The sequence below is a fragment of the Streptomyces sp. NPDC001339 genome (assembly GCF_042895955.1).
Taxonomy (GTDB): Bacteria; Actinomycetota; Actinomycetes; order Streptomycetales; family Streptomycetaceae; genus Streptomyces.
Genome location: NZ_JBIAWT010000008.1, coordinates 344,338 through 399,250, shown reverse-complemented (window position 1 = coordinate 399,250; position 54,913 = coordinate 344,338). Strand labels below are relative to the sequence as shown.

The 54,913-nt window shown below is 69.3% G+C and carries 56 protein-coding genes and 3 pseudogenes; 24 read left to right on the top strand and 35 right to left on the bottom strand.

What is annotated here, in order from left to right; translation table 11 throughout:
- Nucleotides 1–61 precede the first annotated feature (61 nt).
- Both wrbA and ACFY12_RS25500 read left to right on the top strand, forming a co-directional pair.
- The gene (gene wrbA, locus ACFY12_RS25505) at nucleotides 62–778 is read left to right on the top strand and encodes an NAD(P)H:quinone oxidoreductase (protein WP_390718206.1); all 717 of its coding nucleotides are present in this window, start codon (nucleotides 62–64) and stop codon (nucleotides 776–778) included.
- The gene (locus tag ACFY12_RS25500; protein WP_390718205.1) at nucleotides 779–2,200 is read left to right on the top strand and encodes a glutamate decarboxylase; all 1,422 of its coding nucleotides are present in this window, start codon (nucleotides 779–781) and stop codon (nucleotides 2,198–2,200) included.
- Between the two features lie 25 nt (nucleotides 2,201–2,225).
- Here the strand turns inward: ACFY12_RS25500 and ACFY12_RS25495 are convergent, their stop codons facing one another.
- From ACFY12_RS25495 to ACFY12_RS25480, 4 genes are all read right to left on the bottom strand, one after another.
- The gene (locus ACFY12_RS25495; RefSeq protein WP_390718204.1) at nucleotides 2,226–2,867 is read right to left on the bottom strand and encodes a PadR family transcriptional regulator; all 642 of its coding nucleotides are present in this window, start codon (nucleotides 2,865–2,867) and stop codon (nucleotides 2,226–2,228) included.
- A gap of 63 nt (nucleotides 2,868–2,930) precedes the next feature.
- Nucleotides 2,931–3,479, bottom strand: coding sequence for a DinB family protein (locus tag ACFY12_RS25490; protein WP_390718203.1), 549 nt, complete (start codon nucleotides 3,477–3,479; stop codon nucleotides 2,931–2,933).
- Between the two features lie 146 nt (nucleotides 3,480–3,625).
- Nucleotides 3,626–5,083: an aldehyde dehydrogenase family protein gene (locus ACFY12_RS25485; RefSeq protein WP_390718202.1), complete on the bottom strand. Its 1,458-nt coding sequence runs from the start codon at nucleotides 5,081–5,083 to the stop codon at nucleotides 3,626–3,628.
- Nucleotides 5,084–5,167: 84 nt separating this feature from the next.
- Nucleotides 5,168–6,031, bottom strand: a complete 864-nt coding sequence (locus ACFY12_RS25480) for a helix-turn-helix domain-containing protein (RefSeq protein WP_390718201.1) — start codon at nucleotides 6,029–6,031, stop codon at nucleotides 5,168–5,170.
- Nucleotides 6,032–6,376: 345 nt separating this feature from the next.
- Here ACFY12_RS25480 and ACFY12_RS25475 point away from each other — a divergent pair, with 345 nt between their 5' ends.
- Nucleotides 6,377–6,868: an ATP-binding protein gene (locus ACFY12_RS25475; RefSeq protein WP_390718200.1), complete on the top strand. Its 492-nt coding sequence runs from the start codon at nucleotides 6,377–6,379 to the stop codon at nucleotides 6,866–6,868.
- Between the two features lie 197 nt (nucleotides 6,869–7,065).
- On the opposite strand, the gene ACFY12_RS25470 is transcribed toward ACFY12_RS25475, so the two are convergent.
- The 5 genes from ACFY12_RS25470 to rpmG form a co-directional block, all read right to left on the bottom strand.
- The gene (locus ACFY12_RS25470) at nucleotides 7,066–7,305 is read right to left on the bottom strand and encodes a DUF397 domain-containing protein (RefSeq protein WP_390718199.1); all 240 of its coding nucleotides are present in this window, start codon (nucleotides 7,303–7,305) and stop codon (nucleotides 7,066–7,068) included.
- A gap of 209 nt (nucleotides 7,306–7,514) precedes the next feature.
- Nucleotides 7,515–7,751, bottom strand: coding sequence for a 30S ribosomal protein S18 (gene rpsR / locus ACFY12_RS25465; protein ID WP_390718198.1), 237 nt, complete (start codon nucleotides 7,749–7,751; stop codon nucleotides 7,515–7,517).
- A gap of 109 nt (nucleotides 7,752–7,860) precedes the next feature.
- Nucleotides 7,861–9,009, bottom strand: a complete 1,149-nt coding sequence (locus ACFY12_RS25460; RefSeq protein WP_390718197.1) for a GTP-binding protein — start codon at nucleotides 9,007–9,009, stop codon at nucleotides 7,861–7,863.
- Nucleotides 9,009–9,305 (bottom strand): type B 50S ribosomal protein L31, encoded by a 297-nt coding sequence (locus ACFY12_RS25455; protein ID WP_390718196.1) that lies wholly within the window; start codon nucleotides 9,303–9,305, stop codon nucleotides 9,009–9,011. Before ACFY12_RS25455 ends, ACFY12_RS25460 begins: the two co-directional genes overlap by 1 nt.
- Nucleotides 9,306–9,313: 8 nt before the next feature.
- Nucleotides 9,314–9,478 (bottom strand): 50S ribosomal protein L33, encoded by a 165-nt coding sequence (gene rpmG / locus ACFY12_RS25450; RefSeq protein ID WP_066933602.1) that lies wholly within the window; start codon nucleotides 9,476–9,478, stop codon nucleotides 9,314–9,316.
- Between the two features lie 463 nt (nucleotides 9,479–9,941).
- Between rpmG and tatA the strand changes: the two genes are divergently transcribed.
- Nucleotides 9,942–10,145 carry a Sec-independent protein translocase subunit TatA gene (gene tatA / locus ACFY12_RS25445; RefSeq protein ID WP_390718195.1) on the top strand — a complete coding sequence of 68 codons (204 nt, stop codon included), beginning with the start codon at nucleotides 9,942–9,944 and terminating at the stop codon, nucleotides 10,143–10,145.
- 27 nt (nucleotides 10,146–10,172) lie between these two features.
- Here tatA and ACFY12_RS25440 read toward each other — a convergent pair whose 3' ends face one another.
- The 6 genes from ACFY12_RS25440 to ACFY12_RS25415 form a co-directional block, all read right to left on the bottom strand.
- Nucleotides 10,173–11,018 (bottom strand): nitrilase-related carbon-nitrogen hydrolase, encoded by an 846-nt coding sequence (locus ACFY12_RS25440; protein WP_390718194.1) that lies wholly within the window; start codon nucleotides 11,016–11,018, stop codon nucleotides 10,173–10,175.
- Nucleotides 11,019–11,585: 567 nt separating this feature from the next.
- Entirely contained in the window at nucleotides 11,586–12,005 is a 420-nt protein-coding gene (locus tag ACFY12_RS25435) for a rodlin (protein WP_390718193.1), read from the bottom strand.
- 553 nt (nucleotides 12,006–12,558) lie between these two features.
- Nucleotides 12,559–12,978, bottom strand: a complete 420-nt coding sequence (locus ACFY12_RS25430) for a rodlin (protein WP_390718192.1) — start codon at nucleotides 12,976–12,978, stop codon at nucleotides 12,559–12,561.
- Nucleotides 12,979–13,240: 262 nt separating this feature from the next.
- A complete protein-coding gene (locus ACFY12_RS25425) occupies nucleotides 13,241–13,597 on the bottom strand; it encodes a hypothetical protein (RefSeq protein ID WP_390718191.1) in 357 nt (118 codons plus the stop codon).
- Nucleotides 13,598–13,946: 349 nt separating this feature from the next.
- A complete protein-coding gene (locus tag ACFY12_RS25420) occupies nucleotides 13,947–14,180 on the bottom strand; it encodes a chaplin (protein ID WP_390718190.1) in 234 nt (77 codons plus the stop codon).
- Between the two features lie 357 nt (nucleotides 14,181–14,537).
- Nucleotides 14,538–14,984, bottom strand: coding sequence for a rodlin (locus tag ACFY12_RS25415; protein ID WP_390718189.1), 447 nt, complete (start codon nucleotides 14,982–14,984; stop codon nucleotides 14,538–14,540).
- Between the two features lie 162 nt (nucleotides 14,985–15,146).
- Between ACFY12_RS25415 and ACFY12_RS25410 the strand changes: the two genes are divergently transcribed.
- Together ACFY12_RS25410 and ACFY12_RS25405 are read left to right on the top strand one after the other, a co-directional pair.
- The gene (locus ACFY12_RS25410) at nucleotides 15,147–16,271 is read left to right on the top strand and encodes a winged helix DNA-binding domain-containing protein (protein WP_390718188.1); all 1,125 of its coding nucleotides are present in this window, start codon (nucleotides 15,147–15,149) and stop codon (nucleotides 16,269–16,271) included.
- 245 nt (nucleotides 16,272–16,516) lie between these two features.
- Nucleotides 16,517–18,199: a bifunctional 3'-5' exonuclease/DNA polymerase gene (locus ACFY12_RS25405; protein WP_390718187.1), complete on the top strand. Its 1,683-nt coding sequence runs from the start codon at nucleotides 16,517–16,519 to the stop codon at nucleotides 18,197–18,199.
- A 90-nt stretch (nucleotides 18,200–18,289) separates the two neighbouring features.
- Here ACFY12_RS25405 and ACFY12_RS25400 read toward each other — a convergent pair.
- Nucleotides 18,290–18,739, bottom strand: a pseudogene (locus ACFY12_RS25400) (transposase); the annotation flags it as partial.
- A gap of 143 nt (nucleotides 18,740–18,882) precedes the next feature.
- Complete coding sequence (locus tag ACFY12_RS25395) at nucleotides 18,883–19,179, bottom strand: DUF1330 domain-containing protein (RefSeq protein WP_390718186.1); 297 nt, start codon at nucleotides 19,177–19,179, stop codon at nucleotides 18,883–18,885.
- Between the two features lie 344 nt (nucleotides 19,180–19,523).
- Between ACFY12_RS25395 and ACFY12_RS25390 the strand changes: the two genes are divergently transcribed.
- Nucleotides 19,524–19,970 carry a RidA family protein gene (locus tag ACFY12_RS25390; RefSeq protein WP_390718185.1) on the top strand — a complete coding sequence of 149 codons (447 nt, stop codon included), beginning with the start codon at nucleotides 19,524–19,526 and terminating at the stop codon, nucleotides 19,968–19,970.
- 122 nt (nucleotides 19,971–20,092) lie between these two features.
- Here the strand turns inward: ACFY12_RS25390 and ACFY12_RS25385 are convergent, their stop codons facing one another.
- Nucleotides 20,093–21,373: an acyltransferase family protein gene (locus ACFY12_RS25385; RefSeq protein WP_390718184.1), complete on the bottom strand. Its 1,281-nt coding sequence runs from the start codon at nucleotides 21,371–21,373 to the stop codon at nucleotides 20,093–20,095.
- 329 nt (nucleotides 21,374–21,702) lie between these two features.
- Nucleotides 21,703–22,605, bottom strand: coding sequence for a glycerophosphodiester phosphodiesterase (locus tag ACFY12_RS25380; protein ID WP_390718183.1), 903 nt, complete (start codon nucleotides 22,603–22,605; stop codon nucleotides 21,703–21,705).
- Between the two features lie 362 nt (nucleotides 22,606–22,967).
- On the opposite strand from ACFY12_RS25380, the gene ACFY12_RS25375 reads away from it, so the two are divergent.
- The 4 genes from ACFY12_RS25375 to ACFY12_RS25360 all read left to right on the top strand — a co-directional run bounded on the left by ACFY12_RS25375 (nucleotide 22,968) and on the right by ACFY12_RS25360 (nucleotide 25,272).
- Nucleotides 22,968–23,573 (top strand): hypothetical protein, encoded by a 606-nt coding sequence (locus ACFY12_RS25375; RefSeq protein ID WP_390718182.1) that lies wholly within the window; start codon nucleotides 22,968–22,970, stop codon nucleotides 23,571–23,573.
- Nucleotides 23,574–23,830: 257 nt separating this feature from the next.
- On the top strand, nucleotides 23,831–24,073 hold the full coding sequence (locus ACFY12_RS25370) for a hypothetical protein (protein WP_390718181.1): 243 nt from the start codon (nucleotides 23,831–23,833) through the stop codon (nucleotides 24,071–24,073).
- A 349-nt stretch (nucleotides 24,074–24,422) separates the two neighbouring features.
- Nucleotides 24,423–24,800: a hypothetical protein gene (locus tag ACFY12_RS25365; RefSeq protein ID WP_390718180.1), complete on the top strand. Its 378-nt coding sequence runs from the start codon at nucleotides 24,423–24,425 to the stop codon at nucleotides 24,798–24,800.
- A 133-nt stretch (nucleotides 24,801–24,933) separates the two neighbouring features.
- Entirely contained in the window at nucleotides 24,934–25,272 is a 339-nt protein-coding gene (locus ACFY12_RS25360) for a hypothetical protein (RefSeq protein ID WP_390718179.1), read from the top strand.
- 148 nt (nucleotides 25,273–25,420) lie between these two features.
- On the opposite strand, the gene ACFY12_RS25355 is transcribed toward ACFY12_RS25360, so the two are convergent.
- From ACFY12_RS25355 to ACFY12_RS25330, 6 genes and pseudogenes are all read right to left on the bottom strand, one after another.
- Complete coding sequence (locus tag ACFY12_RS25355; protein WP_390718178.1) at nucleotides 25,421–25,690, bottom strand: hypothetical protein; 270 nt, start codon at nucleotides 25,688–25,690, stop codon at nucleotides 25,421–25,423.
- A 146-nt stretch (nucleotides 25,691–25,836) separates the two neighbouring features.
- Nucleotides 25,837–26,622, bottom strand: coding sequence for a hypothetical protein (locus ACFY12_RS25350; RefSeq protein WP_390718177.1), 786 nt, complete (start codon nucleotides 26,620–26,622; stop codon nucleotides 25,837–25,839).
- 624 nt (nucleotides 26,623–27,246) lie between these two features.
- Entirely contained in the window at nucleotides 27,247–27,519 is a 273-nt protein-coding gene (locus ACFY12_RS25345) for a hypothetical protein (protein ID WP_390718176.1), read from the bottom strand.
- A gap of 331 nt (nucleotides 27,520–27,850) precedes the next feature.
- A complete protein-coding gene (locus ACFY12_RS25340; protein ID WP_390718175.1) occupies nucleotides 27,851–28,345 on the bottom strand; it encodes a hypothetical protein in 495 nt (164 codons plus the stop codon).
- A 648-nt stretch (nucleotides 28,346–28,993) separates the two neighbouring features.
- Nucleotides 28,994–29,215 (bottom strand): annotated as a pseudogene (locus ACFY12_RS25335) (chaplin); the annotation flags it as partial.
- Nucleotides 29,216–29,400: 185 nt separating this feature from the next.
- Nucleotides 29,401–29,781 (bottom strand): hypothetical protein, encoded by a 381-nt coding sequence (locus tag ACFY12_RS25330; protein WP_390718174.1) that lies wholly within the window; start codon nucleotides 29,779–29,781, stop codon nucleotides 29,401–29,403.
- Nucleotides 29,782–30,164: 383 nt separating this feature from the next.
- Between ACFY12_RS25330 and ACFY12_RS25325 the strand changes: the two genes are divergently transcribed.
- Nucleotides 30,165–30,476 (top strand): hypothetical protein, encoded by a 312-nt coding sequence (locus ACFY12_RS25325; RefSeq protein ID WP_390718173.1) that lies wholly within the window; start codon nucleotides 30,165–30,167, stop codon nucleotides 30,474–30,476.
- Nucleotides 30,477–30,681: 205 nt separating this feature from the next.
- Here the strand turns inward: ACFY12_RS25325 and ACFY12_RS25320 are convergent, their stop codons facing one another.
- From ACFY12_RS25320 to ACFY12_RS25300, 5 genes are all read right to left on the bottom strand, one after another.
- Nucleotides 30,682–31,668, bottom strand: coding sequence for an urea transporter (locus ACFY12_RS25320; RefSeq protein WP_390718172.1), 987 nt, complete (start codon nucleotides 31,666–31,668; stop codon nucleotides 30,682–30,684).
- A 95-nt stretch (nucleotides 31,669–31,763) separates the two neighbouring features.
- Nucleotides 31,764–32,417, bottom strand: coding sequence for a hypothetical protein (locus tag ACFY12_RS25315; RefSeq protein WP_390718171.1), 654 nt, complete (start codon nucleotides 32,415–32,417; stop codon nucleotides 31,764–31,766).
- 2 nt (nucleotides 32,418–32,419) lie between these two features.
- A complete protein-coding gene (locus ACFY12_RS25310; protein WP_390718170.1) occupies nucleotides 32,420–34,924 on the bottom strand; it encodes a hypothetical protein in 2,505 nt (834 codons plus the stop codon).
- Between the two features lie 370 nt (nucleotides 34,925–35,294).
- Nucleotides 35,295–35,618 (bottom strand): hypothetical protein, encoded by a 324-nt coding sequence (locus tag ACFY12_RS25305; protein ID WP_390718169.1) that lies wholly within the window; start codon nucleotides 35,616–35,618, stop codon nucleotides 35,295–35,297.
- A 129-nt stretch (nucleotides 35,619–35,747) separates the two neighbouring features.
- Complete coding sequence (locus tag ACFY12_RS25300) at nucleotides 35,748–36,404, bottom strand: hypothetical protein (RefSeq protein ID WP_390718225.1); 657 nt, start codon at nucleotides 36,402–36,404, stop codon at nucleotides 35,748–35,750.
- Between the two features lie 573 nt (nucleotides 36,405–36,977).
- Between ACFY12_RS25300 and ACFY12_RS25295 the strand changes: the two genes are divergently transcribed.
- The 5 genes from ACFY12_RS25295 to panD all read left to right on the top strand — a co-directional run bounded on the left by ACFY12_RS25295 (nucleotide 36,978) and on the right by panD (nucleotide 40,201).
- Entirely contained in the window at nucleotides 36,978–37,154 is a 177-nt protein-coding gene (locus ACFY12_RS25295; RefSeq protein ID WP_390718168.1) for a hypothetical protein, read from the top strand.
- A gap of 36 nt (nucleotides 37,155–37,190) precedes the next feature.
- Entirely contained in the window at nucleotides 37,191–37,736 is a 546-nt protein-coding gene (locus ACFY12_RS25290) for an RICIN domain-containing protein (protein WP_390718167.1), read from the top strand.
- 183 nt (nucleotides 37,737–37,919) lie between these two features.
- Nucleotides 37,920–38,477 carry an RICIN domain-containing protein gene (locus ACFY12_RS25285; protein ID WP_390718166.1) on the top strand — a complete coding sequence of 186 codons (558 nt, stop codon included), beginning with the start codon at nucleotides 37,920–37,922 and terminating at the stop codon, nucleotides 38,475–38,477.
- A 387-nt stretch (nucleotides 38,478–38,864) separates the two neighbouring features.
- On the top strand, nucleotides 38,865–39,575 hold the full coding sequence (locus ACFY12_RS25280; RefSeq protein WP_390718165.1) for a thioesterase II family protein: 711 nt from the start codon (nucleotides 38,865–38,867) through the stop codon (nucleotides 39,573–39,575).
- 209 nt (nucleotides 39,576–39,784) lie between these two features.
- On the top strand, nucleotides 39,785–40,201 hold the full coding sequence (panD, locus tag ACFY12_RS25275; RefSeq protein WP_390718164.1) for an aspartate 1-decarboxylase: 417 nt from the start codon (nucleotides 39,785–39,787) through the stop codon (nucleotides 40,199–40,201).
- A 42-nt stretch (nucleotides 40,202–40,243) separates the two neighbouring features.
- Here panD and ACFY12_RS25270 read toward each other — a convergent pair whose 3' ends face one another.
- The 3 genes from ACFY12_RS25270 to ACFY12_RS25260 form a co-directional block, all read right to left on the bottom strand.
- Nucleotides 40,244–40,942, bottom strand: a complete 699-nt coding sequence (locus ACFY12_RS25270) for a class I SAM-dependent methyltransferase (protein ID WP_390718163.1) — start codon at nucleotides 40,940–40,942, stop codon at nucleotides 40,244–40,246.
- 146 nt (nucleotides 40,943–41,088) lie between these two features.
- Nucleotides 41,089–42,543, bottom strand: coding sequence for an acyltransferase family protein (locus tag ACFY12_RS25265; protein ID WP_390718162.1), 1,455 nt, complete (start codon nucleotides 42,541–42,543; stop codon nucleotides 41,089–41,091).
- Entirely contained in the window at nucleotides 42,536–43,525 is a 990-nt protein-coding gene (locus ACFY12_RS25260) for an alpha/beta hydrolase (protein WP_390718161.1), read from the bottom strand. Before ACFY12_RS25260 ends, ACFY12_RS25265 begins: the two co-directional genes overlap by 8 nt.
- Nucleotides 43,526–44,232: 707 nt before the next feature.
- Here ACFY12_RS25260 and ACFY12_RS25255 point away from each other — a divergent pair.
- From ACFY12_RS25255 to ACFY12_RS25245, 3 genes are all read left to right on the top strand, one after another.
- Nucleotides 44,233–45,396: a sensor histidine kinase gene (locus ACFY12_RS25255; RefSeq protein ID WP_390718160.1), complete on the top strand. Its 1,164-nt coding sequence runs from the start codon at nucleotides 44,233–44,235 to the stop codon at nucleotides 45,394–45,396.
- Nucleotides 45,397–45,408: 12 nt separating this feature from the next.
- The gene (locus ACFY12_RS25250) at nucleotides 45,409–46,068 is read left to right on the top strand and encodes a response regulator (RefSeq protein ID WP_390718159.1); all 660 of its coding nucleotides are present in this window, start codon (nucleotides 45,409–45,411) and stop codon (nucleotides 46,066–46,068) included.
- 195 nt (nucleotides 46,069–46,263) lie between these two features.
- Nucleotides 46,264–47,217 (top strand): CinY protein, encoded by a 954-nt coding sequence (locus tag ACFY12_RS25245; protein WP_390718158.1) that lies wholly within the window; start codon nucleotides 46,264–46,266, stop codon nucleotides 47,215–47,217.
- Nucleotides 47,218–47,375: 158 nt separating this feature from the next.
- On the opposite strand, the gene ACFY12_RS25240 is transcribed toward ACFY12_RS25245, so the two are convergent.
- The gene (locus tag ACFY12_RS25240; protein ID WP_390718157.1) at nucleotides 47,376–47,840 is read right to left on the bottom strand and encodes a hypothetical protein; all 465 of its coding nucleotides are present in this window, start codon (nucleotides 47,838–47,840) and stop codon (nucleotides 47,376–47,378) included.
- A 252-nt stretch (nucleotides 47,841–48,092) separates the two neighbouring features.
- Between ACFY12_RS25240 and ACFY12_RS25235 the strand changes: the two genes are divergently transcribed.
- Nucleotides 48,093–49,859, top strand: a complete 1,767-nt coding sequence (locus tag ACFY12_RS25235; RefSeq protein WP_390718156.1) for a translation initiation factor 2 — start codon at nucleotides 48,093–48,095, stop codon at nucleotides 49,857–49,859.
- A gap of 128 nt (nucleotides 49,860–49,987) precedes the next feature.
- Here ACFY12_RS25235 and ACFY12_RS25230 read toward each other — a convergent pair whose 3' ends face one another.
- On the bottom strand, nucleotides 49,988–52,057 hold the full coding sequence (locus ACFY12_RS25230; protein WP_390718155.1) for an AAA family ATPase: 2,070 nt from the start codon (nucleotides 52,055–52,057) through the stop codon (nucleotides 49,988–49,990).
- 432 nt (nucleotides 52,058–52,489) lie between these two features.
- Here ACFY12_RS25230 and ACFY12_RS25225 point away from each other — a divergent pair, with 432 nt between their 5' ends.
- The 3 genes and pseudogenes from ACFY12_RS25225 to ACFY12_RS25215 all read left to right on the top strand — a co-directional run.
- A complete protein-coding gene (locus ACFY12_RS25225; protein WP_390718154.1) occupies nucleotides 52,490–53,449 on the top strand; it encodes a hypothetical protein in 960 nt (319 codons plus the stop codon).
- 27 nt (nucleotides 53,450–53,476) lie between these two features.
- Nucleotides 53,477–54,010, top strand: coding sequence for a hypothetical protein (locus ACFY12_RS25220; RefSeq protein WP_390718153.1), 534 nt, complete (start codon nucleotides 53,477–53,479; stop codon nucleotides 54,008–54,010).
- A gap of 164 nt (nucleotides 54,011–54,174) precedes the next feature.
- A pseudogene (locus ACFY12_RS25215) lies at nucleotides 54,175–54,764 on the top strand (ATP-binding protein); the annotation flags it as partial.
- Between the last annotated feature and the right edge of the window lie 149 nt (nucleotides 54,765–54,913).

The following is a 54,913-nucleotide window of genomic DNA, read 5'->3' as shown; positions in this document are numbered from 1 at the left end:
CAAGCGCCCTTTACGCCCGTATTGTCGGGAGCCACGGGATCCAGGAGGGAGGTGCGTAGCCATGCGCACGCCGGTACCCGTGCACGACATCCACGTTGCCGTCATCTACTACTCCTCCACCGGCACCGTCGCCGAGCTGGCCCGCTGGATCGCGGACGCCGCCGAGCACGCCGGTGCCGACGTACGCCTGCGCCGCACCGCCGAACTCGCCCCGCAGACGGCCATCGATGCCAACCCGGCCTGGGCGGCCAACGCCGCCGCCACCGAAGACATCCTGGAGGCCACCCACGAGGACATCCTCTGGGCGGACGCGGTCATCTTCGGCACCCCGACCCGCTTCGGGAACGTGTCCTCCCAGCTCAAGCAGTACCTCGACACCCTCGGCGGGCTCTGGCACGAGGGCAGACTGGCCGACAAGGTCTACAGCGGCTTCACCGCGAGTGCCTCCCCGCACGGCGGCCAGGAGTCCACCCTCCTCGCGCTCTACCAGACCATCCACCACTTCGGCGGCATCCTCATCGCCCCGGGCTACACCGACGCGGCGAAGTTCACCGACGGCAACCCGTACGGCACCTCGCACGTCGGCGGCCCGGAGACCCCGCCCGACGACATCGCGCGCGTCGCCGCCCGCGTCCAGGCGGAGCGCGTCGTCAAGTTCACCAAAGCCATCAAGCACGGCCTCCACGACCTCCACCACGACGGCCACGACGGCCGCGACAGCCGCGAATTCCACGGCTCGCCGGGCCGCCAGGACCTCCCCCAGACTCCGGTGAACTGAATGACTCTGCACAAAGGAGCCTCGGCGCCCAGGGGTCCCCGTCACCCCGCCGCCCACCCCGTCAACCCCTTCTACGGCGAGGCCGACCCGATCGCCGGAATGGACACCGCGCCACCCCGTCACGCCCTGCCCGACGGCCCGGTCTCCCCGCACACCGCCTATCAGTTCGTCCACGACGAGCTGATGCTGGACGGCAACTCCCGGCTCAACCTCGCGACGTTCGTCACCACCTGGATGGAGACGCAGGCCGGCGTTCTGATGGCGGAGTGCCGGGACAAGAACATGATCGACAAGGACGAGTACCCGCGCACCGCCGAACTGGAGGAGCGGTGCGTGGCGATGCTCGCCGACCTCTGGCACGCCCCCGACCCGGCCGCCGCCGTCGGCTGCTCCACCACCGGATCCAGCGAGGCCTGCATGCTCGCCGGGATGGCGCTCAAACGGCGCTGGATGCGGCGCAACGCGGACCGCTATCCGGCCACGGCCCGGCCCAATCTCGTCATGGGCGCCAACGTCCAGGTCTGCTGGGAGAAGTTCTGCAACTTCTGGGAGGTCGAGGCCCGCCAGGTCCCGATGCGGGACGACCACTTCCACCTGGACGCGGAATCCGCCGCCGCACTCTGCGACGAGAACACCATCGGCGTGGTGGCGGTCCTCGGCTCGACCTTCGACGGGTCGTACGAGCCGGTGGCCGAGATCTGTACTGCCCTGGACGAGCTCCAGGAACGGAAAGGGTGGGACATCCCGGTCCATGTGGACGGCGCGTCCGGCGCCATGATCGCACCGTTCCTCGACCCGGAGCTGGTGTGGGACTTCCGGCTGCCCCGGGTCGCCTCCATCAACACCTCCGGCCACAAGTACGGCCTCGTCTACCCCGGCGTCGGCTGGGCGCTGTGGCGCGACGAAGCGGCGCTCCCCGAGGAGCTGATCTCCCGAGTCAACTACCTGGGCGGCGATATGCCGACCTTCGCGCTCAACTTCTCCCGGCCCGGCGCCCAGGTCGCCGCCCAGTACTACACCTTTCTGCGACTCGGCCGGGCCGGCTACCGCGCCGTACAGCAGACGACGCGGGACGTGGCCTGCTCCCTGGCCGAACGCATCGGCGCACTGGGCGACTTCACACTCCTCACCCGCGGCGACCAACTGCCGGTCTTCGCCTTCACCACCGCGGACGACGTCAAGGCGTTCGACGTCTTCGACGTGTCCCGGCGGATCAAGGAACGCGGCTGGCTGGTGCCGGCCTACACCTTCCCGCCCGACCGCCAGGACCTCTCCGTCCTGCGGATCGTCTGCCGCAACGGCTTCTCCCAGGACCTGGCCGACCTGTTCCTCTCCGACCTGGAAGATCTGCTGACCGAACTACGCCGGCAGTCGGGCCCCTTGCAGCGCCCGGAGAACGTGGCAACGGCCTTCCACCACTGACGTCGCGTTTCCCAAGGAGAACCGCTCAACGGGCGTCCCCAGGATGGACCTCCCCCGTCGCATACGGGTTCTCCTGCCCCTCCCTGAGCACCCCGATGAACGGCTCGCCCTCACCGGCGAAGACATACGCCCCGCCCTTGATCCGCTCGATCAGCCCACGGGTCCACTCGGCTCCGGCATCCGCCGAGTGGACCCAGTAATTCATGATCTCCCCGATATGACCGAGCTGCCCCGGCCCCCCCTCGGGCGTGTAGTACTCGGTGACCGAGGCACGCCACTCCGCGATGCCCCGTACCCGTTCCTCCAGGAGTTCCAGGGCCTCCGCGCGGTCCAGGTCGACGAGGAAGCCGAGCGCGGCCGCCAGCACATCGGGCTTCTGGTCGTACGCGGTCAGGGAGCCGCGCAGCAGCGTGAAGTACTCCTGCGTACCCCGCTCCGTGATCTCGTACTCGGTGCGCGGCGGCCCGCCGGCAACGGACGGCGCGGTCTCATGGGCGTGCAGCAGGCCCTGCTTCGCCATCTGTTTGAGCGCGTGGTAGATCGAGCCGGGCTTGGCATTGGACCACTCATGGGCGCCCCAGTACTCCAGGTCACTGCGTACCTGATAGCCGTGGGCACGGCCGTGCTGCCGGACGGCTCCGAGCACCAGAAGACGGATCACTGACATGCCCTCCAGGCTATTGCTCCCCCCGCGCCACCGCCCTCCCTACTGCCCTCCCCGCTGCTCTCCCTACTGCTCTCCCTGCTGCCGCTCCCGGTCCACCAGCTCGAAGGCCGTCGCACCGTCCAGGGACTCACGGATGATGTCCGCGTGACCGGCGTGCCGGGCGGTCTCCTCGATCAGATGGAGCAGCAGCCAGCGCATCGACTGCCGGGTGTTCGGCGGGAACCACGGCGCCTCGGGGAGCGGGAAGGTGTCGTTCAGGCTCGGTACGGACCGGATGAACTCCTCGGTCCGCCGGGCGGCACCGTCCCAGAACTCCAGCACACCGGCCAGCGTCTCCCCGTCCTCCAGCTGGAAGCTGAGATGCCAGTTGCTCTCGTCCCGCTCGATGGCGTGCGGCCGCTGCTGTGCGGTCTCCACCCAGCGCTGCTCGACCTCCGCGACATGCTTGACCAGTCCGGCCAGCGAGAGCTCACTGGCACTGGGCCGCTCGGTCACCTGGGCCTCGGTCAGCCCGAGGACCGCCCGTCGCAGCCCACCGCGCTGCGCCTCCAGGAAGGAGAGCAGCGCTCCGGTCTCGTCACCGTGCGCCTCCGCGAGAACGTGTGTGGGCATGGGGTCCGCCTTTCCCGACATCTCTGGGCGGCCGGCCCTCCGCCGCCGCCCTTCCGGCTTCCCTCACGCTAGAGGGGAAAGCGGACAGCCACTGTCCTAGATCTCGGAGCCGCTGTCCCGGATCCCCCACCGCCCTACCGGAAGGCTCAGAACGGGAATCGCGACCGCCCATGCTGAATGGAGATCCACTTGGTGGTGGTGAACGCCTCCACCATCGCCTCACCGTTCAGCCGCCCCACACCCGAGCTCTTCTCCCCGCCGAAGGGCACGATCGGCTCGTCGTGCACCGTGGCGTCATTGACGTGGAACATCCCGGTGTCGATGCGCTTGGCGAACCGCACGCCGCGCTCGATGTCGCCGGTGTGCACGGCGCCGCTGAGCCCGTACGGCGTGGCGTTGGTGATCCGTACGGCCTCGTCGTCGCCGTCGAAGGGAATCAGCATGACGACGGGGCCGAAGATCTCCTGGGTCAGCAGCGGGGAGTCCGCCGGCAGGCCGCCGAGCACGCTCGGCGCGACGAGTGTGCCCCTGGTCTCGCCGCGCAGGAGGGCCGAGGCGCCCTCGGCGACCGCGCGGTCCACCAGTGAGGAGACGGCCTCGGCCTGGCCCTCGTTGATCAGCGGGCCGATATGGGTCTGCGGGTCGGTGGGGTCGCCGACCTTCAGGGACGCGACCTTGGTGACGAACTTCTCGGTGAACTCCCGCTCCACGGAGCGGTCCACGAGTACCCGGTTGGCGGCCATGCAGACCTGGCCCTGGTGGACGAAGCGGCTGAAGACCGCGGCGTCCACGGCGTAGTCGAGGTCGGCGTCGTCGAGGACCACCAGGGCGCTGTTGCCGCCCAGTTCGAGAATCGAGTGCTTGAAGTGGGCGGCGGCGACGGTGGCGACGTGCCGGCCGACGCGCTCCGAGCCGGTGAAGGAGATGGTCTTGGGCACGGGGTGGTCGATCAGCGCGTCGCCGACCTCGGCGATGTCGGTGACGACGACGTTGAGCACACCGGCCGGCAGCCCGGCCTCCTCGAAGATCCTGGCGACCAGCCCGCCACCGCAGATCGGGGTGTTCTGGTGCGGTTTGAGGACGACGGCGTTCCCGAGCGCGATGGCCGGGGCGACGGACTTGAGCGAGAGCAGGAAGGGGAAGTTGAAGGGGCTGATGACGCAGACGACGCCGACCGGCAGCCGGTAGAGGCGGTTCTCCTTGCCGTCGATGGGCGAGGGCAGGATGCGGCCCTCGGGGCGCAGCGCGAGTTGGATCGACTCGCGGAGGAACTCCCTGGCGAGGTGGAGCTCGAAGGCCGCCTTGGTGAGGGTGCCGCCGACCTCGGCGGTGATCGCCTCGGACAGCTCCGCCTCGCGGTCGTCGATGATCCGCAGCATGCGTTCGAAGACCGTGCGGCGGGTGTACGGGTTGACGGCGCCCCATTCCCGCTGCGCGCGCTCGGCGGCACGGTAGGCCTGATCGATCTCCTCGACCGTGGCGACGGGTATAGAGGTGAGCTTTTCCCCGTTATAAGGGTTGAAGTCGACGATGTCCCACGAGCCGCTTCCGGAGCGCCACTCACCGTCGATGAACTGATAGGCCAACTCGTCGAAGTAGGACATGCCATCCCGATCTGGAGAACAGGGCACGCGAGGTGCCTAGTTGGGGGGTGCTGACTCCTGATGGTTCGCCATCCTACCGACGCGTCACATAAGTTGGAGTAGACCACGCAGGATGTCCCTGGTCTCCGCGGGACCCGGACCTTCCGCCTGTAGCCGGTCCATCACCCGCCCGTACTGGGCGACCTCTTCGGGCTTGTCCAGATAGAGCGCACTGGTGAGTTGTTCCATGAAGACGACGTCCGGCAGTCCGGATTCCTGGAATCCCAGCATGGTGAAGGCGCCGAATTCACCGGCGTGCCCGCCCAGGCTGAACGGCATGACCTGAAGACGCACATTCGGGCGCTCGGACACCTCGATCAGATGCCGCAGCTGTTCGCGCATGACCTGACGATCACCGTACGGGCGGCGCAGCGCGGCCTCGTCCAGTACACAGTGGAACTCCGCCGGCCGTTCGGCCACGAGCAGCTTCTGGCGTTCCATGCGCAGGGCGACCCGGCGGTCTATGTCGGCCGGAGCGGCGTCGGGCATACCGCGCCGGACGACGGCCTGGGCGTAGCTCTCGGTCTGCAACAGCCCGTGGACGAACTGGACTTCGTAGACCCGGATCAGGGATGTGGCTCCTTCCAGGCCCACATACGTCTGGAACCACGCGGGCAGCACATCGGTGTAACTGTGCCACCAGCCCGCCACGTTGGCCTCGCGTGCCAGGGACAGCAGTGCCTCCCGCTCCTGCGCGTCACCGACTCCGTACAGGGTGAGCAGGTCCTCTATGTCGCGCGCCTTGAAGCTCACCCTGCCCAACTCCATGCGGCTGATCTTCGATTCGGACGCCCGGATCGAATAGCCGGCCGCCTCGCGGGTTATCCCACGGGATTCACGCAGGCGGCGAAGCTGCGACCCGAGCAGGATCCGCCGCACCACCGACCCGCTCGACTCACTTGCGGACACCTCTCTGACCCTCCTGTGACCCCCACCCGTCCAACAGTGGGGCGAAGTCTGCCATGCCCAGGCTCCGTTGAGTGCTCATCCGATTACTGATATGTGCGGCTCGCGCAGGCTCTCCACAAGAACTGCCGCTCAGGACGACGAAGGAGCCGGAACAAATCCGGAAAGAATTGCCGTCAAATCCGGTCACTTTCCCGCAATCTCGGCGCGTGCACGTGCATCTGCCCTTGCATCTGTCTCACGCATTGGGAACCATGGGTGTCGCACACATGCACGCTCGTGAAAGATCCGCCAGGCCCGGCTGACCGGCCAGGGCCATGACGTCCGCGAACGCCAGGAGTGCCTCGCATGGGGACCAAGGTTTTGACCATGCTCGAGCCGTTGTGGCAGGGCTTTCCTCCCGTCGATCCGCTGACCGTCTCCGGATCCGTCTCGTGCATGCTCCCGCCGCGCTACGAATCGGTGAGCTGCGCACGGAAGTTCACGCGTGAGACCCTGCGCGGCTGGGATCTGGACGACGGCCTCTTCGACTCGGTGGGCCTGGTCGTCTCCGAACTCGTCACCAACGCCCTGCGGCACGCGATCCTCGCCGCCCCGGAGCACGCCGGCGCCACCCCGCCCGCCCGGCTCCATCTGATGCGCTGGTCACAGCGGCTGATATGCGCCGTACGGGACCCGAGCGACGACTCACCCGTCGCCACCGGCGGCGAAGCGGACTCCGCGGCGGAATCAGGGCGCGGGCTGTACCTGGTGGAATCGTTCAGCGACGGCTGGGGCTGGCACCCGCTGTCCGGCGTCACCCACGGCAAGATCGTGTGGGCGCTCTTCCGGCTGCCGTAGCCACCTTCGTAGCCACCTTCGTAGCCACTGCCTTCGACGAGAGCGGGCGCCCGTGTTCGACGGGAGCCCGCTCTCGTGCTGCGCGCCGGAGTGCACATCAATCCGCCGGGCGATGCGCCGGGCGAGGCGGGCGCATGTGTCAGCCCTACATGACCGGGGCCGAATGCACGTGCATATGCACCCGGCCGTATCCAGCCTCAGTCGCGTACGAGGTGGTCGAACTCCCCGTCCTTGACCCCCAGCAGCATCGCCTCGACCTCGGCCGGCGTGTAGATGAGCGCCGGACCGTCCGGGAACCGTGAGTTCCGGACCGCGATGTCGCCACCCGGCAGTTTGGCGAACTCCACGCAGGAGCCCTGGGAGTTGCTGTGCCGGCTCTTCTGCCAGGCGACATCATGGAGATCCGTTGCGGCCATGCCGTTGTATGCGTGGGGCACTGGGATCTCCCGGTGATAAACGGTGTCAACTGCCCGGGATCATAGCTGCGTTCACCAGCGAATGCATGCGCAGATGCACGTGCACGACAGTCGGTGCCGAGGCGGTCACAGCTCGTCGAGCGCCTTCCCCCGACGCGCCCCGGCAATCGGCCACAGGCCACCGCCTTCCGCCACCCGCCGAACGGCACCCCGCCGGCGAGCGACGGCGGTCACCGTGACCCGTACGGGAGCAGCGCCATCTCCCGCGCGTTCTTGATCGCCCGGGCCAGCTGCCGCTGCTGCTGGGCGGTGACCCGGGTGACCCGGCGGCTACGGATCTTGCCACGGTCCGAGATGAACTTCCGCAGCAGGTCGGTGTCCTTGTAGTCGATGTAGGTGATGCCCGCCGCGTCCAGCGGATTGGGGCGGGGCGTGAGCTTCCGGCGCGAGTCGGGCCGTCGGGGCATGGGACTTCCTTTGACGTACGTACGGAGGGCGGGTGCGCGGCCGGGCCGCGATCACGAAACGGGGTGGAGGAGTGCGTCGATCACAAAACGGGGCCGAGGAGGGCGTCGATCACGAAACGGGGTCGAGGAGTGCGTCGAACGCGGCCGGCAGGTTCTTCCAGGCCGTCGGGCCGCCCGCGTACTCGGCGTCGGTGAGGAGACAGGACTCCAGCAGGGAGCACAGGCTCTCGCGGTCCAGCCCGGGCGAGGTGAAGACCAGGTGCTGGGCACGGTCACCGTGCTCGGGGTGCCAGTCCAGCGCGGCCGCGGCGCGGCGCATCGGCGGCACCATCTCCCAGGCGGCGTCCGGCAGCGACGCCAGCCACGGCCCGGCGTTCTCCACGCACAGCGCACCGCCGGCCGCGTCCCATGACAGCAGGGTGTCCGGGCGGTCGGCCAGCCAGAACCGGCCCCGGCTGCGCGCGGCGGCGCAGGTCAGGTCCTCCAGGGCGGTGTAGAGCCGCTCGGGGTGGAAGGGCCGGGTGTGCTGCCATACGAGCGTGCCGATGCCCTCCTCGTCGGCCTCCTGCGGCAGGAGCGCGCAGGCCGGGTGCTGCCGGGCCGCGGCCGCCTCCACATCGAAGCCGGCCAGCGCGGCGGCCGCCAGCTCCCCCGACCCGACCGGGACCTGCCGCGCCGTGGGATGGAGCTGGGCGAGCAGCGCGAGGTCGGCGGGCTCGGCCTCCTCTTCGCCCGTCGCGATCGCCAGCACCGGCGCGTACTCCAGCTGCCGCGCCCAGGTGTCGGCGACGGTGCGCTGGTCGGAGGCCGCGGCGGCGAGGCCCGCCTCGGCGAGGTCGTCGCCGCAGCCGAGGTAGGGCAGCAGCAGGGCCGGGTCGACGGCGGTGATCACTCCGGTCAGGGCGAGGCTCGCACTGCCGCAGGCGGTGACGACCTCGGCCATCGCCTTGGGCTCGACCGAGTCCCACAGTTCGACGACGGCGAGCCGGCAGGTCCGGCCGGCGGCCAGCCGCTCCAGCTCGGGCACGAGGTCCTCGCGCAGCGCACAGCAGGCGCAGTCGTTGACCAGCGGCGCCTCGCCGGTGTCGAGCGTGCCGCCGGCATCGCGAACGGTGCGCCGTACGGTGCCGTCCGCCGCCGAGGCGAGGTCGTGATGGAGGGCCACGCTGCCGGGGACGGTGTGCAGCAGCCGCTCGACGGTGGCCCGCCGCGCGTCCGCGTGCAGACCGCCCACCAGCACGACGGGGAGCTGCTCCATCAGCGGGCCTTCTTGCCGGACTCGCCGGACTGACCAGACTGACCGGACTGACCGGACTTGCCGTAACGACGCTCGAACCGCTCGACGCGGCCCGCGGTATCCAGCACGCGGGCGGTGCCCGTGTAGAAGGGGTGGCTCGCGGAGGAGATCTCGACATCGATGACGGGGTAGGTGTTGCCGTCCTCCCACTCGATGGTCTTGTCGCTGGTCGCGGTGGAGCGGGTGAGGAAGGCGAAGTCGGCGGCCCGGTCACGGAAGACGACGGGCCCGTAGGCGGGGTGGATTCCAGGCTTCATCGGGCGGCTCAGCGCTCCTCTCGGAAGGTGACGTGGCGGCCGGCCACGGGGTCGTACTTGCGGAGTTCCAGGCGGTCGGGGTTGTTCCGGCGGTTCTTGCGGGTGACGTAGGTGAACCCGGTGCCGGCGGTGGACCGGAGTTTGATCACCGGACGTAGTTCGTTGCGAGCCATGCGAGTAGTGTACGGAAATGGTTTCCATTTTCAATACGGAGCCGCGGAGAGCGGCGGCGAGAAGAGAGGGGACGGGCGTGGGCCCGATGACCAAGCGGTACCGGCAGGGCAGACAGGAGAGGCGGAACGTACAGGAGGAGCGGAACGCACAGGAGAGGCGGAACGTATACGGGCAGGAGGGCCCGTACGACACAGAGCGCAAGGCGACCGGGGCGGCCAGGCGGCGCGCGACGGTCGCCTGCTACACGGCCCGGCGCGCCGTCCTCACGGCCGTCATCCGCGGCCGGCCCTGGGCGGATGCGCCCGGTCCTGATGCGTCTGACCCTGATGCGTCTGACCCTGATGCGTCCGGCCCTGGGAGCGACCCCCGGACCGGACGCCCGGACCCTCCGGGTCATACTGGACAGAACGTCCGCCGTCACCCCCGACGAAGCCGTCACCCCCGACGAAAGCGAGCGCGCCGATGCTCCGCAACGCCTTCGAGCCCTGGCACCTGATCCTGATCGTCGCGGTCCTCGTGCTGCTCTTCGGCTCCAAGAAGCTGCCCGACATGGCGCGCGGCCTCGGCCGCTCGATGCGCATCCTCAAGTCCGAGGCCAAGGCCCTCAAGGACGAGGGGTCGGGATCGGCCGAGGCGCCCCGGCCGGGGTCGGCCGCCGGACACTGACGCCGCCACCGGACACCGACGCCCCGGTCAGCTGTCTCCGCCCTCGTCGATCAGCCGCCGCACCTCGCGGTCGATCAGGCCCAGCCGGGCCTCGGCGACCAGCGGCACCGCGCGGCGCTGCCGGCGCGCCTCGGCGAGGTCGATCTCCACGGTGACCAGCGAGGGCTCCCACTTGGGCGCCTGCGCCACCACCGCCCCGCGCGGGTCCACCACCCGGGAACCGCCCCAGAACGTGGCACCGAGCTCATTGCCGACCCGGTTGACGAAGACCACCCAGCACTGGAGCATCCGCGCGGTGTAGGAGAGCAGGGTGTCCCAGTACAGGCCGGTGTCCATCGCCTCCGGGTCCAGGCTCGCGGCGCTGTTGGTCGGTACGAACAGAACCTCCGCACCGTCCTGCACCGCCAGCCACGGCAGTACCGGCTGCCAGGCGTCGTTGCACACCAGCGTCGCGCCCCGGCCGCCGGTCCTGGACCGCCTCAGCTCGTACGCGCGCAGGGACTGCCCGGGGCTGACGTGCTTGCGCTCCTCCCAGGCGAGGTAGTTGGGGAGGTAGAGCTTGCGGTGGGCGTGCAGCAGCGATCCGGCCGCGTAGTGCGCCGCGGTGTTGTACGCGCGCAGGCTGGTGTGCTCGTGGAAGCCGACGAGTACGTCGGAGCCGAGGGTGCTGAGCTCCAGCAGCCTCGGATCGCTCGCCTCGATGGACTCATCGCGCTTCAGCGCGCCCAAGTGGTAACCGTGCAGGCTCAGTTCGGGGAAGACGACGAGGTCGGCACCCTGGGCCGCGGCCTGCTCGATCTGCTCACGGGCGATCTTGAGGTTCTCCTCGACCTCACCTAGCACGCAATCCGTCTGCGCCAGCGCAATGAGCATGGCCCCACCTCATCGACTCATCACCTTCGCGGCTTTTATCGTAATTTTGCCAGAGGCCATGCCGACCGGCACAGCCCTCCGCGCCCCTCGGCCTCAAACACCGGATCCGCCCCTTCAAACGCCTGGGGAGCCGGGTCCCCACCAATGAGCGAACGAACGATCCGCCCCGTGCCGGAGCCGGCCCTCACGCGTTGATCCACACGATCCGTCGTACCCCCGCGGGCCCGCATCCAGCCGCAGCGCCGCCCGCCGGGAGCGGTACGGCGGTCCGCGGTCGAACCGTCCCGGATGCCGGCGGCCGGCTCGACCAGGTGGCGCAGGCCGAGCGGCACGCCGGATCCGCTCGGCCGGCTGCCCCTCCCTCCCCCGCTCCGGTCCGGCGTCACCGACGTCATGGCGTAATCGACAAGGTACGCCCTGTGTGCGGGCCGTCGGCCGCACCCCCTAGTACTACTCACGCACCCTCGTAGCGCTCAGTGGTGCTCACACGGCCGGGCGGCCGGCAACGCGTACGCGGCGCCGACCGCCCGGAGACGCAAGCGGTGGTATGGCCGAACCCGTCGGCCGTCAGCGCTTCCGGCCGCCACCGCCGCCGTTGCCGGAACCGAGGAAGAGGCCGTCGAGGACGTGCGACAGCGACTCGTCGCCCTTGACCTGCGCCGAATGACTGACGCACTGCTGCACCTGCGGGTTGGCCAGCACGTTGATGTCCTGAACCGTGATCGGGACCCCGCCGACCAGCGAACCGACATTGAGCTTCTCGCCGATCAGAGCGGCGCAGAGGTCGTTCAGGGAGCCCTGGGCGAGTCCGAGCTGGGTGCTCATCTTGCCGCGGGTGGTCGAGTTGCCGTAGATCGACTTCGACCCGTTTCCGTTGACGGTCTTGGCACCGTGTGCGTCACCGATCGCCATGGCCTGCGGTGTGGCGGCAGCGGAGATACCGACCAGCGACGCCGCCACGGCGGCGCCGGCAATCATCTTCTTCATCACGAAACCCTTCAGGAGACGGAACTCCCGAAACGGGAGCCCTATTGGAACAACCCGCCACACCATCAGGAGTTCTGCCGCATCACTCGAATAGCTCCCGATGGCATTCCCTGAAAGGCGTCATGCGCCTCATATTCCTTTGGCGTCGGCCACCGTTGACGTCGGCAGTCATTGACGAATCCAGGCCCGAATCCCCGGCGGTTGCCGGACACGGGAGCGGGGCCTGCGACGCCGATGAACGGCTTCACAGGCCCCGTGTCGCAGCCAGCCGGCATGCCAATGCCCCGGCAACCCCATCAATCTCGCAAGGGCATTGGCATGCTTCCCTCCACACATCCTGTGTAACGAGCCGGTGCGCCGTACCGCAGTCACGGCGGAATAACAATCTCGTGGCGCCACCGGTCATTTTGTCGTGCCGCGGAACGGGTTGGACAGGTCGTCGGGCGAGAGGCCGGGCAGGACAGGAAAAACCCGGGCCACCCGGCTGAAGGAGGGCCGGGCGGCCCGGGTTTCTACTCTGCGGTCTCGCTCTGCGTTCCTGCCCAGCGGCCGGTCAGCGCTTCCGGCCGCCACCGCCGCCGTTGCCGGAGCCGAGGAAGATGCTGTCGAGGACGTGTGACAGCCCCTCGTCACCCTTGGCCTGGGTGGAGTTCTCGGTGCACTGCTGGATCTGCGGGTTGGACAGCAGGTTGATGTCCTGAACGCTGATCGGCACCACTCCGACCAGCGAGCCGATGTTCGCCTTCGACGGCAGCGCGACGCAGGGCTTGTTGAGCGAACCCTGGATCAGACCGATCTGCGGGCTCATGTAGCCGTGCGTGGTCGAGTTCCCGAAGTACTGACGCGTGCCATTGCCGTTGATGGAAGACGGTCCGTGGTGCGTACCGATGGCCATGGCCTCGGGGGCGGCACCTGCGGCAACACCAACAATGGACGCAGTCGCAGCTGCGGTCGCCAGAGCCTTCTTGATCATTCGTGATCCTTCGCGTTTCGGGGTGCCCTTGGGCCGGGCATTCTGCCCAACTCACAAGGAGGAATTTGGTTGTGCCCATTCACTCAAATGAACAGACGCCCTGATCCGTTTCACCGGCCCGTTCCACTGCCGGCCGAAAGAAACCAGACGGATAATATTCGCGTTGCGGTAATGGGCCGGACAGCGGTCTGCGTACTCGGACCCCACGCAATCTAGATATCCGCATTGAATTCACCGGGCACAACCCACCGAAACAGCGAACTTACCTCAGCGGGAGCCGGAGCCCTCCGAGCAGCGGGGTGGTCTTGGCGGCTTCCGATACGCCGCTGATCACCTTTTTCGCGCTGGCCGACTTGACCTTCTCGCCGGTGTTCTTGACCTTCTTGACCAGTGGCCGGAACTGGTGGCCGTCCAGCTGCTTGCTCTGCAGCGCGTCCGACAGCCCGCCGTTGAGGCTCATCTTGGGAGCCCCGGCCTCGGCGCCGACGCCGGGAGCCACGGGGCGGTTGCCCGCTGCGGGGTTGCCGACGGCCGCGGGGTGGGCGGCGAAAGCGGGCGCGGCGGCACCCAGAGCCATGACGGAACCGGCGATAATCGCAGCAGACTTTGCGTACTTCACTTTCAACTGTCCCTTCTCGGGCGGTGCTTGACGGTCCTGCGGCACCATTGCCGCGCGAGCAATCACTTCGCTGCTCGGACCACCGCATTCACGGTGACTAACGAGTGCTGCCGCCCGGAGAAACTCTGAAAGTTCCCCCTTCTTGTCTCCTGCCTTCTCGCCCCCTGTCTTCTCGCCCTCCCGTCTTCTTGCCTCCTGTCTTCTTGCACTCCTGTTCTTCTTGTCCGCCTCGCCGGGAAGTCCGGGATGGCGATGGCGCTACCCGCAGAGCCCCGTACGGCGACCGGCCCCGATGCGCAGTGAGTGCATCGGGGCCGGACCGGACGGACGCGGCTCGAATTCCGTCGCGTCAGAGGAGCTTGCAGCGGTTGCCGAAGGCCGGGTTGAGCAGTCCGATGAACTGAGCGGTGTTGCCACAGGCGTTGATCGGAATGTTGAACGGAAACTGCACGACATTCGCGGAGCCGATACCGCCGGCCTTCTTGACGCCCCCCTTGGTGCCCGCGTCGGCGAACGCCGGGGCCGCCGCGCCCATCATCATGAGCGTGCTGGCAGCGACTGCTGCGACCTTTGCGTACTTCATTTCAGCCCTTCCTGCAGCGAGTCCGTAGCGAACACGATCGTCGTGTTGCACGGGCGCCAGCCTGCTCGCCCGTTACGCCGCTGCCGATATTGGTAACAATTTCTCCTCGTGGACGGAACTCTGGCCGGGAAGTTTCGGAGGAATCGCCCGAAGGATGCAAACTCTTCGGGCGATCAGCGCCGTGCATACGAGGCGGAAAAAACACCGGAGTTCGAACAGACGAGGCACCCGCCGCAGAAGAGTTCCCACCGGAAGAAGGGAGCGAGAATTCTGTCCCCACGATTCATGTCGGGGGCCGCAACCCCGGGACCGCACAAGGAGTGAGAGCCTGCGGCCCGGGCGCGCGGCGGTGACAGGTCAGCCCTTCCGGCCCCCGCCCCACTGCTTCTGGCCGCCCCCGCCGCCGTTGCCGGACTTGATCGGGATGTTGCTGAGGACGTGCGACAGCGGCTCGTCGCCCTTGGTCTGCGTCGAATTCCTGACGCACTGCTGCACCTGCGGGTTGGACAGCACATTGATGTCCTGAACGGTGACCGGGACGAACATCCCGAACACCGAACCGACATTGAGCTTTTCGCCGATCAGAGCGGCACAGAGCTGGTTCAGAGAACCCTGGACGAGCTCCAGCTGGGGGCTCATCTTGCCGCGGGTGGCGGAGTTTCCGTACATGGACTTGCTGGCGTTGCCGTTGAACGTCGTGGTGCCGTGACGCTCGCCGTTCGCCATCGCCTGGGGAGCGACCGCCGCCGAAATTCCTACGACGGAGGCGGCTACAGCCGTCGTGGCCAGGACCTTCTTGATCACTTCTCACCCTTCGTGGAGCGGAGTGCTGACATCCGGAGTGCACTGGTCAACTCGCCTCGGTGAGCGCGGTTTCGCCCATTCACTCAGATGCCGTGAACCCGGGCCGCCCCGGGCCGCCGCCGGGAACGGCCGATTGTCAGTGGTGTCGTGTGCAATGGCGGCATGAAGGTGACACATGCACAGGTGCTGTCCTGGCGGTTGCGGCGGCAGAGCCTGGCGCCCCGGACCACCGCCTCCGCCGTGGCGCTGGTCGCGCGGCTGGCCGGCGTACAGGCGCAAGTACCCTCGGCCGCCGAACTCGCCGTTGCGGTACGGCAGCAGAGCCCACGTGCCGATGCCGATGCCGTGCGGCAGGCGCTCGAGGACCGCTCCCTGATCCGGACGTGGGCGATGCGCGGCACCCTGCATCTGCTGCCGGCCGAGGACACGGCGTCCTTTCTGGCGCTCCTGGGGGCGGCGCGGACCTGGGAGAAGCCGTCCTGGCAGCGGGCCTTCGGGGTGAGTCCCCAGCAGATGGCGGCTCTCGGGGAGGCCGTCGACGACATCCTGAGCGGACGGGTGCTGACCCGGCAGGAACTGACCGCCGAGGTGGTGGCGCGGGCCGGCTTGGAGGGGCTGGGCGAGCAGCTGTCCTCCGGATGGAGCGCGGTCCTCAAGCCGCTGGCCTGGACGGGACGACTGTGCCAGGGGCCGCCCCGGGGGCAGAACGTGACCTTCACCTCTCCGCGGTCCTGGGTACCCGGTTGGCAGGGGATACCGGACCCGGAGCAGGCGGCACCCGCGGTGATCTCCGCCTACCTGGCGGCCCACGGCCCGGCGACGCCCGCCGCGTTCGACGCCTGGCTGCTGCGCGGCGCGACCCGCAAGGCGGTGCTGCGCGGCTGGTTCGAGGCGCTCGGCGACCGGCTGACGGAGGTCGAGGTGGACGGTGCGGGCGGGGCATTCGTGCGGACCGAGGACGCCGAGGAGCTGGCCCGCACGGAGCCGTCCGAGGAGGTGCGGCTGCTGCCCGGCTTCGACCAGTACGTCCTGGCGCCGGGCACGGCCGACGGCCGGCTGGTCGCCGCCGGGCGGCGCACGGCGGTCAGCCGGTCCGGGGGCTGGATCTCGCCCGTGGTGGTCCACCAGGGCCGGGTGGCCGGTGTGTGGGAGTTCACCGAGGAGGCGGTGGTGGTCACGCTGTTCGCGGAGCACGGCGAGGTGCCCAGGGCGGGGCTGGAGGCGGAGGCCGCACACCTGGCCCGCTGCACGGGACACGAGCGCGGGCTGGTGGTGCGTACGGGATAAGGACTCAATGGGTACTCAATGGGGACTCACGGGGCCGACAGCGCGGGGCCTACGGGACGAGTTCTACGGCACAGGTCCTACGGCGCGGGGCCGACAGCGTAGGCACGGCGGCACGGGGCCTACGGGTGTATGCACTGGTCAGGTGTCGGTGTATGCGCTCGTCAGGTGTCGGTGTAAGCGCCGGTCAGGTGTCGGTGTATGCGCTGGTCAGGGCGATTGTCAGACCCTGGTGCAAGACTCGGGGCATGAGATGGGCGGTGGTGGAGACGGGCGACGGGGGTGCTCGTCTCTGCCCGCTCGCCCAGGACGGACAGCCGGCCGGGCCGGTGCGGGAGGAGGCCTCGCTCGCCGAGGCGGTGCGCTCACGCCCGGACGTCGAGCGGTGGGTATGGCGCTCCACGGCGGACGTCTACCGGCGGCTGCTGGCGGCGGGGGTGCGGGTCGAGCGGTGTTACGACGTGGAGGCCGCGGAGGCGCTGCTGATCGGCCATGAGGAGGGCCAGTCGGGCCAGCCGCGTTCGCTGGCTGCGGCCTGGGCGCGGCTGCATCACCTGCCCGTGCCGCCGGACGCTCCGCCCCGTACGGCCGAGACCCAGCCGTCGCTCTTCGAGCCGGGCCCGGTGCCGCTGCCGCCCGGCACGGACGAGCTGGCCGCGCTGCTGGAGGTGTACGCCGGCCAGCTGGCGCGTACGGAGCGGGCCGAGCACCCGGAGCGGATGCGGCTGCTGCTGGCTTCCGAGTCCGCGGGCATGCTGGTGGCCGCGGAAATGGGCCGGGCGGGGGTGCCGTGGCGGGCGGATGTGCACCGCGCGCTGCTCGACGGCCTGTTGGGCGAGCGGTATCCGGGTGGGCAGGAGACCCGTCGGCTGGCGGAGCTGGCGGACGAGGTGTCCCGGGCCTTCGGTCCGGGTGCGCGGGTGCGCCCCGATCTGCCGCAGGAGATCATCAAGGCCTTTGCCGGTGCCGGCATCTCCCTCACCTCGACCCGCAAGTGGGAACTTCAGCAGATCGATCACCCCGCGGTGGCACCGCTGCTGGAGTACAAACAGCTCTACCGTGTGCACACCGCCCATGGGTGGTCGTGGCTCCAGCAGTGGGTGCACGACGGCCGTTTCCGCCCCGGGTATCTGCCCGGTGGCACGGTCTCCGGGCGCTGGACGACCAACGGCGGCGGCGCGTTGCAGATCCCCAGGGTGGTCCGGCGGGCCGTGCTCGCCGACCCGGGATGGCGGCTGGTGGTCGCCGACGCCGCCCAGATGGAGCCGCGGGTGCTGGCCGCCGTCTCCCGTGACCGCGGTCTGATGGAGGTGGCCGGCAGCGGCGAGGACCTGTACGCGGATCTGGCGGCCCGGGCGTTCGGCGGCGACCGCGACCAGGCCAAGCTCGGTCTGCTCGGCGCGATTTACGGCCAGACGTCCGGTGACGCCCTCAAGCACATGGCCGATCTGCGCCGCCGCTATCCGGCGGCCGTGGCGTATGTGGACGAGGCGGCCCGGGCCGGCGAGGAGGGCCGGCTGGTGCGCACCTGGATGGGCCGCACCTGCCCGCCCGCGTCCGTGGCACCGCCCGACGAGGCGGGCCTGCCGCAGGAGGAGGAGCAGCCGGCCGGGTACGGCGGCGGTTCGGCGGCCGCCCGTGCCCGCGGCCGGTTCACGCGTAACTTCGTCGTCCAGGGCAGCGCCGCCGACTGGGCGCTGCTGATGCTGGCCGCGCTGCGCCGTTCGCTGAGGGAGGCCGGGCTCCGGGCCGAGCTGGTCTTCTTCCAGCATGACGAGGTGATCGTGCACTGCCCGGCGGAGGAGGCACCGGCGGTGTCCGAGGCGATCACGTCGGCGGCCGCGGCGGCGGGCCGGATCGCGTTCGGGGACACACCGGTGCGTTTTCCGTTCACCACGGCGGTGGTGGAGTGCTACGCGGACGCGAAGTGATACGTGAACGCGCAGTGCTACGCGGCCGCGAAGTGACACGCGGGCGCGAAGTGACACGCGGACGCGAAGTGACACGCGGGCGCTGTCGCTTTCCCGTAGAGATGTGATCTGGACCGTGGTCACCGCAGCGACGTCCGCACCGGGCTCCAGGCGGGCTGCGTCCAGCACTGCCGTCCAGGACGTGCGGCCCGTCTCCAGGCAGGCCACGACCGAGTACGGCCATCCTGGGACCATCTGGTGCTTGCCCTCGCCGCGGCCGTACGTATGACAAAAGGCCCGGTCGGGGCAGGTGTTGGCGTCGTCCGGTCGCAACCACGGCGAGACGTCGACGGCCAGCACCAGGCGGCCGTCCGCGGCCCTCGGCAGCGGCAGGCCGGCCAGACACGGCGCAGTCGGCCAGTGTCCTCACCGGCCCGTCCGTGCACAACAGCGCGTCGCACAGCTCGAACAATGCGTCACCCCGCGAGTCGGGCACGCGTACAACTCCGGCCGGAAGCAGGAGACTTCCGCGAATGCATCCCGCAGGACGTCACGATGCACCAAACTCACGAACCACGGCCTTCGTGCTCTTCCTGTGCCTTGTGACGAAGCAAAGGTTCAGACGAAGGCCGTCTTCACGTCCGCTCAACTGCGAAAACGCCGATCAAGTTCGAGGCGCGTTCGAACCCGGACGATAGAGGTCGCTACTCAGATACTCCCTCGACCAAAAGAAGCCGCCGTTCCAGGGCGGCCTCCCGGACCTCAAGCGCTTCCGCATACTCGGAAGACTCGTACCACTCCTTGGCCCGATCAGCATCCGGGAACTCGACGACGACCACCCGCTGGGTAGAGGGCCAAGTGCCCTCCACAGCTTGGGGCACAGCACCACGGACGATATAGCGACCGTCGTACCGACGAATGGAAGCCTCCGCCAATGTCCGGTAGGTGTCAGCCAGCTCCTCGTCCAGCACCTCAACCTCGGAGATCACGTAAGCAGACATGCCAGCCATGCTGCCAGGTACGTCAAGCACCAGATCCGCCCACCAGCAGGGGGAGTCAAACACCGATAGTTCCGGCAACCGCCATGAGCCCGGTCAAGTTCGAGACGTTGTCCGACGCTGGACGATAAACGTCAAGCTAAACTCCCCGGTGGGGGCTGACGGCGGGTGGATGACTGAGAAGTGAGCCGGGAAGGAACCAGCGTTGACCGACACCGGAGGGGCCGCGGGCGCCCCGGTGGCGGCCGATGCGCCGGTCACGTCACCAGGCTGAGCCCCAGGAACCGACGGGAACGGGGATGAGCCCGGAGAGGGGAACGGGGATGAGTCCGGAGACGGGAACGGGGATGAGTCCGGAGACGGGAACGGCGAGGGGCGATGAGAGCCGGGCGGGCAGCGGGCTGGAGCGCGTCAATCCGCCGCATCTCGCGCCGCCGACCGGCTTCAGTCATGCCGTCCGCTCTGCCCCCGGAACCCTGGTCTTCCTCGCCGGGCAGACTGCCCTGGACGGATCGGGCCGGATCGTCGGGGACGGCATCGTCGAGCAGTTCGAGCGCGCCCTGACGAACCTCCTCCAGGTCGCGGCGGCCTCCGGAGCCGGCCCGTCCGACCTCGCAAAGCTCACCGTCTTCGCGGTCGACGTCGCCGACTACCGGCGGCACGCCCGGGAGCTCGGCCAGGTCTGGAAGCGGCTGGTCGGCGGCGACTTTCCGGCGATGGCGGTGATCGGCGCCACCCGTCTGTGGGATGAGGCGGCACTGGTCGAGATCGAGGGCATCGCGGTCGTCCGGTAGGCGGTTCGTCCGAGAGGGCGTTCGTCCGAGGTAACGGTCCCGGTCCGTCCGAGAGAACGGCCCGTCCGATGGCTCCCGGGCGGCCCCGGACGCTTCGAGCGGCCCCGGGCGGCCCCGGGCGTTCAGCTGCGGCCGGCGGCGGCCGCTCCTGCTGGTTCCCTGGTGAACGCCCAGGCCATCTTGGGCTCCATCGCCCACCGGAACGCCCGCTGCACGGGCGGTGTGCACAGCAGGGTGATGACGGCACCGGCGAACAGCGTGATCAGCACCATGCCCCACGGGGTGTGCACCCAGGCCAGGTCGTACCAGTCCCAGAAGCGGGAGCCCTTGGCGAGGAAGCCGTGCAGCAGATAGCCGTAGAGGGTGCCCGCGCCCAGCGCCGTGCACCACATCGTCCGGCCCGGGATCCAGGCGAAGAAGCAGGCCACCAACACCAGCGAGCAGCCGAACATGGCCAGGGTCATCGCCGCACCGCTCCACAACGGGGCAGCGAGTTCCTGCGCGGCGTCACGGTGGTAGAACCACGCGGCGTTCATCCGCGGCGCCGCCCAGTACGCGAAGGCCAGAGCGGCGGCGAAGACCGGTACGGCCAGGACGCGCGCCTTCTTGCGGCGTACGCGCTGGAAATGCTCGGGCCGCAGCGACAGTCCGACCACGAAGAAGGGCAGGAACTGCAGCATCCGCTGCATGTCCAGGTCGTCGCCGATATCGGGTGAGACGGACGCCAGGACGGCGACGGTGAGCGCGAGCGGCACCGGCCAGCGCACGATTTTCCACAGCGGGGTGGTCAGCCGCCAGACGAACAGCGCGGCCAGGAACCACGTCAGATACCACGGGTCCATCAGGCTGATCGGATAGTGCGGGTCGTCGTCCGCCCATCTCTTGAAAAGCGTATAGGCGTATTCGAAGAGGACGTACGGCACCGCGACTCCGGTGACCAGCCGCTGCAGCCGGTCCTTGCGCATATCGAAACTGCGTGAGAAATAGCCGGAGATGATGATGAACGCCGGCATGTGGAAGGAGTAGACGGTGATATAGAGCGCCGCCGCGAACCGGCTGCTCTCGCGCAGCGGCTCCCATGCGTGCCCCATCGCCACCAGCACGATGGCCAGGTACTTCGCGTTGTCGAAGAACGCGTCGCGCGGCTTCGCCCGGACGTCGGCCTTGGCGTGGCTCCCGGATCGCCCTCTGCCGCGGCTCTTGGCATGGCCTTTGGCGTGGTTCTTGGTAGGACCCTTGGCGTGGCTCCGGCGTCGAGCGCGGTGGGGGTGGGCCGCCGTGGTGGTGCCGGGTTCCGGACGCGTCGCCGGTACGCCCGCCGGGAGCGGTGCGTGCTGCGGCATGCGTCGCGGCGGGGGAAGCGGCACCCGTCGTTCGCCGTACGCCGGGAAGTCGTCGCTCAAGGGGCCTCCCGGAACGGATCCATTGGAGCCTTCCGGAACAGAGCCAATGGAACCTTCCGGAACATCTCGGGCACCTTATCCACGCGGCGGGAATCCCGAAAATCGCCACCACCGCGGTCACCCCCCGGGCATCCGGCCTCCACAGCTCCTTCACGGGCCACCGGTCACGGCCGCTCCCGTAGCTCCTTCACGGACCACCGGCCACAGCCGTTCCCGTCCGGCACCACTCCCGCGCCACTCCCGCGCTGCTCCCGCGCCACTCCCCCCGTCTGCCCCGCCTCACCCGCGTCCCTCCCGCGTGAACGCCCCCCATCCCGCCCTGCGCGCGGCTACTCGATGACGCCGTCGACCTCCCGTGCCCGCACCGACCGCGCCTTCGCCTTCTTCGCCACGTCCCACACGTAGACCTCCAGCCGGCGCCCGTGCGGACCGCGCAGCCGGTGCACGGCCGCCAGCCAGCGCGAACTCACCTCGGACAGCCGGGGGTTGATCTGGTCGGCGAACCGCGCATACCACCGCAGGGCCTCCACATCGGGCGCTCCCAGGACGCCCGTACGCAGCTGCGGCGCCAGTCGGTGCACGGTCTTCACACAGGGCACCGAGAAGCTCTGCACCACCAGCCGGCCCTGGACATGGGCGCGGTCCAGCCAGCCCCGCGCCCGCAGTTCACGGACCACCGCCGCCTCGATTCCCGGATAGCGCCCAGGGGCCTTGATCTCCAGCAGGAGCCGCTGCCCGTTATGGTCCAGCCGGCGCAGATACGCGGCGAGCGTCGGCACCCGCTCCCCCGCGAACCGCTTGCCGAACCAGCTCCCGGCGTCCAGCCGGGCGATCTCGGCGGCGGTGAAGTCCCGCACCCGCCACGGCGCCCGCCCCGGAAACACCTTCGCGGCGTCGGTGGTCCGGTTCAGCGTGGCATCGTGGATGACCACCAGCCGGCCGTCCTTGGTGCGCTGCACATCGTTCTCGACCCAGACGAACCCCCGGCGGCGTGCGGCGTCCACGGCGGCCAGGGTGTTCTCGGGCGCGTCCCGGGAGGCGCCGCGGTGCGCGATCCTCAGTGCCGCCCCGGCGCCGGGCCCGGCCCGGGCCTCGCGGGCCGCCACGACGTTCAGGTACTCGGCGTACACCGCGAACTCGTCCGGCCCGGCCGCCACCGCGGACGACGACACCGCCGCCGTCACCAGGTACGCGACTCCCGCGGCGGGGACCCGCAGTGTTCTCCGAAGCATGCGGAAGCCTCCTGGTCCCCTGTCCGCGAGCCTGCCGGGCAGTGTCCTGATCACCATGCCCGGCGCATCCGGCACCCGCCACGCGGGCAGCGCCATTCGTGGAGCGCGGCCCTCCACGGAGCGACGCGATGAGGGCGACACGATGAGGGCGAAACGAGGGAGAGACGGCGGCGAGATGAGGAGGAGATCGGGAGGAGATCAGGGGGAGATCAGGGAGGGATCAGGGGGGGCAGGAGGAGATGAGTCGATGCGCGTCTGTCAGCGCGACCGATGGACCACGGAGAAGCGCCCCTCATAGCTTCGACGCACCAAATAGCTTCTGACGCACCAACCGGCCCTCACGACATACCGGAGCGAAAGCCATGAGCCGCATCCGTATCCGTATCCGCATCACCGGGAAGACCCGCCGCACGAGGACGGCCGCGAAGACGGCCGCGAAGACAGCCATGGGGGCCGCCCTGGCCGGTGCCGCCGTTCTCGGCACGCTCGCCACCGCGCAGACCGCCGGGGCAACATCCACAGGAGCAACGTCCACAGGGGCGACGTCCACCGGAGCAACGTCCGCCGCACACCACCCCGTTCACCCGTCATCGGCGCACAGCGGGAGCGCGGCGGTCCGGACGTCCGGCACCCCGTACGTCATCAATCACTACGGCGAGGAGAACGCCGAGCACGGCCGCGCCGAGCGCAGCCCCGCGAACCTGGTGCTGTCCGAGTTCACCTCCCTCCACCACGCCAACTGGAAGGCGTGGAGCGCCAAACGGGCGGTGGGCACAGGGGAGGTCACCGGCACCTGGTGCCTGGACACCTGCCTCGACGAGCCGCTGAAAGCGACGGTCACGCTCGCCGACCCCAAGGCCGTGGACGGCCGGAGGATCTTCACCACCTTCACGCTCGAACTGGCCGACGGGCGCGGCACGTACGACTCCGAGGACCTGCGCGGCAAGCGCCCGCTCGTCACTCTCTGACACCGGCCGGGGGCGGCGGATCGATTGAGGCGACAGTCCGATGAACGGTCCTGTCACTGCCGCCCAACCGCCTTGTCCTATAAGGGTTCTGGGGCGGTGAGGGCGGGTGTCGGCACGGGCCCGCGGAGGCCTTTCACACGGTTCGACACAGGGCGCGCAGCGAAGTGGAACCCTCAAGACGACTACTGCTAGTGTGCGGACGGTCACAGTAGGCAATCAGGCCTCTATGCACAGGTAATGAAGGGCCGAGGGGTTCCATGCGCAAGCTTCAGCAGGTCGCGATCGTCGCCGCAGCAGCCGGCGGCCTGTCCGCCATCGGTGCCGGTGCCGGCGTCGCCTACGCCTCCGGCGGCGGACCGAAGGTGGTCGACAACTTCCGTCCGTACCAGGAGTGCAGCCCACAGACGTTCGCCGAGGCCAACGTCCCGATCGGCGCGCTCGCCGTCCCCCAGACCTGGGGCACCACCTGCGGCCAGTTCAACCACGCCTTCACCGGCTAAGGTCGCCGGGAGTGGCCGTACGCAACACCCGTCGCGGGCCCTTCGGGGGGAGACCCCCCGAAGGGCCCGTTCGCGTGGGTACGCACCGCCGAGCGGCCGACGCGACCCGACGAGTCAGGTGCCGTACGGCCGAACGGGTGGTTCGCCGCTGGGCACCCACCCCTCTTCCCGCCTGCCGAGGACCCGATCTGCCAGGGGCGCGGCGCCGTTCCAGGGGTGGAGCCGGGACGCTGCGGTCATAACATCCGGCGCGTCGTTGAGCAACTGTGAGGCATTTCGTATTAGCTTTCCGTAACTGTACGAAGTCGATCACTCACAGATCGCATCGGCTCAATCCACCGGAGAAGAAATGCGCAAGCTTCACAAGGCTGCCGTCATGGTGGCCGCCCTCGGCAGCATCGGCCTCCTCGCCGGCGGCACCGCCTTCGCCGTCGACGGCGGGCAGCAAGGCGGCGGCAAGGGCAAGGCATCGGAGTCCTGGAAGATCGGTCAGGGCAGCTCCTGCAGATCGCACGACCTGAACGTCGACGTCCTCGGTGAGGTCGGCATCCTCAACGGCGTTCTGGGCAACGCGCTCAACGGCGAAGGCCCGGCGGGTGCCCAGTCCACCCCGATCGGCTCGTCCATGGGCTGCAACGACAGCATCAAGCTGAGCGGCCACGGCGGTGGCGACGAAGGTGGCGGCGAGGGTGGCGGCCACGAAGGCGGCGGTGGCGGAGGCCACTGACAGAAATGGGGTCCCGGTGTCCGAGCCACCGGCCCGGGCACCGGGACCCCGACTCGACTCTCTTCAGAGCCCGGGCGCAGACCAGTTCACGGTCACGGCGCCCGGGCATCGATCGCAAAGGAACGCGGTTCACATGCTCACTCGGAAGTACTTCGCAGTCGTCTCAGGCCTCGTAGGCGGACTCGTCGTCACCTTCGCCGGTGCCGCCCAGGCGTCCGCCGGAGCCCCGGCGACCAGCTGCGTCCAAGACCTCCAGGGCAGCTACACCTGCCAGCAGAGGAACTCCCACTTCGCGTCCGAGCCGGGCAAGTACAGCGTCCAGCAGTCGCAGGACTGCATGATGACGCGGCCCTTGACAGAGCCGGTGGGCGGCCTGTTGAACACGGGGGGCACGGCGATCGGGCCCACCACCAGCTGTTCCAACCAGGTGGGGCCGCAGCAGCAGGGCGTGGCGCCCGACACCATGGGCTGACCCGCCCCCAGGGGACGCAAAGGGGTCCCGACGCCGGCCGGTGGCTCGGACGTCGGGACCCCTTTCGGTCGCCTCGGTCACCCGCGCGGCTGCCGGGTGCTCAGAGGGCTTGTCAGAAGGTGTGCCAGAAGTCGCGTCAGAAGACTTGTCAGAAGGCGTGGTTGTCGCAGCTCATCTTGGAGCCCAGGTTGGCGGGCTGGGCACCCGGCGAGCCCTCGCCGTTGAGCGCGTTGCCCGCCAGGCCGTTGAACGCCCCGAGCGCCCCGAGGATGCTGATGTTCATGTCGTGCGACCGGCACGAGGTGCCCTGCTTGATGTCGTGCCCCGGCTCTCCGTGGGCGTAGGCGGAACCGGCGCTGAGGGCGCCGACGCTGCCGAGGACGGCACCCACGACGGCGGCCTTGTGAAGCTTGCGCATGTCTTCTCCGGTGATTGTGCGGATGCGATCTGGAGCAGATCGACTTCTTACTGGGGCGGAAGCCCACGGGGAAACACCCACGGAGGCCCCGCCGCTGGTGTTGCCTCGATCCAGGGGCGGGGCCAGTCCTGACGGAACTTCAGCGGTCAGGAAATCCGGGGCAGACTGGGCATGTCGAGCCGTCCCACCGGAGCCACCGCCGCCCGGCCGAGCCCGAACGGGGAGACCTGCGGGACGCCCGGGTTGATCAGCGGGTTGACCGCCGGGCCGATCGTCGGGTTGAACTGCGGGTTGACCTGCGGGCCGGAGTGCGGGAGGTGCTGCGTCACCGACTGCGGAGCGACCACCTCCGGGGCCACGTGCGGGGTCACCTTCGGGGCCGCCTCGGGCATCACCTGCGGGGTCGAGTGCGCGGCGGGTGCCGGGTCTGCCGCCTGCGGAGCGGAGTGCTGCACCGCAGGGTGCGAGGAAGCCTCCGCGGCGCCGCCCGACGAGGCCGATGCGGTGGCGTGGTGGACTTCGTGGTGCTGCGGAGCGGGCGGCTCAGGGGCCGGGGCGGGCGGCGGGGTGTACTGCGGCTGCGGCGGGGGCGGCGGCGGCGGCGTGTACTGCGGCTGCGGCGGGGGCGGGGGCGGGGGCGGAGCGTACTGCGGCTGCGGCGGGGGCGGCGGCGGTGCGTACTGCGGGGGCGGCGGCGGAGGCGCGTACTGCGGCTGCGGCGGGGGCGGCGGCGGAGCGTACTGCGGCTGCGGGGGCGGCGGCGGAGGCGCGTACGCCGGCGCCGGGGCGGCCTGCTGCGGAGCGGGGGGCGGGGCGGCGCCATACCCGTACCCGTACCCGGCGGGAGCATCGGCATGGCTGACGCCGGCGCCGATGGCAGACAGACCGCCGGCCGCCGCGACGACGAGCAGCGCCTGATGAAGCTTGCGCATGGAACCCTCGGCCCTTCATTACCTGTGCATGGAAAATCTGAATTACTTATTACTGTCTTGTGTGCGCCAACAGTGGAATTCCGGGGACTTCACACCCGCGCACCCGAGTTGGGCCACGCCGGAAGCTTCCAAGCCCGCAACGGCACTCACCGCGCCGCCCTCCAACGCTTCTCAAAGCCGACGGCGGATCCCATCGCCTCACCTCTGAATCACGTCGGACAAACCTTGATTGCCGGCCTCGTCGACGCGAGCCGCCCCCGGTACCTGGAGGGGCGCTTCCTGCCGACGGCCCACAGACCCATTCGCTGTTCTCTCCCAGGGCGCAACGGGATTTCCCCTGGCCCGGTCACGGGAACCCGCGCGCCGTCACCCATTTGCCGCTTCGGGCGGGCGGTTTCGAGCGATCCGCTCCGCACCGGGCCCCGACCCGGACACGGAAGGAAGAAAACCGAAAAGGGCCCCGGGCACCGGCCTTGCGGCCGGATACCCGGGGCCCTTCTTCCGTATCTGTTCTTACGTACGTGTCCTCACGTACGCGTCCTCACACGTACGCATCCTTACGTACGTGCGTGAATCTCCGGTGTTCAGTGTGTTCAGTGGCGTTCAGCGATGTTCCGCGGCGTTTCAGCCAGCCATGTTGTTGCAGCCCATGGCCGAACCCATCTTGGTGGACTGGGCACCCGCCGGGCCTTCGCCGTTGAGCAGGTTGCCGGCCAGGCCGTTCAAGATCCCGACTTCGCCGAGGACGTCGACGTTGATGTCGTGCGATTTACACGAACTGCCCTGCTGCATTGCGAACCCGCCGCCCTTGCCGTCGGCGTGGGCGGTGCCGCCGCCCAGGATGCCGACGCTGCCGAGAACGGCGGCCACGACGGCGGCCTTGTGAAGCTTACGCATGTCTTCTCCGGTGGTTGAGCGATGCGATCCGTAACAGATCGACTGCTTACAGTCACGGGAGGCTAATACGAAATATTCTGGTATGACCTGCGACGCGCCGAATTGTACGATCGAGTGATCAGAACTTCGCGCACCTTCAGCGCAGTTCAGGGCCCGGGCGGCCACGATCGGCCCGGGACGGGCTGGGAGCGGGCCGCGGCAGGGGCTCGCACTCCGTGGCAGATCACCCGCTCGGCCGTACCGCACACGAACGGGCCCTTCGGGGACGCTCCCCGAAGGGCCCGCGGCGGCGTCGTGCGCGGCGACCCCGGCGACCCTGCCCGGTGCGGCCTTACGAGTGGGCGCCGGAGCCGGAGACGGCGTTGGCCTGGGCGTTGTGCTGGGTGCAGACGGTGCCCCAGTCCTGTGCGGCGCCGAGGACGCCGACCGGTGCGGCGGCGTTGAGCAGCGTCTGCGGGCTGCACTCCTGGGTCGGGCCGAAGCGGTTGTTCTGGTCGTGCGGGCCATCGGCGGCCTGCTGGGCCAAGCCGCCGATCGTCGGGGAGAGTTCGGGGGTGATGTCCGGGTTGAACTGCGGGTTGACCTGCGGGGGCGACTGCGGGCCGGCATCCGGGGCGCCGCCCTGGGGGGCGTAGCCCTGGGGGCCGGACGCGTGCGAAGTGGCCTGCGAAGCGCTCCAGGAGGCGGCCTGGGGGTCCTGCTGGGAAACGGGCGGGCCGGCGTAGCCGTTGTATCCGACGGGGTCGGCCTGGCTGGCGCCGGTGCCGATGGCGGACAGACCGCCGGCCGCTGCGAAGACGAGCGCGACCTGGTGAAGCTTGCGCATGGAACCCTCGGCCCTTCATTGCCTGTACATGGAAATCTGCATTACTTATTGCTGTCTTGTGTGCGTCGGCAGTGGTGTGCGCCGGCGGCGGAATTCCTGGAGCTTCACACCCTGCGCACCCCGATTCGGACCACGGCGGAAGCCCCCCGCAGGCCCGCGACCGCCCCCGATAGCAGGGAGCAGCATTTCCCGGTGACGGACCACGAGCCCATTCGCTGCTCTCTCCCAGGGGCCAACGGGGATTCCCCCGGTCCGGTCACGGGAACCAAAGGGCCGTCACCCATTTGCCAGCCGACGGCGTATGCGTATGGGGCCCGGCGCCTTTCCGGACCCCACACACTCGTACCTGACGGAGTGCCGGCCTCATACGGCCGCCGCTCCCCGCGGTCAGACGCGGGCGGAGGCCCGGCGGCCCCGGCGGTAGAGCAGGACGCCGCCGAGGATCAGCCCGGCACTGACACCGGCCGGAATCGCCACGTTGACCCGCTCCGAACCGGTCGCCGCCAACTGCGGGTGCACGGCCTGGTGGTGGGTGTGGGCGACGATGGGGGTCGCCGCGCGGTGGTGCGACGTGGTGTGGTGGCGCTCCTGCGGCTCGTGCTTGACCTGCGGCTTGTGGTGGTGCCGCATCGCCGACTCGCCCTGGGCGCATTCGTTGCCGAAGACCGGGTTGAGCAGCCCGACGACGTCGATCGTGTTTCCGCAGACGTTGAGCGGGAGGTGCAGCGGCACCTGGAGCAGGTTGCCGGACCCCAGCCCGGACGAGCCGACAGCCTCTCCCTTGGCGCCGGTGTCTGCGACGGTCGTGCCCGCACCCGCGAGCAGCAGGCCGCCGGTGGCAGCCGAAGCGGCAATGACCCTTTTGATCATGTGACTCCTCCTTAGCAGTGCGGTCACGGCCGCGGACCGCAACAAGCTCAACGAGGCCGGAGAAGGAAGGCTACGAATCAGGCATTTCGATCACGCATTCAGCTTGACCCGCGCTTATCCGGCCGAGGAGTGACACGCGTTCTGATTTTATGGAGAGGGTTTCCCGGCGTTCATCACATGGATTGTCAATTCGTCGGGGAGAGCACCGTCCGCTGCTGCGTGGTGTTGCTCTTCGGGCCGAGCAGCCCTCCGCCTTGCCCGTTGTTCGGGGCAAGCAATCCGCCTTGCCCGTTGTTCGGGGCGAGCAATCCGCCTTGCGCGTTGTTCGGGGAGAGCAGCCCGCCTTGCTGCGGATTGCTGGTCATACCCGGGGCCTGCGGCGCCGGGGGGTTGAGCAGTCCCAGGGGCAGGCCGCCGACCTCCAGCCCGCCGATGTTGGAGGCGGCCCTTACGGGTTCGCCGATGATGCCGACGAGGCCCGGCCCGCGGTTGTCGGCGTGGGCGGGGGTGGAGAGGGCCCCGGTGACGGCGAGGGCTCCCGCAAGAAGGGTGAGTGCGCGGCGCATAGCAGCTCCTGCTTCATGTCGCGTGATGGACGTGCGGTGTGCACTGCCACCCTTCCACCGGCGCGGTGCGGGCTCCGGCGCCCACGCCCAGATCATCACCTGATCGCGCCAGTCGGCGCCGCGCTCCGGGCGACAAGTCAAGCGCGGTACGGCCGGACAGGTGGCGCGTCCCCCGTTCGCCACGGAGTGCCCCCGGCCGTTCCGTGCCCGTTCCGGCCCGGCCGGGCCCCTGAACTGCGCAGGTCACGGGGGCTGTTGCCAAAAGCCCTCGATCATACAATCCGGCGCGTCGTTGCGCGATTTCAGGATATTCCGGATTAGCCTCCATAACCGTACGAAGTCGATCCATCACCGATCGCATCGGGCAATCCACCGGAGAAGAAATGCGCAAGCTTCGCACGGCGGCAGTGGTAGCCGCCGCCCTCGGCACCCTCGGCATCCTCGGCACCGGCACCTCCTACGCCGATGCCAACCACGGCAGCAAGGACGGTGGCGGCAAGAGCAGCATGGGCGTCGATTTCAAGCTCATGCAGGGCAGCTCCTGCCGCTCGCACGACACGAACGTCGACATCCTCGGCGAGGTCGGGATCGCGAACGGCCTGGCCGGCAACCTGCTCGGCGGCGAGGGCCCCGCCGGTGCGCAGTCCAGCACGATGGGCTCGTCCATGGGCTGCAACAACGAGTTCGGCAAGTAACCGAGAACTCCCGCACGTAACCGAGAACTCCGGCACGTAGCGGAAAACGGGGACAGGTCCCGGCGTCGAGCCACCCGCCGACGCCGGGACTCTTCCATGCCCCTGCACGCCCCTGCACGCCCGTCTTCGGGGTTCCGCCCTTATTTACCTGGCCGGATATTCACCTGGATTTACCTGACCGGTGTTCACCTGGCCGGGCCCGCCCTCAGTCTGAGCGCCGGATCCGGGGGAAGGAGGGGGCCGCGGCGAGGAACAGCCAGCTGGTGATGATGAAGGGCCAGCTCAGGGTGCGCCCTCCGAACGGGGTGAAGTAGGCGTTCATCGCCGCCGTCAGCACCGTCACCACGGCCACCGCCACCAGGGTGTAGAGGGCGTTGGGCACGGTCCTGACCAGGAACATCCCGCCCAGGGCGACGGCCACGAGGACCGCGTTGTAACCGTAGACACCCGCGGCGAGCCCGGCCGGCGGAGCGCCCAGACCCCAGGCCAGGAGTACCGCCACGACGCTGCCGGCGACCGCGGCCAGCCCGTGCCGGATCCCGCCGACGAAGAGCCCCACCAGCATGATCACACCGACGTACCAGTGTGCCGAGAGGCCGACCTGGGCGATGTTGGCGAAGAACCCGTGCCATAGATCGGACCAGGTGTACCTGCCACCGGGGACGGCGGCGGTGGGCAGCGCCGCCGGGCCGACGGGCCACGGCCAGAGCCGGGTGAAGGCGGGAGCCGCCGCCAGGGCCGCGCCGACCACCACGCAGAACGGTGCGGTCAGCACCGGCAGCCGCCAGGGCGCCAGCATGGCGGTCAGCGCGGAGTAGGCCAGTACGCAGACGACGGCGCCGCCGATGGTCAGCAGGTACGTCGAGGGGTGGGAGCCGAGGAAGACGTACAGGGCGATACCGGTCAGGCAGCCGCTGAAGCCCTGCGTACCCAGGTCGATGGCACCCCGGTCGACACCCATGACGTACGCGGTCGCGGTGGAGACCACGGCGCCCAGCACACCGAAGACGCCCGACTGCCAACTGCCCAGGAAGACCGCCAGCGTGAAAAGGACTCCGGTCCAGGCGTTCGGCAGCAGGCTGAGCTGGCCGAAGCTGCGGACCAGCTGCGCCGCGAGGCGGACCGGGCCGGGGAGCCCGGTGCCCTTCTCGGTGCCGGGCGCGGCCGGCTGCACTGTCTCGGGGCTGATCACGCTGTCTCCTGGGGGTTCGGGTGCGCTCGTGCCCTGCGGCCGGACGGCAGGATGCCCCATGGCCAGGGCGCCCTACGACCGGAGGGCGGGGCGCCCTACGGCAGGACGCCTTGCGGCAGGCCCCGGCTCGGCGTCGTGCCCTGCGGTGGCGCCGGAGCGCGCGGCGACGCCGAGGCATCGGGGGCGTCCGGGGCACCAGAGGCATCCGGGGCATCCGGAGCGAGCTGCCACTCCCCGCCGTCCTCCCGGATGGCGAGGACGTGTCCGCTCCCTGTGTGACCCCCCGGCCCGGAGAACCACCGGGCGTCGCTCGGGTCCCACCAGCGGTTCCCGACCCGGAGAACCTCGTGGTAGACGGCGGTCCGCCCGATCCACGCATCGCTGACCCGCGCCTCGTTCCACACCGCCCGCCAGTGCGCGGGGGCCATCGGCGGGGTCAGCACGGCGGCGCGAGCGCGCGCGTGCGGTACGGACTTCCGGGCGAGGAGCACCGACGCCACATCGGCGTGCACCCCGCAGTCGCCGACGAGGTCACCGTCGTCCACCAGGTCGCACCAGTGGGCCGGCCACTGCACGGGCCCCCACCGGAAGAGCCCGGGGACGGCGGCGAGCGCGGTCCCCGTGTCCCCGAAGTGCGTCACCTGGGCGAAAACACTGTGTCTGACCGTCCGGCAGCACGCCTTCGGGTGGCTGCCCACCTGGGACAGGCCGATCCGGTCGAACCGTTCCAGGTCTGCGATCAGACTCATGGCTACCGCCCCAGTTCCCGCGGCGCGGTCCCGCGCCCGAAGTCGTAGGCCATCGAGGTGTCGTATCCGCCGCACATACCGAAGGCGAGGTAGTCGCCGTCCCGGACGTCGGAGAGGTCCAGCCGGACCGAGAGCACATCGTGCTCCATGCAGGACCTGCCGAAAATCCAGCTCCCGCCGGGCCGCAGGGGCACCCAGCGGGAGCCGTCGAAACGGGCCACGGGGTGCGGATGGAACGGCGCCTCGGGCATATCGCCCTCGGCCGCGTCGACGACGATGTCCTCACCGCGATGGGAACCCCGGTGCGCCAGTACCTGCGTCACGACCGCGGCGGACGGCTGGGTGAGGAGCTTGCCGGGCTCCATCACCAGCAGGGGGTCCCCGTCCCGTGCGGCGTCCGGGCCGTGCGCGAGCACGTACTCCAGCGAGGTGCGCAGGCACGGCAGATCGTCGACGTGCCACCCGCCGCCGATGTCCAGTACGGCCGGCGGCCCGCCCAGCTGGTCCGCCAGCGGATCGGCCGCGCTGAGCGCCGTCGCGCATTCGCGCTGCCAGCGCGGTGCGCCCAGGGTGCTCTGGGCGTAGTGGAAGTGCAGCCCCCAGCCGGCTCCGAGCCGGTCGGCGAGCGTGCGCAGCAGCCGGGCGGTCTCCGCCATGCTGTCGCGCTCGTGCAACGGCACGCCGAAGCGGCTGACGAGTCCGGCGGGCGCGACACGTACGCCGACGACCTCGGCCTCCAGCTGGAAGCCACTGTCCAACTGGGCCTGGAGAGTGCTCAGTTCGGCCACCGAGTCGGCGAAGAAGGCGAAGCAGCGGACGCGGTCGGTGGCGGGCCACCACTTCGCGGGACCGTTGAGGATCGCCCGTTCCGCCGCCATGCCGTACCGGGCGGCCGCGTCGAGCTCGGCCAGGCTGATCGCCTCGGCGGCCAGACCGAGCCGGGCGGCCTCCCGCAGCACGGCGGGCTGGGGGCAGGTCTTCACGCTGTGCGCGAGGAGCACCCGGCCGATGCCCTCGACCTCCTGCCGCAGGGCCCGGACCCGCTCGGTGAACAGGGGAAGGAGAATCTGCCGGTACGGAGTGGCCGCGTTCCCCGGGGGCCCGAGCAGCTTCTCGAAGCCTCCGGTGCGCACGGCCGGCGCGTCCGCCGGAACGGGCGCTTCAGCTACCGGTACGGCTGACGCGCCGGCCACCGATCCGCCCGCGCGTCCGGCCGACTCCGCCTCCCGTACGACGGCCTCCGCCTCGCTCACGACCGTTTCGGCCCCGCGGACGACGGCTTCCGCCTCCCGTGCGACGGCCTCGGCCTCGCTGGCGACCGTGCCGTCCACGTGTGCGGAGGTTCCCGGGCTCGGGGTCAGGCCCGGGTTCGGGGGGCTTTCGAGCTGGGCCTCGGTCAACTCGGCGCCCTCGTGCGGGAGCAGGCGCCGCTGGCCCAGCGACGGCATGCCCGAATGCCGCTTGTCGCCCGGCCGGGAGATCCCGCCCGCGACCCAGGCGATGGGGGTGATGCCCAGGGCCGGGTGCACCGGGATCTCCTCCACCACGCGGGTGAAGCCCGGCGTGAGGCGCCTGGCGGGGTCGGCGGGCTCTCTCGTGACGAGGGCGGCGGGCAGGTTGGCGCCGCACACGGAGGCACCGTGGATCCAGGCGGGCAGCCGCGGGTTGATCTCCATGAGCGTCAGTTCGCCGCTCCAGCTGCGGATGAGCTCCAGCTCACCGCCGCCGGTCCACCGGGCGTCGGCGAGCAGTCCGGCCAGCCGGTCGCGCATGGCCGCGTCCAGCTCGGCGACCTCGCCGGCCCAGGTCTTGCCCTCGGTCGTGACCATCGCCTTGCTGATGAAGACCGCGTCCAGCAGCCGGCCGTCCAGGGCGCAGAACGCGATGCTGCACTCCTGGCCGGCCACATGCGCCTCCAGATGCCAGTTGCCGCCCCAGGTCCGCTGGACGACGTCGCCCAGGGACAGCGCGTCCCCGGCCGTGTGGGCCCGGTGCGCGTCGTAGTGCTGGCCCTTGACCCACACCCCGTGCGGGGAGCGGCGGATGAACATGTCGACGGCCTGCCAGCTGGTGTCGGTCTCGTACTCCGGAGTGCGCAGCCCGAGCAGTTCCGCCGCTTCGACCGGAGGTTTGCCCACCAGCTCCAGTGCCGACTTCGGGGGCCCCAGAATCCGGCTGTGCGACCCGAGCTCCCGCGCGAGCAGCCGGACTTCCAGGTCCAGACAGGGGATCAGGACCGCGTCCTCGGGCTCCAGAAGGCGGTCCATCTGCTCGATCCACGTGGCCAGGTGCGCCTCGCGCCACGCGGGGAGGCAGACCAGGTCGTCGAGGAGCGCCGAGTGCAGTCCGGAGCTCTCCCGCGAATAGTCCAGGCCGACGATCCGGAGGTCCGGCTGGGCGAGCCGCAGGGAGCGGGCGACGCTCAGGCCCGGCGACGGGTTCGGCCCGCTGTGCATCCCGCTGACGAAGACCGTGCCGACCGCGGTCGCGGGACCGGAGGGGCCCACGGCGTGCTCCGAGCCCGGGGTGATCCCTGGCGGCGCCTCAGGCGCCCCAGGGGTCTCAGGCGTCCCAGGGGTCTCAGGCGTCCCAGGGGTCTCAGGCGTCCCAGGGGTCTCAGGGGCGAGGACGTCGACGTCCCTGCTCCCGCCCGTCGGCTCGGGTCCGTTGTGTTCTTCATGAAGCCCCATGCCGCCATCATCAGCAGAGCTCTCGCCAGGCGCACCCGGTGACGGCCGGCAGGGTGAGGCGCCGCGCCGGCTCTCCGGTGAGGCGCCGTCACCCGGACCGCGGGCGGCATACGCGAAGGGCCGGGCCCGGGATCAACCCGGCCCGGCCCTTCGCGGTGCCCGACGGCCACCGGCCGAGGCGGCGCGCCTAACCCTTCGGCAGCATCAGCCTGTTGGAGCAGTCCACGGAACCCCCGAGGTTCGCGGGACCGGTTTCCAGCAGGCCGTTCTCCGGCCACACCGCATGGTGCCGGGAGGCCGTCGAGCAGGACTTCTGCTGCCTGATGACGTGCGTGCCGTTCTTGGCGGTGTAGTCGGAACCGTGCTTCTGGACGCAGGTGTGGTTGCCCTGAGGGGTGCGTGCGCAGTGACCCGGGTGCTCTCCGGCGTACGCCTGGGTGACGCCGGCACAGGTCACGACGAGGCCGCTCAGGAGCCCCGAGACAACCGCGATCTTCTTGCTGCTGAACATCTGCTGCGTTCCTTTGCGATCGTTGCCCGGGCGCCACGCACCGCGGATGGCCTGCGCCCGGGCTCTGAGGAGGTAGTGGACGGGGTCCCGGCGCCGCGCCGCGCGGCCCGGCGCCGGGACCCCGGTCCGTTACTTGGCGTGGGCGGCGTTGTTGCAGCCCATGCTGGAGCCCTGCTTGGTGTGCTGACCGCCCGAGTGACCCTCGCCGTTGAGCGCGTTGCCCAGCAGGCCGTTGAGGATCCCGACCTGGCCGAGGATGTCGATGTTCATGTCATGCGACCGGCACGAGGTGTTCTGCTTGATGGCGATCTCGTTGCTCTTGTCATCCTTCTTCGCGTAGTTGGACTGCGGAGCGGGGGCGTCGTGGATGGGCTCCCGGGGGGCCTCGGCCTGCGGGGCCGGAGCCTGACGGACGGGAGCCTGCGGGGCGACCGCCTGCGGCGCCGGGGCCGGAGCCTGGGGGGCGATCGCCTGCGGGGCGGGGGCCTGCGGGGCCGGGGCCGGGGCCGGGTACTGCGCCGCGCAGTAGCCACAGGCCGGGGCCTGCGGAGTCACGGCCTGCGGCGCCGGAGCGCTCTGAACCGGCGTGACCGCCTGCGGGGCCTGGTGCTGGTGCTGGCCTCCGTACTGACCGTCGCCCAGCGCCGAGGCCCCGGCTGCGGACGCCGACGTGGACCATGCGGTGGCCTGCGGGCCGTATCCGTCGGCGAGGCTGATACCGGCCCCGACAGTGGACAGGCAGCCGATGGCTGCGACGACGATCGCGACTTTCTGAAGTTTGCGCATGGAACTCTTGATCCTTAGTGCATGTGGATGGAGGAGCCTTGACTTGACTACTAATCGTAAGTATATGCACACTAAAAGTAGCCATAGGGGGATTTCGCCCCATTACGCGCCACGTGTCGGATCACAGAGATAACCTCCCGCACACCCCGCGACGACATCGCACAGAGCCGTCGCGCACCCTTCCGCCCATTCGCCATTCCCGGCTTCTCTCCCGGAAGGAACGAGGCCTCCCCCCGCCTGAGTCACGGCACCTGACGTGCGGTCACCCATTTGCCCGGGGCCGCACACACCGCAACCCTCGCACGGCCCGCAGCGCACTTCGGGTGAAATACCTCATACAGAATTAACGGGAAACGCGAACAACTATCCGCATTCGCCCCATTTAGCCCGCCTACTCACTCTCATTCAGACCACAAGCGGGCAAAGATCTCATTTTCTTCAGCCTTTATTCCGGTCATACGATCCCCGGCGTGACGGCCGCCCACCTGTGTTCCACACCGGCGGCCACCAGTCCTCCGACTTCAGAAAAGGGATCGAAGGGATCGAAGCGATCGAAGGGATCGAAGGGGCCGCGTGAAGCTCCACCGTGCACTCACGATGGCTGCCGCCGTCGCCATGGCCGGCCCCGTCACGCTGCTCTCCGCCGCTCCGTCATTCCCCGCCGCGGCCACGGCGGGCAAGAGCTTCGCCCTTTTCGCCGACGAGGCCTCCGACCAGTACCACCCGCAGCTCCTCGAGTTCACCACCTAGAAGACAAGAAGAACGGAATCCACGATGCCTCGGCCCATGCGAGCCATGCTGGCCACCGCCGCCAGCGCCGCCGCGCTCTTCGGCACCACCACCGCCGCGCACGCCGACCAGGTCACCCCCCGTGCCGCCGACGCCGCACCGTCCGTCGTCAAACTGCAAGCGGCGCACAGCGGCCAGTGCCTCACCATCGCGGACGGCAGCTTCCGCAACGAGGCCAACGCGGTGCAGTCGAAGTGCGCCGACGGTCTGGACAACCAGCTCTTCGAGCTGGTCCCCACCGACTCGGCGACCTTCGAAATACGGGCGAAGCACAGCGGCAAGTGCCTCGAAGTGGCGGACCGGGACACCAAGGCCGGTGCGAACGTCCAGCAGTGGTGGTGCGTCGGCGACGCCCCGCAGCAGCGCTGGCGGCTGAGCACGGTCGATGTCATCGAGGATCTGTACGAGCTGCGCCCCGCCCACGCCCTGGACCGGTGCCTGGACATCAGCGGCGGCAGCGACAAGGACGGTGCAAACGCCCAGCAGTGGTCCTGCAACGGCACCACCGCCCAGCGCTGGCGGCTCCTGCCGGCTGCTGCCTGACGCCTCCAGGGGGATTCTCCCTCTCCCGGGACACTCCCCCTCCAGGGCGTTCCCCAGAGCATTCCCAGGACATTCCACGTCCCGCCGGTCTGGCAGCGCATTGCGACCGGTCCCGGCGGGACGGGCCCATCACCTGTGCCCCACAGCCTCGGGCACCAAGATCTTTTGACGAGGAACGGATTCATGATGGCAGGTACCATCCGGGCCGCACTGGCCATGGCCGGTAGCGTCGCCGTGCTGGCAGGCGGTGCGACCGCCGCACACGCGGAGGAGCGCGCGCCGCGGTCCGCCGCGCCCACCGCGGAAACGGTCGTGCAGCTGCAGAACGTGCAGAGCGGCAAGTGCCTGGAAATCGACAACGGTGCGACCGCCAACGGTCGGCGGGCACAGCAGTGGACCTGCTACGACACCGTCGAAGCCCAGAAGTGGCGTCTGGTCCCCGCCGCCGACTCCACCTTCGAGCTGCGTTCCCAGACCAGCGGCAAGTGCCTCGAGGTGGAGAACAGCGGCACCCAGGCCGGTGCGGCCGTCCAGCAGTGGTCGTGCTTCGGGGGGAAGAACACGCACTGGCGGATCGTCCTGGTCGACCACGTCAACAAGCTCTTCCAGCTGCGTCCTGCGCATGTCGAGGATCGTTGCCTGGACATCACCGGGGCCAAGATGGACAACGCCGTGCAGGCGCAGCAGTGGTCCTGCAACCAGACCCCGGCCCAGTTGTGGCGGGTCAAGCCGGTGAAGTGAGCCGCAGGCGAAGTGCGCCGTAGGTGACGTGAGCCGCAGGTGGCTTGAAGCGCAGGTGGCTTGAAGCGCAGGCGAAGGCGTGGGGCGTTCGGCCCGGTCCCGAGCGCCCGCTGAAGGACACAGGTCCGGGAAACGGCGAGGGTCCGGGTAACGGCGAAGGCCCGGGAAACGGCGAAGGCCCGGGTAACGGCGAAGGCCCGGGGCTGGGATGCTCCGGGCCTTCGCCGTTACCCGCTCCGTCCTCAGGGAGGGTGATCTGGGCGATACAGGGCCGGCGGGCCCGGCTCCTAGGATGCGCCTATGGCCCTTTCTCCTGCCTCGCCCGGGGCATCGTGGATACGTAGCTCCGCCTCGTCCCGGACACCGTGGATACGCACCTTCCGGCCGGTGGCCGCGCCCCGGGGTCGGCTCCTCTGCTTCCCGCACGCCGGCGGCACGGCGAACTTCTTCCGCGCGTGGCACCAGTGGGCGCCCGCGGACTGGGAAGTGGCGGCGGTGTGCTACCCGGGCCGTGAGGCACGCGTCGACCGGCCCTGCCTGACGAGCATGGCGGACCTCGCCGGACAGCTGGCGGACGCGCTGGCGCCCGGCATGGACACCCGTACCGTCTTCTTCGGGCACAGCATGGGGGCCTCCGTGGCGCACGAGGTCGCCGCCCGGCTCGCCGAGAGGGGCGCGCCCGGCCCGGCACAGCTCTTCCTCTCCGCCCGCGCCGCACCCCACCGTCTGCGGCGGACCGGTACCGGTGATCTCACCGATGACGGGCTCGCCGCACACGTGGCCAAGCTCGGCGGTCCGGGAGCGGAGCTGCTGCGGGATCCCGAGATCCGCAACCTGTTCCTGCCGCCGATCCGGGCGGACTACCGGCTGCTGGACGCCTACGCGGCCGGCCCCAAGGCCACGGCCGTGGAAGTCCCCATCGTGGCCTACTACGGCGAGGACGACCCCGGTCCGTCCCCCGACGACGTCCGGGCCTGGGCCTCTCTCACCTCGGCCCCCTTCGATGCCCGCCCCTTCTCCGGAGGCCACTTCTACCTCGTCCCGCACGAGGCCGCGGTGGTTCAGGACATCAGCGGACGGCTCACCGCCCTGGGGTGAGCCACCGGCCGGGCGGGACGTACCGCCACCGCCGTCCTGGAATCCCTGCATCCGAGCGTGCCGGGGTCCCGGCATCCCCGCGCCCCGGCGTTCCGGCGCCCCGGCGTCCCGGCGCCCCGGCGTCCCGGCGCCCCGTTCGACACTCGGTGTGACCGTGCACCGGGAATCCACCATCGTCGACAGACCGACCAAGGAATGAGAACCGACCCATGTACCGGACCATGATGAAGTCCAAGATCCACCGCGCCACCGTGACGCAGGCCGATCTGCACTACGTGGGTTCCCTCACCGTGAGCGCGGACCTGATGGAAGCCGCCGATCTGCTCCCCGGTGAGCGGGTGGACATCGTGGACATCGACAATGGCGCACGCCTCTCCACCTACGTCATAGAAGGCCCGCGCGGTTCCGGGGTCATAGGTATCAACGGCGCCGCCGCCCGGCTGATCAGCCCCGGCGACCTGGTGATCATCATCGCCTATGCCATGGTGGACGACGCCGAAGCCCGCGAGCTGAAGCCGCGGGTGGTGTTCGTCGACGGTCAGAACAAGGTCGTGAGCCAGGGCAGCGACCCGGCCGAGGTGCCCGCCGGTTCCGGCTTGCTGCGGGGAGACGTGCTCTCCGACTGACCCGAACTCCGAGCGACGCGCTCTCCGGCTGTCGCGGCCCGGTCAGGGGAGGTTGAAGAAGATCATGGGGTTGTGGTCACTGTCCCTGACCGGCTCATCGAGCCCCAGCTCCTTCTTGACCCCGGCCAGGTACTCCGTCACGTGCGGAGCCTTCGCGGTGGACGGTGTGAGGAACTCGATGTCCTTCTCGGCGAGCCACTTCACTATGACCGATCCTTCACTGAACGGCTTGGGGCGCCGCCCGTGGTACACGTCGTGGACGCTGGTGGGCGTCCCCGCGGGGACGGCGGGGAAGAGGTTCTCGATGTACCAGTGGGCGAAGCGGGCCCCGTGGTCGGCGTCTATGAAGAGGTAATCCGTCCCGGCGGGGATCTTGTCCGGGTGCTCCCGGATGTCGCCTTTGGTGAACGTCCAGCGGTCCGCGGAGAGTTCCTTCGGGACGTTGCGCACCACGTTGTCGACGATGTCGAACGAGTACAGATGGCCGGTCCCGTTGTCGCGGAGCGCGCTCAGGATCCACATGGTCGACCAGCCGTAGAAGGTGCCGACCTCCACCACGACTTCGGGCTTCAGATCACGCAGCAGCAGGTACGTCATCTCCGCCTCGAAGTCGTCGAGCTGAGCCTTCATCGACCTTCCCCGGTCGCGGAGGAACTGCCGCTGGTCATCCCGTACCACCCGCAGGTCGTCCTGGTACTTCTGGTACAGGCTGGCTATCCGCTCGACGGTGATCGCTTCCATTTTCCCTCCACCGGGAGATTCCGTACTGCAGTACTGACGTGCTGACGTGCTGACGTGCTGACGAGAGTTGATGAGGACTGACGAGGGTCAGGGGGCTGCCCCATTGAGCCGACGGGTTTCACGGGTTTCGTAGGCGTCACATCGCCTCATGCCGCCTTCTGGTAGGCGGGCCGGGAGCCTCGCTCCACGTGCCGGAAGCCCGCGGCCAGCACGATCAGCACCACCGTGAACACCGGTATCCAGGCCAGGCGGGCAGCAGCCCAGACCGGGGCATCGGGAGGCGTATGAAGGCCGAAGAGCGGGTGGCCGAACCCCAGCGTCATGGTGGTCACCGCGAGCATGGCCGTCTGGTGCCAGAGGAACACCGTGATCGCCGAGAGGTTCAGCAGTGCCACCGCCGCCCAGAGGAACTGGCCCGGGGTGGCCCGTAGCGGGACATCCGGGTTGCCGGTACGGGCTGCCGCGACCCGCGACGGTCCGGTCAGCAGCCGCCGCAGCGGACGGCACAGCAGCAGAGCCGCGCCGCACTGGGCCGTTCCGAAACTGACGGCGGCCAGCGAGACCGGGCTGAGGTTGGACGCCTCGGAGCCGGGGACGCCGACCATGCTGGCGGGGTAGCCGCCCCACAGGATCAGCCCGGCCATGGCGAGCGTCCCGGTGGCGAACAGCGCGGCCGCGTACCGGCGCCGGGTGAAGCCGCCCGCCGCCCAGACCGCACCCAGGGCGTACGGGACCAGCCAGCCCGCGAGCACATTGAGGTTGCGGACCGGCTCGACCCATGCGGCGCCACCGGTCACGCGGTCCGCGACGTCCAGGAGGGCCACCACCCCGCATGCCAGGATGGCGACCAGGGCGCCGTGCCGGTACACCAGTGGTGTGGCCGCGGTCAGCAGCGCGAACACCGCCAGGAACCACAGCGGCGAAACGACCAGGCCGAGCAGCGTGCTCACGGTTTCGTGAGCGGTGCCGGCCGCCACCATGCCCACCAGGACCAGCAGCCACAGGGACAGCAGCGGCACGACGGGGCGGGACAGCCTGCGCAGCCGCTGTGCCAGCCAGGATCCGTAGCTCATCCGGCGGGTCCGGCCGGCCGCGTACCCCTGGGCGGCGACCCGGCCGCCGACGAAGAAGAAGATCGCCAGCGGCTGCAGCAGCCACGACAGCGGTGTGAGGGCGGGCACCTCGCGCAGCGGGCTGTCTCCCAGCAGATGGCCATCGGCACGGAGCACCACCCCGGTGACCAGCCAATGGCCGAGCACCACGCCGAGGATGGACAGGGCCCGGAGGGCGTCCACCGCCCGGTCGCGGCCGGGCGAGGTCGCCGCATCGATGCGCAGGACCGCCGCGTGCAGCCGGCCGAGCACTCCCGCGCGGGCCGGCCGCTCGCTCAGGGTGCGAGGCGTCTGTGCCCTCAGGGCGCGGGGTGTCCGTCCGCTGAGGGTGCGGGACCGCCGGGGCCGCCGTTTCCCCAGGGTGGAAAACTCTCGGCTTCCCAGGACGGAGGGCCGTCGCATACCCAGAGCGGGAGGCCTCCGATGTCCCAGGGCGGAGGGCCGTCGCTCCCCCAGAGTGGGGCGTATACGCAGGTCGGTGTCAGCCATGGGAGACCTCCGCTCCCCTGCCGAGGCCGATCAGGGCCAGATTCCGCAGCGGAAGACTTCCCGGCACGAGGTAGCCGCTGTGCCCACCGGTACCCGCGTCGAAGGATGTGGCGCCGAAGGAAGCGGAGACCGGGTCGGTCCCGAAGCCGAGGGTCTCGCCGAGGACACTCACGCTGACGTGCGGGGCATGGGCGATCCAGTCGCCGGCGCCCCGGCCGGCCCACACCGGTATCCGTACCGGCAGTTCGGACAGGGACCGTACGCCCATGCCGGGGCTGCCGAAGACGGCAATGCCGTCGAGCCCCGACGCGGTCCGGAAGGTCATCCGGCTGACGGCCTCGCCGCACACCACGGATCCGTAGGAGTGGCACAGAAAAGTCACCGTGGCGCGGGAGTTGGCATCCCGCAGCTCCCCCAGCAGCGTGGCCAGCCGCCCGCCGCCCTCCTCCGCCCGCGCGGTGGTGGCAACGTCTGTGCTCATGGTCCGCGGGGCGCGGTAGCCGTACCACGCGACGACGGCGACCGGAGCATGCGAGAGCCGGTTCAGCTCCGCGTACAGCGCCCGGGCGCCGCCGCCGAGCGAGGCCTGGTGCGAACCGAGAAAGTCGAAGGTGTCGACGGTGGCGTCCGAGCCCGGGACCAGGACCACGACCCGGTGCGCATCGGTCAGGTCACCGAGCACCTCCACAGCCTGGCCGTCACCGTGCGGGCTGAAGGAGAGAAAATTCCGCCCGGGGGCGTTCAGCTGCCGGAGGTGCCGCTCCCGGTCCCTGTCCCCGATCCGGCGTGCCGCGCGCTCGGACTCCGCGATATAGCCGCGGTTGGCCGCGTACCGCTCCTGGAGCGTTCCGGCCTGCACGGCGGGGAGCCGTGGCGGGACGGGAGCGCCGGCGGCGGACCGGGCCCCCGCGGTGACCGACAGCACGACGGCCGCGGCGACGGCCACCATCAGCCCACCCCTCCCCCATCTCGCGGTTCGCATAGCGGTTCGCATAGTGGCCCGCCTCCTTCCACCCGTTGCCCGGCCCACCGGCCGGCTCGTTGCTCGACTCGTTGCTCGACTCGTTGCTCGACTGACTGCAACGTTAGAAATCGCGGGTGGGAACGACGTCACGCTCAGGAGCCAACTTCGCGGGTAGCTCTCAGGTATTACGGTGCTACGTGGCGGTCCGGGGCCAGGGCAGGGCGCCAGACGTCCGAAGTTCCCTCCCCCCAGCTGCACTTGGCGGCAACGGGGCCGGGCGAAAGGCCGGTCCGAGGCCCGCGGCCCGCGCCGGGGCCCGCGGCCCGCGCCGGGGTCCGGCGAGCGGCCGGCGGGGGCAGGCCGCGCTCCGCTTCGCGCCCGCCACGGGTGCCGTACCACGCCTCCGTACGATGTCCGGCGTGATTCCGGAAAACCGAACCGTGGCACCGCGGCCGGGGCGGCGCCCCTCCACAGTGCGCGGTCTCCTGGCCGCGTCCCGGGCGCTCTGCCGCGACCTTTCCCCTTTCCGCGACGGCGCGACTTCGCGTGACGACGGAACCTTCTCCGACAACCGTGACAACGGAACCTCCCCCGACAGCGGAACATCACCTGACGGCGGGACATCGCGTGACGACGGAACATCGCGTGACAGCGGGACTTCCCGAAACCACGCGACGACGGGCCCACTGCCCCGCCCCAAGCGGCGGATCCTGCGTCTGCTGCCGGTGATCCTCGCCGCCCTGGTCGCGGTGGACCTGGCCGTCGCGGCCACCCTGATGAGCACCGAGCGGCCCGGCCCGGCACAGGCGCTCTCGGTGATCACGGCCTGGGCGCAGGCCCCGGCCCTGGTCCTGGCCCTCTTCCGGCCGAGGTCCGCCTGGTGGCTGTCGCTGGCGGCGTCGTTGCCGTACGCGATCGGCGGGGGCGTCATCGACGGTGCGCTGGAGCCCGAGGCCGCCTGGCCGTGGACCGCGCCCGGATTGCTGGGGCACCTGATCGTCACCCTGACCGTCGCCTGCCGCCTCTCCCCCCGCGTATACCTCGCGCAGTGGGCGATCACCCTGCTCACCGGCAGGGTGCTGATCGTCCTGCTGTCGCCCCCGGATGTCGTCCTCGATCTCCTGCCGCTGGAGCTGCTGTCGGCGTTCGGACTGGCGGTCATCGCGGCCGTCCGGGGACTACTCGAAGCCCAGCGGAAGTTGCGGAAGCAGGAGAAGCTGACGGAATGGGAGCGCACCCGCCGGACGCTGCTGGAGGAGCGCACCCGCATCGCCCGCGAGCTGCACGATGTGGTCGCCCATCACATGTCCGTCGTCGCCGTGCAGGCGGAAGCCGCGCCCTACAGGGTGGCCGAGCCGCCGCCGGAACTCAGCGACAGCTTCGCCAGCATCCGGGAGAATGCGCTCTCGGCCCTCTCCGAGCTGCGCCACATCCTGGGCATGCTCCGGTCGGAGGAACAGGTTCCGGACAGCCGTTACGCACCCCAGCCCACCCTGGAGAACGTCGGGGAGCTGGTGGCCAACATCCGTTCGGCCGGGCTGCGGATCGAGTGGTCCGTTTCCGGTACGCCCCGGCCGGTGCCCCAGCGCGTCGAGCTGTCGGCATTCCGGATCGTGCAGGAGGCACTGAGCAATGCGCTCCGGCATGCGCCCGGGTGCCGTGTCGAAATGGCGATATCCTACGACCGGTCCGAGCTCGGAATACGCGTCGCCAACAGCCCGGGTGCCACGGGGACGGGAGCCATTTCCCTGGTGAAGCGTCAGCCGAGCGCGGGACACGGGGTGCTGGGTATGCGTGAACGGGCGTCCTCGCTCGGCGGCACCGTAGAGGTCGGGCCACGAGAAGACGGCTGGTACGAAGTGGCGGCCGCGCTCCCCACGAAGACGTGAGAATGAGGACGCATGTCGATCCGCGTAGTGATAGCCGACGACCAGAAGCTCATCCGGGAAAGCTTCGGCATTCTGCTGAACGCCCAGCCGGACATCGAGGTGGTGGGCGAGGCGGTGAACGGCGAGGACGCGATCCGGCGGATCGAGGAACACCAGCCGGATATCGCCCTGATGGATATCCGGATGCCGGTCCTCGATGGCCTCGAAGCCACCCGCCGGGTGACGGAAAGCCGCCCGGACGTCAAAATCATCATCCTCACCACCTTCGACAGCGACGAGTACGTCTACGAGGCCCTACGCGTCGGCGCGAACGGCTTCCTCCTCAAGGACTGCTCGGCACATCAACTCGCCGATGCGGTCCGGACCGTTGCCACGGGTGGTGCGCTGCTCGCCCCGACCGTCACCAAGCGGCTGATCGAGGAATTCTCCCGGCGGGGCGCGCCGCGCGTACCACGACGCGGGCGTATCGCGGATCTCACCGAGCGTGAGACCGAGGTGCTCCGCCTGATCGCCCAGGGAATGTCGAACGCCGAACTCGCCAGTCACCTGGTCATCGCCGAGCAGACGGTGAAAACACATGTCAGCCGCATCCTGGTGAAATTGGCCCTGCGGGACCGTACCCAGGCCGTGGTCTTCGCCTACGAGAACGGCCTGGTCGTCCCGGGCGAATGACTCGCCGATCCGGGTTACAGTCACCGACCAAGATCACGACCCGACCAAGACCACGACCGGGGCCCCGGCCAGGCTCAATGCCCGGGAGCACGCGAAGGCACACGAAGACACACGAAGGCACACGCACAAACGAACATGACGACCTTACGACCACGGATTCTGCGCCGTCGGCTGACACCGGCGGCGGTGGCCGCCATGACGGCATCCCTGCTGGTACCCATGGAGAAGCCGGCCCAGGCATTCGGCACGATCAACAGGTTCGGGCAGCAGAGCGAGCACGAGCGGATCACCCGCGCGGCGCTGGCCTGCCCCGCCGGGGCGCCTTCCGACGGGACCTGCTTCGAGCCTCGCTCCCTGGACCAATTGGCCGGGAAATCCGGCACGTTCGGCGCCGTCGGGGCCCCGGACACCGATGAAATCCTGAGCCCCGCCGCCCACTGCGACAACGCCGACTACCTCGCGCTCAGCGGCTATCCGCACAGCAGGGAGCAGGCGAATGCCGCACTGGCATCCTGCGTCCGCAAGTTGCAAACCCGCTTCGCCGAGGGAGTGAGCACAGTGGACCCGGTATTCGGCAGCGACGGCGCAGTCATCGAAAAGGAGACCACCCTCTCCACGAACTGCACATTCACACTCGGCATATCCGGACGGGCCAAGTGCAACGCACTGGAGGGCTTCGGCCGGGCCCTGCACGGTGCGCAGGACTTCTACTCCCACAGCAATTGGACGGACCGTACCGATACGGCACGGGCTGTCGGTACGGACAATCCTCCAGGTCTGAACCTCAAGGCACCCGCACCGGTGTTGAACCTCATCAGCACCACCCCCCTGCACCCATCAGCAATTCCCCCAGATCTCTCCACAGGCTGTTTTTCCCTGCTCCCGGGCTGCCGCAAGCGCATTCGGCACCATGTCCTCAACAAGGACAACGGGCTGATCCATCCGATGACCGGAGCGGCCACTTCTCCGAAGACCGCGCGTGGCCGGACGGTCGGAAACTTCCAGCGCGCGGTCGAAGGCGCCGTAACCGAAACCCGGCGGCAATGGCGGGATTTCCGCGCGGCACTGACGGACCGGTACGGCACTGACCGGGGCAGGCGCGCCGCATGCGTCCTGACGCATGACGCCCCCGTCCGGGACTGCCGCTGACGTATCCCTCCAACTCCGCTCCCCTGCCCACCTCTCACCTGGGAAGCCGCGCTCGGCCGACCTCCTCGTGGAGGAGCTGGGCGTGCCTCGACGTGCACATCGTCGGCGTCGACAGCCACAGCAATTCCGCCCCCAACGGCCCGCGCGATCCATGTTCATCACGTCGCTGTCGGGTCGTCCAGGCACTCCTGGGCCGCCGAGACGAAAGCCAGCTTCGCGCGATGGAGATCGTCCAGCGATTCATGACGTCGCAGGCAGGCGACGAGATGGTGCGCTGCGGCGGCGACCTCGGGCGGGCCTTCCAGGGCCACCCCGCCCAAGGCCCGTTGCAGAAGGGCCTCGTCGTCGGAAGTGCCCCTCCCGGTCCGCTCGGTCAGGATTCTGGTTTCCGCGGCACCAAGGAACTCCGCGTAGGTCTGGCGTCGCAGGGCGAGTGAGCGCTGCCGCGCCTCGGCCTGGACCGTGAGCCGAACGGACTCGACAAGCGCGTCTGCTTGCCGGTCCCCCGCATGACGTGCCGCTTCGGCCTGGCGGATGCCGGAGCTGCGGCTGTACCAGCCGGTGACGACGCTGCCCGCGATCGCTGATCCTGCGGTGATCAGCGCAATTCCCCATTCACTCATACCGCCATCCTCCAGATCCTCCGGAGCGGCTTCACCGGCTTTTGCCGATGTGGGTTACGCATCACTCCCCGTTACGGCATCCGTCGACCGGTACGATCGGATCATGTCGCCGGAGGATGCCGAGAAAAACGCCCTTACCTGCGAAAACAGCACATCTCACCAGCCGTTCCCCACTAAGATGAACAACACTCGGGCGACGGGCGACGGGCGACGGGCGACGGGCGACGGGCGACGAGCGACGAGCGACGAGCCGTGCTTCTCGCTGCTCGGTCGGCAGTCGCGCTGTATCGCCTGCTCGACGTGTCCCCGGTTTTCTCCGGCGACGACCGGATCACTCGTCTCTTCACGTGGGTACCGGGCTCTGACTTCGGAGTCGACGTACTGTCCGCCATCGATGTCGTCGGAGGCCGGACGGTCCCCTGGAGCGAAGCCCGCGATCGCACGTACGACCTGGTTGTCGCCGCCAGCCCCAAGGGCGACGTGAGGTCGCTTCGTGGCAAACACGTACTGCTCCCGCACGGCGCAGGTTTCAACAAGTCGATCCCTGAGGAAGGTTCGGTCGACTCTGCGTCCGGCCTCGACCCCGCGTATCTGCTCCGGGCAGACGATGCCGCGCCCCTTGCACTGCACGCGGTGGCCCACCCCGATCACGTGGCCCGCCTCGCCGCCGTGGCCCCCGAGGCCGCCCGGAAGACGAAGGTCATCGGAGACCCCACTCTGGAGCGCATCCTCGCCTCGTATCCGCTCCGCGACCGCTACCGAGCCGCGCTGGGCACCGGCCCCCGAAAGCTCCTCGTCCTCGCCTCGACGTGGGGACCCGAGTCCCTCATCCGGCAGCGACCCGAGCTTCCTGCCCAGCTGGCAGCCCATCTCCCCCATGACGAATACCAGTTGGCGCTCATCCTCCATCCCAACGAGTGGAGCTCGCTCGGTACGTATGAGCTGACCGAGCGGCTGGCGCCGGCGCTCGATGCGGGGATGATCCTCGTGAACCCGCACGAGGAGTGGGCCTCCGCCCTGATCGCCGCCGACGCCCTGGTCACCGACCACGGATCGACGGCGCTGTATTACGCCGCCGCTCAGGACCGCCCCCTCGTCAGCGTGAGCCGAGACGCAGAAGGCCCCCGGCCGGGCTGCACGGAACTGATACCGGGCAGCCCGATGGACATACTCCTCCGCCAGGTACCGAAGTTGGGGCCCGCCGAAGGGATAGAGGATGCCTTGCGGGCGTACCGGCCGGGACCCGGACTCGCCGCCGCTCAGGCTGCCTTCGCGTACCAGGGCAGCGCCCTGAGCCGGCTGCGCACGGAACTGTACGACCTTGTCGGCCTCACCCCGCCGGCCCTCAGCACTCCGGTACGGCTCCTGCCCGTCCCCACCGCCGCTGCCCGCGTGGCCACGGCATTCGACGTACACGCCGAGGTCACCACGGAGGGAGCCGGGATCGTACGCCGTCCTGCCGGCATGGGCCTGCCCGGCCACCACCTGGCCGTGGAACACGGCGCCGCGACCGAACAACTCACCCGGTCCGCCGGCCTCCTGTACCGACGCCCGCAGTCCGCGCCCTCCGTTCCCTCCGTTCCCTCCGCGCCCTCCGCGCCCTCCGCGCCCTCCGCGCCCTCCGCGCCCTCCGCGCCCTCCGCGCCCTCCGCGCCCTCCGCGCCCTCCGCATTCTGCGCCTCGTCGGACCTGACCTGGTCTTCGGGCGGCTGGACGCAGCACGTCCTGTCCGAGTATCCGGGCTGCCGCGCGGCCGCGGCGGTACGGCCCTCCGGGCTGTGCCTGCTCGACGTCCGCGGCCACGCGCAGCCCTACACCGTTCAGGTTGAGCCATGGCCCGAAGGCGGCCGCATCGCCCGCATCGACCCGGCTGCCGCCATATCGGCCGTGCACGCCTGGCTGATCACTCACCGGGCAAAGCCCGCCGCACCGACCTGGCTGACCTGCCACATCGGGCAACGGGCTTTCCGCATCCTGCTCCGCCCGGCCACGGACGACGAAGCCGGGCAGCCGATCTAGGGCCCGCCAGGCCCTAGAGTCCGCCGGCCCTAGGGTCCGCCCCGGATCTCCGTGGGCCCGTCAGGCCCTGGGTCCGGTTCAGCGCTGGGTCCAGTTCGCCCCCGGATCCGGTTCGGCTCTGGATCGGGTCAGGCCAGGCCGTTTCGCCGTCGGATGTCGTGTGCGGCCGCACGGTGTCCCTCGGCCTCCAGGCTGCGCCCTTCCGCCTCCTCCAGTCGCTCCATCGCGTCGTGGATACGTGCCTGATCAAATCCGGAACGCCGCTTACGAGCACCCTGCAGCGACTGCTCGTACAGCTGTCGGGCCTCGTCAGGACGGCCGAGGCGGTGAAGGACTCCGGCGAGTGCGAAGGCCGTACGTCCGGTCATCCTCTCCCGTTTCAGCGTCATGGCGGCCGCGTGCGCTTCGGACAGCAGTCGGTGTGCCGTCTCCAGCTCGCCCAGTTCCGCCCTGGCTTCGCCCGTCCGATAGGTCTGGAGCATGACACCGTAGGGGTTGGAGATCGCCACGTGCAGCTCGCGAGACCGGGCGAAGGCGTCTGCGGCGGCAGCCCACTCGCCACGTGCACCGTCGAGCATGCCCCAGGACTCGATCACCGAGGCGCGGAGCTTGCCGTCGCGCTTGCTGTCCCCCAGCAGCCCAACGGCGGCATCGGCAGCCGCGAGCTCGGACGCCGCGTCGTCCAGTTCTCCCGACTCCCATAGGGGACGGGCGAGTTGGCAGCGCATACGCACCAGCCACGCCGCGTGCCGCCCGTCCCGGACCGCGGCAGCCACGGCGAGCCGGAAGACCTTCGCGACGTCGGACTGGTGGGGATGGTCCAACGCATACGTCCACACCGGCTCGGACAGGGCCACGACCTCCGCGTCCAGCCCGCGCTCGTAGGCCAGACGCACGCACTCGAACAACGCATGGCGTTCCTGGTGGAGCCAGCGGGAGGCACGTTCGGCGCGCTCGGCCCGGGCTCCGTCGTCCGCGGCGTCCTCTGGATCTTCCAGCGGAACGTCCGGTGCACCGGGAACGGGGTCGAAGACATCCGCGACGATGAGCCGCGCACCGGCGGAGAACCGGTCGGCCTGTTGGGCCTGACGGACGTACCAGCGCAGAACCCGCGTCTGCGCCGCGGCCACCTCACCGCCCACACCACCCTCACTGCCCTCACCGTTCGCGGCGTCCTCACCGTTCACGGCGTCGCGGCGTGATCGACGCAGGGCGTGCGCCCGCAGCGGTCCCGGCAGCCTCATCCGGCCGGTTGCCTCCACCCCGGAAACCTCAAGAACGTCGCGCAGGTCCAATAAGCCGGCTCTATGCAGCTCCTCAAGGGCTTCCTCACAGACCTCCTGCCCCAGCCCCAGCAGCGCGGCGGCGGACTCCGGGGTGAATGTCGCCCCGGGATGGTGGGGCAGCAGCCGGTAGAGCAGACCTGCGTGACGGGGCAGACCGCTGTACACCGTGTCCCAGATCCGCTCGACGCCGGGCACCCCCTTTTCCTCCCACTCGCCCTGGAGTGCCGGGATCAGGCGGGACAGCGGCCGCAGCCGGTGCGCACGCACCCATCGGCCCGCGACGTGCAGAGCCGCCGGCAGGCCGTCGCACAGCCGCACCAGCGCCCGCACCGCCTCCGGGTCGGCGGCCAGCCGGTGGTCGCGGACGATCAGTCCCAGCAGTTCCGTCGCCGCCAGCTCCTCCAGCGGCGGAAGCGACAGATCGACGGCCGCCCCGTCTTCCAGGTCATAGAGCGGACCGTGGCTCGCGACGATCACCACGCTCTGACCCGACGCCGGAAGCAGAGGGACCACTTCCGACGCGTATCTCGCGTTGTCCACGATGAGAACCAGCTTGGCACCGGAGGTCTTGTTCCAATACTGCCGACACCGCGCCTTGAACTGGGCCTCCACCAGCTCCGGCTCCACCCCGAGGGACCCCAGCAGCTGCGCCAGCACGTCACCGGGATCCAGAACGCCATCCACCCGAAAATCGTCGAGGTCGACCGACAGCACGCCATCACGGAAGCGATCGAGCACAGTCCGGGCGATCAGACGGGCCAACTCCGTCTTCCCCAAACCGGCCGGCCCACTCAGCGACAGCACCAGCGGCCGGGAGCGCCCCCGCCATCCGTCCACCGCCTGGAGAGCCCGCTGCCGTTCGTCGTGGCGATTGACGAAGTTCACCGGCTCCGGCGGAAGTTCCATCCTCATAAGCCCCTGACCCCTCTCAGTTCATTACCCCTCTCAGTTCGTTTTCGCCCCTACCCCCCTGACCGAGAGGTCCACGCGAGCAGTCCCCCATTTGCACCAGCCGCCCGCCCAACGACTCACTCTAGAGTGGCCGTTGCCCCGAAGCTGACGGTCCCACCTCGACTGGAGCACGACTACGAAGCCGCGCCAGGAGGGCAGCACCCAGCACGCGAGCGCCTACCCCGAGGACAAACACGGCGGCCTGGTCTCCACATGATCCCGTTCAGCTCGGCCGACTCCTCGCCAGCCGCTGAACGCCGGCGCGAGCATCCCCACACCGGCTTCGATCCGGAAGGAACTGTCCAAACGGCTGCTTCCTCAGCGTCCATATACGCATACTGACAGCGACAGATGTGCAGCCGCACGTGGGCCGACAAGCGTGGGGGTCACGCCTTGGGTGGAGAGCGCAGGAAGACAGTCGCCTTCTACGAGGTAGTTAGGGCAAAGGAGGCAGGGAGCCTTCGGTTCGACCACCTTGATTGGTCCAAGGTGCTGACAAATCTCGACCATCTCCCGCTCGAACGCCGAAGGATGGCGCACGGCGATGATGTGTATGTCGGGGAGCCAATCGAACTGAACGATGCGAAACATCTTGTACTCGCCCGTCTACGGGACGGCGATCTGCAGCAGATCGACTGGGATCGACAGAGCATTGATTCCCTGCGGCTAGACGGAAATCGCAGTGTGGTAGACACCACGATCATCTGTTTCCTTCCCTATGGGAACGTGATCGGAATGCTTCAGGGAAGCCAATCTGCTCCACGCCCAACTGCTCTTCAACGATGGCTCAACGCAGCGAGCACCGGAATCCAGGAGGACCTTTCCGTAATTCCCCTCGTCGGCAAGAGCGCATGGGAGAAACTGGAAAAGGCCGAGTCCGTAAACCTCTTCGAGATGCGACTCCGCCCCGGTCCCACCATGTTTCCGGATGCAATTGAAGGGTTGGCGGACTTCGCCAGGCGGTCCCACAAACAGAATCCTGACGCTTTGATCACTCTGACAATAAAGATCCCGAAGGGTAGAGGACTGGCTCGGAGCGCAGCAAGGGCGCGCGGAGAACGACGGCTACACACCAACGTGCGTGAATTCCTATCCGATTTCGGTAGCCTAGTAGGGCCTCACGGAGCCGTAGACCGAGCTATAGCCGAGGTGATGCTATCCGCCTCGGACGGAAGCATCATTGAGGACAAAATTAACTTTGTGAATGACCACATCACGGCTCAGAAACAAGTCACTTTGCCGCGCAGCTCCAGCACCGCCGGCCCCTGGTACGAAGCCGCTGTACAGGCTGTACTGCAGGCCGCCTCCGAGCATGAGCATGACCTGAGGGGCGCTGTCAGTGCCATGCCCTAGCCTCATACATGGCTGAAGGGGGCTGCCATGAGACTGGCGCAATCGCTGTGGGCTCGACTACTCAATCGCTGGAGTCATCATCCCGCGGTCGACTACGTACTGGCAGGGCTCACGACGCTGGCTCTGGCGGCATGGCAACGACATCACGTTCTCGCCCAACACTCCGAAGATCAACGAATGAACATTTACGCCACGGTGGCGTCCGTGGCCGCCATCGTTGGCGGGTTCGGCACAGCAGCGATCAGTCAATATGCCACGAGTTCAGGCAGAAGGATGGCACTCCTCAGGGAGCTTTACGGCCACCACTTGCGGAGCAATTGGGTTGGACTTCTCACCTCTATGCTTACCGTTTCCGGTGGCTGCTTGGGGGTAATGCTCGTCGATACTAAAAGCACACTCGGGTGGCCAGGGTGGGTAGTCGAAACCCTGATCGCCCTTGGGGTTTACAGATCACTACGCCTGGTATGGCTTTTTCGTCTACTGATCGACGTCTCCGATCACGATGCCGGGAACTCCGACCGTGGCAACACAGTTGACGTTCTGAATATCAGGGGAGATTAACCACCACCAGGCCATCGCTCACTGCAACGCAGCGGCCTCCGTGCAAATCTGCCCCCGCAGCCGCGCCGCTCCTGTGCCGCAGACGTGAGTCGTGCAGGTCTTCAGGGCACTGGGAAGCCGGCTGCGGGAAGCAAACTCGTTTGACGTGTGTTCCTCGCCGCCGGGTCCGGCCCGACCTCGCGGAACGACTCCTGCCCCTGTGGCTGGAGAGGCCCAAGGTCCGGCGCACCGACGCGGAACTGTGGGCGGAGTACGCAGAGGCCCTGCCCGTGGTCCTCGGGTCCTTGCTCGATCTCACGGTCACGGTCCGCGCTGCCGAGGCGGAGACCCCTACCGACCTGCGAATGGCGGACTTCGCGCACCTGTGCGCGCAGCTCGACGCGGCAACCGGCCTCGGAGCGCTCCCCGCCTACCGGACCAGCTTGGACTACCTCAACGATGCCGTGATCGAAGGGGACTTGCTCGCACAGACCGTCCTCAGGCACGCCGACACCCCAGAGGCGGGCGGAGGAGCAGCGGATGACCTCCACCGAGTGGCTGCACTGTCTCAGTCGCCTCTACAGCAGCGACGAACCATGTCCCCAAGGGCTGGCCGACCACGGGCAAGAGGAGAAGCGGGCCGCCGCCGATCCCGGCTTCGGGCCCACTGAGACCAGAACCGAGAGCCGGGCGGCCCGCTCCCACCGCCGTCGCCGCACCCGCTGAACGACAAAACCCCAGGTCGGAATGCCTTCCGACCTGGGGTTTCAAGTGAGCCGCCTTCGGGATTCGAACCCGAGACCTACGCATTACGAGGCCGATAGGGATCATGCCGGGTTGTGCTGAGTGGTTGTACCAGGTCCCGTTTTCCCAGATCAGAGCACATGTCGCGGTCCCGCTGTTCGCCTCCTGTGTTGCACCGTC

Bases quoted from the DNA above. Each gene is read 5' to 3' on its own strand.
- wrbA (WP_390718206.1), top strand. From the start codon at position 62: ATGCGCACGCCGGTACCCGTGCACGACATCCACGTTGCCGTCATCTAC.
- ACFY12_RS25500 (WP_390718205.1), top strand. From the start codon at position 779: ATGACTCTGCACAAAGGAGCCTCGGCGCCCAGGGGTCCCCGTCACCCC.
- ACFY12_RS25495 (WP_390718204.1), bottom strand. From the start codon at position 2,867: ATGTCAGTGATCCGTCTTCTGGTGCTCGGAGCCGTCCGGCAGCACGGC.
- ACFY12_RS25490 (WP_390718203.1), bottom strand. From the start codon at position 3,479: ATGCCCACACACGTTCTCGCGGAGGCGCACGGTGACGAGACCGGAGCG.
- ACFY12_RS25485 (WP_390718202.1), bottom strand. From the start codon at position 5,083: ATGTCCTACTTCGACGAGTTGGCCTATCAGTTCATCGACGGTGAGTGG.
- ACFY12_RS25475 (WP_390718200.1), top strand. From the start codon at position 6,377: ATGGGGACCAAGGTTTTGACCATGCTCGAGCCGTTGTGGCAGGGCTTT.
- rpsR (WP_390718198.1), bottom strand. From the start codon at position 7,751: ATGCCCCGACGGCCCGACTCGCGCCGGAAGCTCACGCCCCGCCCCAAT.
- ACFY12_RS25460 (WP_390718197.1), bottom strand. From the start codon at position 9,009: ATGGAGCAGCTCCCCGTCGTGCTGGTGGGCGGTCTGCACGCGGACGCG.
- ACFY12_RS25455 (WP_390718196.1), bottom strand. From the start codon at position 9,305: ATGAAGCCTGGAATCCACCCCGCCTACGGGCCCGTCGTCTTCCGTGAC.
- rpmG (WP_066933602.1), bottom strand. From the start codon at position 9,478: ATGGCTCGCAACGAACTACGTCCGGTGATCAAACTCCGGTCCACCGCC.
- tatA (WP_390718195.1), top strand. From the start codon at position 9,942: ATGCTCCGCAACGCCTTCGAGCCCTGGCACCTGATCCTGATCGTCGCG.
- ACFY12_RS25440 (WP_390718194.1), bottom strand. From the start codon at position 11,018: ATGCTCATTGCGCTGGCGCAGACGGATTGCGTGCTAGGTGAGGTCGAG.
- ACFY12_RS25435 (WP_390718193.1), bottom strand. From the start codon at position 12,005: ATGAAGAAGATGATTGCCGGCGCCGCCGTGGCGGCGTCGCTGGTCGGT.
- ACFY12_RS25430 (WP_390718192.1), bottom strand. From the start codon at position 12,978: ATGATCAAGAAGGCTCTGGCGACCGCAGCTGCGACTGCGTCCATTGTT.
- ACFY12_RS25420 (WP_390718190.1), bottom strand. From the start codon at position 14,180: ATGAAGTACGCAAAGGTCGCAGCAGTCGCTGCCAGCACGCTCATGATG.
- ACFY12_RS25410 (WP_390718188.1), top strand. From the start codon at position 15,147: ATGAAGGTGACACATGCACAGGTGCTGTCCTGGCGGTTGCGGCGGCAG.
- ACFY12_RS25405 (WP_390718187.1), top strand. From the start codon at position 16,517: ATGAGATGGGCGGTGGTGGAGACGGGCGACGGGGGTGCTCGTCTCTGC.
- ACFY12_RS25395 (WP_390718186.1), bottom strand. From the start codon at position 19,179: ATGTCTGCTTACGTGATCTCCGAGGTTGAGGTGCTGGACGAGGAGCTG.
- ACFY12_RS25390 (WP_390718185.1), top strand. From the start codon at position 19,524: ATGAGTCCGGAGACGGGAACGGCGAGGGGCGATGAGAGCCGGGCGGGC.
- ACFY12_RS25380 (WP_390718183.1), bottom strand. From the start codon at position 22,605: ATGCTTCGGAGAACACTGCGGGTCCCCGCCGCGGGAGTCGCGTACCTG.
- ACFY12_RS25375 (WP_390718182.1), top strand. From the start codon at position 22,968: ATGAGCCGCATCCGTATCCGTATCCGCATCACCGGGAAGACCCGCCGC.
- ACFY12_RS25370 (WP_390718181.1), top strand. From the start codon at position 23,831: ATGCGCAAGCTTCAGCAGGTCGCGATCGTCGCCGCAGCAGCCGGCGGC.
- ACFY12_RS25365 (WP_390718180.1), top strand. From the start codon at position 24,423: ATGCGCAAGCTTCACAAGGCTGCCGTCATGGTGGCCGCCCTCGGCAGC.
- ACFY12_RS25360 (WP_390718179.1), top strand. From the start codon at position 24,934: ATGCTCACTCGGAAGTACTTCGCAGTCGTCTCAGGCCTCGTAGGCGGA.
- ACFY12_RS25355 (WP_390718178.1), bottom strand. From the start codon at position 25,690: ATGCGCAAGCTTCACAAGGCCGCCGTCGTGGGTGCCGTCCTCGGCAGC.
- ACFY12_RS25350 (WP_390718177.1), bottom strand. From the start codon at position 26,622: ATGCGCAAGCTTCATCAGGCGCTGCTCGTCGTCGCGGCGGCCGGCGGT.
- ACFY12_RS25345 (WP_390718176.1), bottom strand. From the start codon at position 27,519: ATGCGTAAGCTTCACAAGGCCGCCGTCGTGGCCGCCGTTCTCGGCAGC.
- ACFY12_RS25340 (WP_390718175.1), bottom strand. From the start codon at position 28,345: ATGCGCAAGCTTCACCAGGTCGCGCTCGTCTTCGCAGCGGCCGGCGGT.
- ACFY12_RS25330 (WP_390718174.1), bottom strand. From the start codon at position 29,781: ATGCGCCGCGCACTCACCCTTCTTGCGGGAGCCCTCGCCGTCACCGGG.
- ACFY12_RS25325 (WP_390718173.1), top strand. From the start codon at position 30,165: ATGCGCAAGCTTCGCACGGCGGCAGTGGTAGCCGCCGCCCTCGGCACC.
- ACFY12_RS25315 (WP_390718171.1), bottom strand. From the start codon at position 32,417: ATGAGTCTGATCGCAGACCTGGAACGGTTCGACCGGATCGGCCTGTCC.
- ACFY12_RS25305 (WP_390718169.1), bottom strand. From the start codon at position 35,618: ATGTTCAGCAGCAAGAAGATCGCGGTTGTCTCGGGGCTCCTGAGCGGC.
- ACFY12_RS25300 (WP_390718225.1), bottom strand. From the start codon at position 36,404: ATGCGCAAACTTCAGAAAGTCGCGATCGTCGTCGCAGCCATCGGCTGC.
- ACFY12_RS25290 (WP_390718167.1), top strand. From the start codon at position 37,191: ATGCGAGCCATGCTGGCCACCGCCGCCAGCGCCGCCGCGCTCTTCGGC.
- ACFY12_RS25285 (WP_390718166.1), top strand. From the start codon at position 37,920: ATGATGGCAGGTACCATCCGGGCCGCACTGGCCATGGCCGGTAGCGTC.
- panD (WP_390718164.1), top strand. From the start codon at position 39,785: ATGTACCGGACCATGATGAAGTCCAAGATCCACCGCGCCACCGTGACG.
- ACFY12_RS25270 (WP_390718163.1), bottom strand. From the start codon at position 40,942: ATGGAAGCGATCACCGTCGAGCGGATAGCCAGCCTGTACCAGAAGTAC.
- ACFY12_RS25265 (WP_390718162.1), bottom strand. From the start codon at position 42,543: ATGGCTGACACCGACCTGCGTATACGCCCCACTCTGGGGGAGCGACGG.
- ACFY12_RS25260 (WP_390718161.1), bottom strand. From the start codon at position 43,525: ATGCGAACCGCGAGATGGGGGAGGGGTGGGCTGATGGTGGCCGTCGCC.
- ACFY12_RS25250 (WP_390718159.1), top strand. From the start codon at position 45,409: ATGTCGATCCGCGTAGTGATAGCCGACGACCAGAAGCTCATCCGGGAA.
- ACFY12_RS25245 (WP_390718158.1), top strand. From the start codon at position 46,264: ATGACGGCATCCCTGCTGGTACCCATGGAGAAGCCGGCCCAGGCATTC.
- ACFY12_RS25240 (WP_390718157.1), bottom strand. From the start codon at position 47,840: ATGAGTGAATGGGGAATTGCGCTGATCACCGCAGGATCAGCGATCGCG.
- ACFY12_RS25230 (WP_390718155.1), bottom strand. From the start codon at position 52,057: ATGAGGATGGAACTTCCGCCGGAGCCGGTGAACTTCGTCAATCGCCAC.
- ACFY12_RS25220 (WP_390718153.1), top strand. From the start codon at position 53,477: ATGAGACTGGCGCAATCGCTGTGGGCTCGACTACTCAATCGCTGGAGT.